This window comes from Bacillus sp. Je.9.29.b (assembly GCF_051129925.1).
GTDB classification, from domain to species: Bacteria; Bacillota; Bacilli; order Bacillales; family Bacillaceae; genus Bacillus; species Bacillus safensis.
Genome location: NZ_JBCPSO010000006.1, coordinates 228671 through 284221, shown reverse-complemented (window position 1 = coordinate 284221; position 55551 = coordinate 228671). Strand labels below are relative to the sequence as shown.

Here is a 55551-nt window from a genome sequence, read left to right as displayed (position 1 = left end):
TAGTAGATTGCGGTCCGATGACAGAAGAGGCAGAGCATGCCTTTGTCACGCAATTAAAGGAACATCGTTTATCGATAGACGATATTGATCAAGTGGTGCTGACCCATCATCATGCAGATCATGTCGGTCTGTTAAATCTGATGAAACCTCATGTCCGTGTGATCGGACACCAGCTAAATGAGCCGTATATTAGTCAGGATCCAGTGTTTAAGCAGCGCCAAGTGGACTTTATGATTCCTTTTTTTCAGCAGTTAGGTGTCCCGCTTCGGCAAAATGAGTGTGAAAAAATGGTGAAGCAATCTTATACATATTCTTGTACTTCACATGTAGATGAGATCATAAAAGAAGGTGATCGTTTAAGCGGGCATGAACACTTCTTTGTGATGGAAACACCCGGACACGCACAGTCTCATCTTTCCTTTTTAGATGAAAGAACGGGGAATTTTATTGGCGGCGACCTGCTTTTGACGACCATTTCTTCAAATCCGTTAATGGAAGCACCGTATGAGGGCGAGGAACGTCAAAAATCACTGCTTCAATATAAAGCATCACTCAATCGGTTATTGCGTCTGCCAATCAAGACGATTTATCCAGGACACGGTCAGCTCATCACGTCCCACCATGAATTGATTGAAGAAAGATTTAAGAAACAAGAGAAACGGGCAAATACGATGTATCAGCTGCTTAAACAAAAAGAAATGACGGCCTTTCATCTTTGCCGCAAGCTATTTCCAGTGATGTATGAAGAGGCCTTGTTTTTAACGATGTCAGAGACAGTGGGGCAGCTGGATGTGCTCTTAGAGGCTGGGCAAATTGAAGAAGTGCAAAAAGACGGAATTGTCTATTACAGAGCAAACTAAGGAGTGAAACGCATGGGGCGATTGACAGGAAAAAGGATTTGGATTACAGGCGCATCTGGGGGCATTGGTGAAAAAATGGCGTACTTGGCAGCAGAAGAAGGTGCAGAGGTCATTATTTCAGCAAGACGAGTGGAAAAGCTTACTGGTGTGAAAGAAAAAATTATGAGCGCTGGCGGGGTGTGTCACATCGCTCAGCTTGATGTCAGCAAGCTTGACGACATTGATCGCGCGTATGAAGAAGTGGGGCCGGTCGATATTTTGGTCAACAATGCCGGCTTTGGCGTATTCGATCTCGTCGAAGATGCCTCCATAGAGGAAATGGTGTCGATGTTTGAGGTGAATGTGTTTGGCTTAATCGCCTGCACGAAAAAGGTCATCCCTGAGATGAAACAAAGAGGGCAGGGACATATTATCAATATCGCATCCCAGGCAGGAAAGATTGCGACACCCAAATCAGCGATTTATTCCGCATCAAAGCATGCCGTTCTTGGATTTTCAAACAGCCTCAGAATGGAGCTGGCAGACTCAGGCATTCACGTGACGACGGTCAACCCAGGACCGATTGCTACAGACTTTTTTACCATCGCTGACCGCAGCGGTGAATATGTGAAGAACGTTGATTTTATGATGCTGAGTGCGGACAAGGTGGCAGGGAAGGTCGTATCTGCCATGATGACGAAAAAGAGAGAGATTAATCTGCCCGGCTGGATGAACGCTGGCAGCAAATTGTATCAGTTATTCCCATTTTTATTTGAAAAAGCAGCACGAAAAGCGATGATGAAAAAGTAACAAAAAAGAAACCGGTTTTGAACTGGTTTCTTTTTTTGAGGTAAGGCTTCATTGTGACACTTTCTATATCCGTCTTGCCGCTTGCTGAAGCGGGTCCCATACACTGTTAAAAGGCGGTGCATAGCTAATATCTAAATCTTCAAGATCTGTTATGGTCAGCTCTTGGTAAAGGGCAGCCGCCACGATATCGATCCGTTTATCTACACCGTTTCTGCCGATGATTTGGGCACCAAGCAAGGTATGGTTATCGCTTCTGTAAATCAGTTTCACTTTCATTTTCTGCGCTTCTGGGTAATACTTCGCGTGATCTGTACTATCAATGGTGATGACGGAGAAAGGAATGTCCGCCTCTTTTGCTTCTTTTTCTGATAAGCCTGTTCGTCCCGCTGTCACGTCCATAAATTTCATGACGGCTGTTCCAGTCACGCCTTGAAACGCCCGGTTTGTCCCTGTCATATGAAAGCCTGCGATTCTCCCTTGTTTATTCGCCGTTGTGCCGAGCGGAATATAATCCAATGATTTTTTGATGCGGTGATAGGTTGCTGCGCAATCACCGGCAGCATAAATGTCTTTTATATTGGTTTGCATGTATTGATTTACTGCAATAGCGCCATTTTGAAGACGCTTGATTCCGGTATGATGTAAAAAGGAGGTTTGCGGAGTGATACCGATGGCCATGATGACCATATCTGTTTGAATGGTTTGTTTGTCTGTGATAACAGCTGTGACATGTGACTTGCCTTCTAATTGCTGTACCGTTTCTCCGAGCGATACGTGAATGCCCTTGGCGTCAGCCTCTTCTTTAAGGTGTTTTGCCATATCGGAGTCAAAGCCCGGGCCGAGTGCTGCTCCCCGCTGAATGATATGTACGTTTTTTCCGAGCGCTTTTAAATTTTCAGCCATTTCAAGGCCGATATATCCACCTCCAATGATCGTGACATGTGTGATGTCCTTTTCTAAATGTTCTAAAATGGACAGCGCATGCGGGATGGTTTTTAATACGTGTACGCCTTCTAATGGCTGGCTGTCTAAATTCAGAGTGACAGGGCTTGCTCCTGTCGCAATTAAGAGGCGGTCGTAGCTTTCTGTAAAGGGTTCCTTTGTTTTCGTATGATGACCCGACACTGTTTTCTGCTCTGGGTCAATGGAGGTCACTTCGTGTAAGCATCTGGCGTCAATTCCATATTTCTCACGAAAGGTTTCAGCACTGCGTGCGATCAGCTTTCTGTGATCATCAATGAGACCGCCGATCAAGTAGGGGAGTCCGCACTGTCCATATGAGAAAATCTCTCCTTTTTCAAAAGCAACAATGTATGCATCTGGATCCTCTCTATATATTTGCATAGCGCAGCTCATTCCAGCTGCGTCTCCGCCAATCATCACATATTTCATTTAGTGTGCTCCCTTCTATCTATCGTACTGAATACTCTTATTTACCCTCATATTCCTTTTTTTAATGCTTTTTTTTGCAAAACAAGCAAACTTTCGTTGAAAAATAAAGACAGCGCCTTCATTTTAAGCTACAATCGGATTATCGTCTTTTTTGGGTTACGAGTTTAGTGAAGATTGGTGGGAAAGACTTTGAGTGACACGCGACTAGATTTTAATACGCTATACACGCGCCATACGAGAGAGGCCTGGGCAGCTCTTGGAGAATATATGCCGGTATCTGTTTCTGAAGAAGAAGCGAGAGCGCTGCAAGGGTTAAATGACTATTTATCGCTTGAAGAAGTTCGAGATATTTACATACCGCTTATTCGTTTTCTGACATTACATGTCTTTGCAGAAAAACAAAAAAACCAGCATGTGAATGCCTTTTTAAACTACCCACATCATGCCAAGATTCCTTTTTTAATTGGGATTGCTGGAAGTGTAGCTGTCGGGAAAAGCACAACGGCTCGTATCATTGAAACGCTTTTATCGAGGCTTGGAGATGGGCTGAAGGTAAGTCTTGTAACAACAGATGGCTTTTTATATCCTCAAAAAGAATTAAAGGATCGAGGGCTGATGGAAAAGAAAGGCTTCCCGGAAAGCTATGATGTCAAAGCCCTGCTGTCTTTTTTGAATGAATTAAAATCAGGTAAACAAACTGTGCATGCCCCGGTATATTCGCATCTGACCTATGACCGGCTTGAAGGGGTGTATGAAACAGTAGAGGATGCGGATATTGTCATTATTGAAGGAATCAATGTACTCCAATCACCAGCGCTGGATGATTTGAAGGATGAACCACGTGTGTTTGTATCAGATTTCTTTGATTTTTCGATTTATGTAGACGCCGCTGAAACGCAAATTCAATCATGGTATAAAGAACGATTTCGTTTGCTAAGGGAAACAGCCTTCCAAGACCCTGAATCCTTCTTTCATCAATATAAAGATTTGACGGATGAAGAGGCAGATCAAATGGCAAGCACCATTTGGAATACCGTGAACCGCCCTAATTTATATCAAAATATTTTACCGACAAAATATCGAGCTGATCTCATTTTGAAAAAAGGGGATCAGCACAAGGTGGAAGAGATCGCCATCCGCCGGGTATAAATGAAAAACCGCTCAAACGAGAGAGCGGTTTTTTTAATGATCTCCACTTACTTTAACAGCTATGGCTGCTGCCGATCGCTTTTTTAGACGGTAATATCCAATGAGTAAGAATGGAACGCCTGCGATGGTGATCATTGACAAGACCGTAAAAATGGAGAGGGGATGGGCTGCGCCAAAATAGTCAATGCACAGTCCGCCGACAAATGGTCCGATGACACTGCCGAGCTGAGAAAATCCCATCGCCCCAAAGTACGATCCCTTCACTTCAGGCTTTGCAATATTGTCTACAAAAAGATCCATCATCGCAAACAGCAGAACCTCCCCAATCGTAAACACGACAATGATGAAAGCAAGCATGCCGAGACTTTGTGAAAAAGCAATGGCAAACAAACTGCCGGCAAGAAGAATATTCCCGGTGGTCAGCGACAAAATGGTGGAGTAGCGCTTCGCAATCATGATGAGCGGATATTGTACGACAATGACAACCACTGCATTTAAAGATAAAAGATATCCAAACAGTTTAGGACCATCCTCAATCATAGGTGACGCTGATAAGTATTGAGGCAGCGTTGAGCTTAAATGCGAATACCCGAACGAACATAAGGTAACGCCGATGAGGATGATGCTAAAGACCGTATCTTTTTGGATAATGGAAAGGGCTTTTTTGACGCTGATTTGTTTCGTACTTTCTGGAGCAGCAACTGGATGCTTCTGAAATTGCCAGGCCAGTGTTAATCCATATAACAAATAAATGAAGGCAGCGACAAGAAATGGAAATGTTGTTTTCGATGATCCTAGATATAAGCCAAGCAGCGGGCCGAAGATCACCCCGATATTAATGGCCGTATACCGTAAATTAAAAACAAACAACCGAATACTTGATGGGGTGACATCAGATAAGAGTGCCTTAGACGTCGGTTCAAACAGTGCCCGGCACAGTCCATTTAAAGCGTTCATGAGAAAGAAGACCCAAATGGCATCTGCAAACGCAAAGCCAACAAAGACAAGTGTCCAGCCGAAGATGGATAGAAGCATGACCTTTTTCCTGCCGATTCGGTCAGAAACATAGCCGCCGTAAAAACTCGCCACGATCCCAATAAGGGAGCTGACGGCAATGATTAACCCAGCTGAAGAAGCTGAAGCCCCTTTGACTTGTGTCAAATAAACGGCCAAAAAAGGAATGCTCATGGACGTCGCCATTCGGCCGAATATGGTGCCGATGATGATCGTCCAACTAAGTGGATGTAAAGTACGTAAATTATTTTTCATGATGTTTCTCCCCTGAGTGTTAAGATGTTCCAATCATACATGAAAAATTGTGCAAATTAAATACACAATTTGATGGAGGAGACATCCGCCATATGACAGAGGAGGCCAGAATAGCTCGCAAATTTGGAGAGCATGTTTTTTCTGCCGATGCTTCTATGTCTTTTAGATCTTCTGATTCGTATGGTCACTTAAAGACAATTTAATCAAGATCAATCGCGACAATTTGCTGCAAGGACAGGTGGAGAACATCTTCATCATTGACGATTTTTATGCGCCGGGTTTCATAATGAATGGCTTTCACCCAGCCCCAAAACTGCTGTTTCATACCTGCTGCAGCATATGTCACGCAAATCGCTTGGTCCTCTGTAATCGACTGTGTGATCAAAAAATTCATTTCCTCTAGCTGATCAGTGCTCAGCGAAGGAGGCGTGTATTCTTTTTTCTTTCGTTTTTGAGCAAGCAGCTGTTCACGGTGCTCTGGGAGCATCATTCGGCTTGATTCCCACATGATGTTGTATCCAGGTGTTAATTTATTGGGATTCATGGCTGTTCGCCTCCGTTATTTGTAATGTCCACCAATTTTTTCGGCGCGGTGATACGCCTGCCCTGCGCTTGTTAGTGACGAGGCGTGCAAGAGTGCAGCAGGTCCATACTTCATATGGATCGCATCAAATACTTTGCTGAGTCTGTCTTTTTTGAAATGGTGATCAAATAAACTCAGCTGATAGTGGCTGTCAGGCTGCAGCTGCGAGAGAGTAATGCCTACACTGCGAATGGGCTCGCCGTCCCAGTGCTGCTGGCATAGCTGAATGGCTGCGTCTGCAATATCTCTCCCGTACTGTGTGGGTGAATGGAGCTTGATTTGTCTATGAAATCCAGTCGGATGAGAAAAATCAGCGCCTCTTATGCCAACAGCCACCGTTTGTCCAACATAATGCTTAAAGCGCGCACGTCTTGCCACTTCTTCACTCAATTCAAGAATGGCGACTTTGATGTCCTCAAAAGACGCATAATCATGGGGAAGGGTCATATGATGCCCAACCGCTTTTTGCTGATCATGTGTGTGAAGAGTGACCGGGGAGGGATCGTGTCCTAAAGCTGTTCGCTGCAGAAGCTCCCCGTTGATTCCCCAGCGTTTTTTTAGCCGGTCTAACGGATAAGCAGCAAGTGTCCCGATGGTACTGATGCCCATTCGTTTTAAATGATGCTCCATCCGTTTGCCGACACCAAATAATTTTCCAATCGGAAGCGGCCATAAATCATCCGCAACCCGGTCTGCACGAAGTTCATAGATGCCAGATTTGTTTTTTTTAGCAAAATGATCACAGGCCATTTTAGCGAGCACTTTATTAGGACCAATGCCAACACGTGCGTAAATGCCTGTCTGGTTCATAATGGTCGTTTGTATATTTTGAGCGATCTCGCGGGGCGAACCGAGTAGTGTCACACTTCCCGTAATATCGAGAAACTGTTCATCAATTGAATAGGGTTCGACAAGATCCGTGTATTGTTCAAGCAGTTCTGTCATCATGACAGAGACATCAAGGTAGCGCTGCATACGTGGACGTACGACGACGGCTTCAGGGCATTTCTCCTGTGCTTCCCATAATCTTGATGCATTTTGTACGCCCCGTTTTTTAGCGAGCGGGCAGGCCGCAAGTACGACCCCGCTCCGTCGCTCGGGATCTCCTGAGACGATGAGCGGCACATCCTTCAAATGGGGAGCCTCCACTTTTTCGACTGACGCATAAAACGACTGCATATCCACAAGCAGAATGGCTCGTTCATTCATGATTTTCACCTCTTAGAACGTATGTTCTGTATACATTTTAACCGCCCGAAGGTGAAATTGATACTGGTAAATCATTCAAAGAGAAGAGTGTAAATCCATACAAAAAAGACGAAGTGTCTCCACTTCGTCTCATCTGGGGAAAATGAGTCGTTTTAAGCATGTGCCAAGTTGTTGGATGTTTGGAGCGGCTCAGAACGCAAACGATAGGCCGTTAGTTTTTTCTTAGGCTTATGGGTAAACTGCCGCACCACATCCACGTGGTCATCGTAATGATACAGATAAAGGGTTACATCATGCTTGCCAAGCTTTGTTTGCATGGTAAGCGGCGCCGGCCCTTCCTGCGGATGAAGAAAACGCTCTTCGTCACCAGGATAAATATAATAGCGTTCAATAAAGATCGCATCATTAAAATGTTGAATAATTTCGGATGTTTGCTGATCATCGAGTGGACGTCCTTGAAACGTCATCGTTGTTTGATCACTTGTTACTTTTGCATGCACCGCATAACGACTAAAAAGGCGTTCAACAACACCCGAAGGCAGCGAAGTGACAAGCAGCTTTAAAAGACTAAACACAACAAGTGAAGTAACAATCCAAACCAATATCATCATCTCCAATAAACGTTTGTTCCATTTCCTATATGATCCATCTTAACATAACAAAAGAATAAAACTTTCGCACAAAAAGTGAACTTTTTGAAATAAGTGTGAAGATTTTAAAGGAGATGACAGCGAAAGAACGAAGAACCAACAAAGCTGAAGGGAAAAAAGGCTGATACATCACCTTTACAAACAATTGATCAGACAGGTAGACTATTGAAACAGTTGATTTTTGTGAAACGGTACAGCTAAAAATAAAAAGGGGCGAGGCCATCATGATACGTCAAGTAAAGCCGTCAGATTTTTATGCGGTCACATCCGTCATTCAAAGCTGGTGGGGAGGCAGAGATTTACGCGCGAAATTGCCAAAGCTATTTTTCGAACATTTTCAGCAAACAAGTTTTGTCGTTGTTGAAAAAGGTGAACTGATTGGCTTTTTAGTCGGTTTTTTATCGCAATCGCATTCAGATGAAGCGTATATTCACTTTGTTGGGGTACATCCAGACCACCGGAAATTAAAGATTGGCAAAATTCTCTATCAAGCGTTTTATGAAGCGGCTGAAAAGGAAGGAAGAACAACGATTAAGGCCGTTACAGCTCCTGTCAATAAAGTCTCGATTGCTTACCATACAAAGCTCGGTTTTCAGATAGAAAAGGGAGATAAAACAGTGGATGGCATTTCAGTTTTTTCAGATTACGACGGCATTCATGAAGACCGGGTACTATTTGTGAAAAGGCTGGAGGCGAACGCATGATCATCAGACTGGATCAAAAAAATAAAGAAATAGCAAAAGAGCTGTTACATATACAATTAGCCGCATATCAGCGGGAGGCAGAACAAATTGGCTATCAAGATTTACCGCCCTTAAAAGAAACGGTTCAAGACATAATAGAAACAGATGAGATTTTCATAGGATTTGAAAAAGAGGGGCATTTGTTAGGGATCGCTTCATATGAACTGCATGACGATCGGATCATCCTCAGCCGGTTAGCTGTGCACCCACATCATGTCAATCAAGGAATCGGGACAGCGCTCCTGCAATCCATTATCCAGCATCAAAAAACAATCGAGCTCACAACAGCAGAGGCAAATACACCAGCAATCAAGCTTTATGAAAAACTAGGGTTTAAACAGAAGGACCGTTTGCAGGTGGAAAACAATCTGATGTTAACAAAGATGGAACGTTTGATGCTTCGAAAGGTGGAAGTGATTGAATACCAATCGAGCTGGCCAAAACAATTTCAAGATGAGCACAACAAGCTGAAAAAGATAGTTGGCGACAACTGGGTATATGGCCACCATATTGGCAGTACGTCAGTCATAGGAATGGCGGCTAAGCCAATTATTGATATCTTGCTAGAGGTGAAGCATATCAGCACCTTAGATGAGTATAACCACCTGTTTCGCCAGCTTGGATATGAACCGCTCGGAGAAAATGGACTCAAGGGAAGACGTTTTTTTAGAAAAGGCGGCTTGAACCGAACACATCACGTTCACGCCTATGAAGCCGGACATGATGATGTAAAAAGGCATTTGGTGTTCCGAGATTATTTAAAAGCTGCACCTGATCGTGCCAAAGCCTATGCAGATAAAAAGCGTCAATTGGCAAAAACCTATCCTGAAGATATGGCAAATTATATCAAAGGAAAAGATGAGCTCATTAAAGAAATTGAACAAGAAGCGTACAATTGGTCAGACCAGCTAAAGGCAAATGATCAGACATAAGAGCTGACAGGGCGTGAACATGTTTAATTGATGACTGATATGTTACAATGTAACAATCAACGAAAAAAGGATGTTCGGCATGTATATTCATATAACAGAACCAGCAGCAGCGTTCCTTACAAAACAACAAGCAGGGCATGAAACAAAAGAACTGCTCCTTCGATATGATTCAGATGGGTGCGGCTGTGCGGTAAGCGGTGTCCCAATGATTTGGCTCACAGGTGAAAGAACAGGCGAATGGGAAGAACTCAAGCATAATCAGCTCTTTAAGCTGTACATACACACAGCACAAAAGGTCTTTTTTGACGAGGAAATGACGATTGATTTTAACGAAAAAGCCAACACACTCATGTTGAAAAGTCCTCAACAAATACTCAGCCCGAGAATGGGTATACTTGTAAAGTAAGGTGGAAATGTAGTGGATCAAAAGCTAAAAGTGATACAAAATACGGCACAAAATAAAACATGGGTGTCGTTTTTAAATAACAATCATCCCTATAGCCTTTTGCACTGGTCAATAGGTGGAATGGATTCGGTGAAAAAGGACGTTTGGCTTCTTCAAGATGAAGTCACATTTGAAACAGAAGAATTTCCAACGCTCGAATTAGCTGTCAATTGGATCAAAGAGAATATGGACCAAGTAACAGATGTATTATAAAAGCCCTTTTTCGGAAGGGTTTTTTTCGTGCGTTCATCATCTCATCAAACCGCATGGCTGTCTAATCCGGAAAATGATCTTTTGGGAACGGAAAAAGCCGTTTTTCAACAAACAATTCGACAAAATGAGCAAGCTAGAAATAAAAAAATAATGGCTGTAAATGCCGAAAAATAGGCATTTGCAGCGTTAATTGCGGGATACCGAAAACTTTGCGAAAAATGACATTTCATATTTCTTCCATTCGAGGAAATGTGATAGAATACAACATGTATCGTATATGAGAAGGGAGGTGCTAAAGTGAATTGAAGCTCAAGCTGTCATCGCCTCAGGTTGGAATCAAAATAAACGAATGGTATAGGCAGATTTGCGGATTTCATGTGATGAAAGCAGAGAAGCTGAAGGCGGAGATCGAGCAGGAAATCCTGGAGATGGAGCAGGATCAAAACTTGTTATTGTTTTACCAGCTGATGGATTTTCGCCACAAGGTGATGCTTGAATATTTTGAACCGGCAAAGAAAGCCTCGAATGATGAAGAGATTAAGAATTTGCTAGAAACGATTGAACATTCACAAACGAAATTAACGGATATGCTTGAATACTATGTTCATTTTTTCACAGGAATGTTTGAATTTGAACAGAGAAACTATTTAAGTGCCATTGCTTATTACCGCTCAGCAGAAAAAAAGCTCAATCTCATATCAGATGATATAGAAAGAGCAGAATTTTACTTTAAATTAGCAGAAATTTACTACCACATGAAACAAACCCACTTTTCGATGCACTATGCCTTGCAAGCGTTAGATACGTACTCTGCCTACAGAACGTACACGCTGAGAATCATCCACTGTGAATTTGTCATTGGTGCAAACTATGATGATTTGAAATGCTATGAACATGCATTGCCCTACTTTAAAAATGCTCTAAAGCGAGCACGCTCAATTGGAAACCCTCGAGTCATAGGTTCGGCCCTTTTCAACTTAGGTAACTGTTATTATCAAATGAACGATCTTGCGGAAGCAAGCCGTTATCTGAGAGACTCTATTGAAGTGTTTGAAAAGGAGAATTTAACCCATCTTAATCGCTCTCTAGACCCACTATTTATGCTGACACAAATCCTGTTTAAACAAAAACAAATAGAAGAGTCGTTAACCCTCTATCAACAAGGTATTATGAAGGCCTGTGAATTAGAAGATGAAATTTACATCTGCAAATTTCAGTTCTTAAAAGCATTATATGTTGATGCAGACATAACAATCATAGACGATACATTAGACCTGCTCGAGGACAAGCGCTTATACCCAGATATTGAGGAATTGGCACTTGATGCGGCTCATTATTACAATGAGCTTGGACTGTTTGAAGTATCTACCCGGTTTTACGAAAGGAAAATTCAAGCCATATCAAAAATCCAAAATGGGGGTCATTTATATGAAAACGAGTTTGATAGTTCTTTTATTGGCAGCAACTGCAGGATTATCGGTCATGAGTCAGCAGCAATCGGAAGAGAGCCATATGGAGCTTGCGGGCAGACACCATACAACAGTGGTGACTATCGCATAAGTTAGCTCAAAAAGAGGGGACGAACTGCTGTTCATTCTCCTCTTTTATTTTCATTCAATTCAAATCTTTGAAGAAATGCTTGAATTTCTTGCTCATAAGCTTCCTTATTTTCGCTAAAAGACATTGCATGCGCACCGTGTGGCGCAATAAATAACTGTTTGTCACCCTTTTTTCGTGCATATAACTGCTGACTTTGCTCACAGGGGATATAGTCGTCATGGCGGCTATGAATAAAAAGTACAGGTTCTTTCACCTGGTCGATCACATCAAGAGGGGAAACTTGCCGGATGCGGTATCCATCCCGCCATTTTAACACTTGATCACTTAGTGGAAGAATCCACTCTCCTGAAAGGCGAAAGTCTGTTTTTAATCGATAAAGAAGCTGATCCTCAAAAGAAGCAAAAGGGCAGTCTGCTATGTAAAAATTGGCGTTTGCTTCCGGCTTTGCAGCATATAACAAGGTCGTGACTGCACCCATTGATTCTCCGTGTATCCCAATGATGGCACTTTCTCCGAGTTTTTGTCTGAGCCACTTTACGATCTTTGCTAGATCTTCTTTTTCATAATATCCATAACTTGTGGTTTTCCCGCCGCTCATTCCATGTCTTCTATGATCATAAAGCATCACATTCCATCCGAGCTTTTGGAATAATTTCATATACTTAACGGAGTTAATCAAACTGACTGTAACACCGTGGCAAAGGACGATTGTGCGTGTTGTATGTGGATACGGCACAAAATAGCCATGGAGATCATAACCAAATGCTGAAGGAATACACACTTTCTCTTTTTTAAGCTGTTGAAATTCCTCATGATGATAATGGCCTCCATCTGATTCTCGTTTGATGAGCTCTTCATCCGTTAATTTTCGAATATACATCATTTTATTGGTGAAAAAAATGCCGATTGCAGCGAGTGGACATAATATGAAGGCAAATATAGCGATCCATTTCTTCATCTAGCCGATTCTTCCTTTCCGGAGTTTTTTCTATGACGATCATACCACATCTTGGGAGATTGGCGTGCCTCTTGCTCAGAAAATAAAACGGGTGATACACTAAGTCAAAAGGAGAGAGGCACAATGAAAAAGACCAAACAAGATCAAGCGAAATTAAAGGATGGCATAAACGATGATGTCAAACAGCAGCTTCTTCAAATGAAGCAGAACCTTGCCGTCGAGACAGAAAAAAGAGAAGAACAAAAACGACAAGACCTCCTTCGGCAGCAGAAAGAAAAAGAAAAAAACAAAAGTTTTTCAGAGCTGCTAGATGAAAGCCATTTAGACTGGAGAAAGTATAAAAGCTAAAAAAGAGGGCGATGATGCTCTCTTTTTTCATACCATCATCTTAAGATAGATCCACAGCAGAAACATAGAAGTGCTTAAAGAGAAAAGCACTTCTTCCCCCTTCACATCACTTCATTTCAGAATTGTGACAGTATGATCTTTACACTCAAACGAAACGAAATCCCATAACTTATGTTTAAAATAGGAGTAAAAAGGTGAGTATTGAATTATTTAAATTCCTTTTTATTGAAAATATGGTCATTAAGACCCTTTTGGTAGAGGATCATTCTCCTTATAATGAAGGTGTATTACAAAATTTGGTAATGGAGATGATTCACATGAAATTGAGAAAAACAATGGCTGGAGTCGCTTTATCTTTAGGATTGCTTTTACCTGTTTCTGGACAAGCTCTTGCTACAAATGAATTAACGAATGCTGATTTGAGTACAAAGGCAACTTCAATTGTAGATTGTTCTGTAACCCCTTTTAAAGGCGCAAGTAATCGACTATGTATGTATTCAGATAATGGTTCTTTTGCAAATAGTTTCAGTCGCTTTGGTACTACATTTTATCTTAAAGGCAAATCTGGAAATTATGCATATTATGAAAGTGCAAGATAAGGACAACGGGGCTTTTAGCCCCTCCTCATTTTTAATAGAGAAACACTAGCATCCTACATACGCTAAAATAAAAAGATTGTAGAAAAACATGAGTTTTTCTACAATCTGAGAGATCACATCATGTGATCTTTTTTGTTATTTGAACCGGTGCGTTTCATACACAGATGGTTTTGTATAGTAAGTTAATGCTTTGACTTCTTGGTCACTTAATGAACGTGCATTTGCTGCTGCTATATTTTCTTTTAACTGATCCACTGAGCTTGCACCAAATACAACGGAACTGACCGCAGAATGCTTCAGTATATACTGAATGGACAGTTCAGTGAGTGATAGGTCATAAGCGACTTTCTTTAAAGAAGGAATGATCTGCTGAAGCTCTTCAAATGAATATTGAAGATAGCCGTTTTTTTGAATCGCTGCACTTGCTTGAGAAAGTGGCTTTTCAGTTAATAATCCTTTCGCTAAAGGACCTCTTGCGACAACACTAATGCTTTGTTCTTCAAGTAGAGAGAACCATTCTTCTGGGCGGCGGTCGAGTAAACTATATTGCATCATCACGCTTACGATATTGGACTTTTTGGCATATTCTTTAATGACATTTGGACGGATAGATGAAATGCCATAATAGCGAATTACGCCTTCCTCTACTAATTCTTCAAAAGCCTCAATCGTTTCATCAATGGGGTCATCAATCGTGCCTCCGTGCAATTGATATAAATCAATATAATCTGTTTGAAGCCGCTTGAGGCTTTGTTTTACTGCTTCCTTTATGTACGTTTTTGAAGGATCCCAGTCCCAGCCTGGTTTGCCTTTTTCAAAGCGGTTGCCGCCTTTTGTCGCCAAAATCAAATCCTGCCGTCTGTTTTTAATGGCTTCCCCGACAATTTCCTCATTTGTCCCAAAATCATATAAATCGGCTGTATCCAAATAGTTAATTCCGAGATCAATGGCCTCATCTAATAAAGAGAGCGCTTTTTCTTTTTCCGTCCCAAGAGACATGCATCCTAGTGCCGCCTCGCTCACTAAGAGATCTGAGGTGCCAATTCGTCTTTTTTTCAATTCCATCACACTCCTATCCTTTCACATTAAGTGAAAAAAATCAGGAATTCAAGCTAGTTGATTTCAAATGGCGCATTGAAGCAAGCGTTTCGCTTTTCGCTTCTCTTAAATCATCTATGTTAAAATAAATGAAGTAAAAAGTGAAAGTAGAACGAGGAGCTGACAAATTTGAAGGACTTTGAAGAAAAAACATTATCGTCGAAAGAATTATACAACGGAAAAATCATTGATTTGGTTCTTGAAGATGTAGAATTGCCTAACGGAAAACAAGGCAAACGCGAAATCATTAAACATCCTGGTGCAGTAGCCGTCATTGCACGTACAGACGAAAATAAAATCATCTTGGTCAAACAATACCGTAAAGCACTAGAGAGAGCCATCGTTGAAATTCCGGCCGGAAAACTAGAAAAAGGGGAAGAGCCGGCACATACAGCACTAAGAGAATTAGAAGAAGAAACAGGATATACAACTCAGCAGCTTCAAAAGCTAACGGCCTTTTATACATCACCTGGTTTTGCAGATGAAATTGTTCACATCTATCTAGCAGATCAGCTAGTTCCGCTTGAAGAAAAAAGAGAGCTGGATGAAGATGAATTTGTCGAAGTCATGGAAGTTTCATTAGAAGAAGCCTTGCACCTCATTGAAGATCAGCATATTTATGATGCAAAAACAGCCTATGCCATTCAGTACTTACAACTGCAAGAGGTACTTGAGTCAACAAAATGAAGGAATTTTTTGCAGACATCCATATCCATATTGGCAGAACAAGAACAGGCAGAGCTGTCAAAATTACAGGTGCAAGGTCACTGACAATTGACCAAATTCTTATTGAAGCAGCAGAAAGTAAAGGGATGGGGATGATTGGTGTGATTGATGCACAATCTCCAGAAGTCCTAGAAGAATTAATAGAAGGTGTAGAGGAAGGCAGGTACACGGAACTAAATGACGGCGGTCTATCATTTGGACAGACAGTGCTACTTTTAGGCAGTGAATTAGAAATCAATGATGACCATTCAAAGGGACCGATTCATGTGCTGGCATTTATGCCCACACTACACAAAATGTCTGAGTTTTCCGCATGGCTTTCGCTTCATATGAAAAATGTGCATTTGAGTTCACAGCGCCTCTATGTTGATGGGAAAACACTTCAGCGCAAGGTTAAGGAGCTAGGAGGATTGTTTATTCCTGCTCATATTTTTACACCGCATAAAAGTCTATACGGCAAAGGGGTCAACACTTCTTTAACGGAAGTATTTGATCCTGACCTTATTGATGCTGTTGAGCTTGGTCTTAGCTGTGATACGTCAATGGCGTCCCAGCTGAGTGAGCTGAACCGGTATCCCTTTTTAACGAATTCAGATGCTCATTCTTTAGGGAAAATCGCGCGAGAATATACAAAAATCAAAATGGATCATGCCTCTTTTGCCGAATTCAAGCTAGCCCTTGAAGAAAAAGATGGCAGAGCTGTCACAGGAAATTATGGACTTGCTCCGCGGCTTGGGAAGTATTATCATACGACCTGCGAGAAATGCGGGGTTAGACCTCACGCACCAGATCAAAAAGAGTGCCATGTATGCGGACATACACGGATGACAAAAGGAGTAAGTGAACGTTTAGAAGAGCTTGCTGACCAAGAAAGTGAAAAAAGAACGAGACCTCCTTATGTTCATCAGCTTCCGCTTCAGTTTATTCCGGGGGTTGGACCTAAAACACTGGAGAAGCTAAAAGCCGTGTTTCACACAGAGATGAATATTTTACATCAAGCAACAGAACAAGAACTAAAAGCCGTTCTGCCAGAAAAGACAGCGGGCTACATCATCAAAGCAAGGAAGGGCGAAGTCGGACTCATCGCTGGTGGAGGCGGAGTGTACGGTAAGGTGGATATCAATCATGAGTCACATTAAATGGACATGTCACACATTTGAACAATTGTCAAAAGAGGATCTTTACTTGATTCTCATGGAAAGAGTCAACGTGTTTGTTGTAGAACAAACATGCCCTTACCCTGAAATTGATCACAGGGACCAAGAAGCGCTTCATCTCATCGCAAAAGAGAACGGCACGATTGTGGCTTATTGCCGAATTTTCCAAAACGGGATCATGTACAAAGAGGCGTCCATCGGCCGCATTCTTGTGACGCAGGCCGGCCGGAAAAAAGGGTATGGAAAGATGCTGCTCATCAAGGCTTTGGAAAAGCTTAGTGAACTAGGTGAAACAAGTGTCAAAATACAGGCGCAAGCCTACCTGAAGTCATTTTACGAATCATTTGGTTTCAAGGCCGTCTCAGATGTTTATGATGAAGATGGGATTCCGCATCTTGATATGGTGAAAACAGAAAGATAGGCGTGTATACGTCTATCTCAGCGTGTAGACAAACCCTTGCATTCGTTGTCAGGTCTGCGCGCCGGTGCTCACGAATGTCAAATTCGCTCCGCTCCAGTGCTCGACCTTCCTAGACTGCAAAGGTTTTCTATCACGCTGAATAGAAGACAAAGGGTTAAAATAAAGATCATTTTAGCCCTTTGTCAACAATTTGAGATAGACGTTTTTACGTCTATCTTTTTTATGTAACATCGTGTATCATAACGTCAACGAAAGGGGTTTTGCCAAATGGGAAAAAGCAAAGCAAAGAAAAAACGAGAGCATATCCAAAGGCAGCAGAGCCGAAATCCAGAACTGTCGAGAGGAAACATGCCGCATTTTAGCACACACGAAAGGAAGACAAAAACAAAACAAGAAGCCTTGCAGCACATGATGAAGAAACATAAAGGACGAAATGCTTATGATCACTATCAAGAGGATCATAAGCATTTTTATTTTGCTTTTTTGTGACAACTAGATCAAATAAATGGAAAAATTTTAAAAAATAGGACAAACGGTCGTTTCTTTTTGTCTAAAAATGTAGTTAAATGACAAAAAGATACGAAAGGGAGAGTGAGTATCGTGAACGTCAAGTCATTTGGAGCAGGGCTTTGTATGGCAAGTGTGCTTGTGGCATTGGTCATGTTTGGCGCGTCAGATATTTCTGCAAAGGAGCAAGCAAAAAAAGAGTACATGATCGGCTTTTCTTCTTCCGTTCAAGACAAAACACAAAAACAGCTTGTAAAAGAAGCTGGCGGGCATGTGAAAGAATCCATAGAGCAAATAGATATGATGAAAGTGTCATTGAATGAGACTTCGAAAAAGAAACTGAATGAAGCAAAAGAAGTGACCTTCATCGAAGAAGACCAAAAAGCAAAAACTAGCGGTCAAACTGTTCCATACGGCATCAAAAGCATCAAAGCACAAAAGGTACATAAACAAGGATACGCTGGACAGAATGTCAAAGTAGCCGTTCTTGACAGCGGCATCGACGGTAAACATGAGGATTTACATGTCACCGGCGGGGTGAGCTTTGTACCGGCAGAGTCTGATCCGCTTGTTGATCCGCATGAACATGGAACGCATGTGGCAGGCACAATTGCCGCATTAGATAATAAGGTAGGTGTCGTTGGTGTTGCGCCAAAAGCTTCTATCTATGCTGTCAAGGTGGCAGATGAAAATGGTGACGGCTACTATAGCTGGATCATAAAAGGGATTGAATGGGCCATTGAGAATGACATGGATGTCATCAATATTAGTATGGGGGGAGCAAGTGAATCTGAGGCGCTGAAAGAAGCGGTAGATCGAGCGTATGATAAAGGGATTCTCATTGTGGCTTCTGCAGGGAATGAAGGAAGCTATGGCTCTCTCAATACGATTGACTATCCGGCTAAATACAGCTCAGTGATGGCGGTTGCCTCTGTTGACCAAAAAAAGCAAAGAGCCTTTGATTCATCTGTTGGCGAGGAAATCGAAGTCTCAGCACCAGGCGTTTCAACGCTGAGCACCATTCCTCATAACGAATACGGTTACATGAGCGGAACGTCAATGGCATCACCGCATGTAGCGGGCGCTGCGGCTGTCATTCTATCAAAACATCCGAATCTGACAAACGATGAAGTACGCGAGAGATTGTCAAAAACGGCGACAAAGCTTGGAGAACCTTTTTATTATGGTGCCGGGCTTGTGAACGTACAAAAAGCCGCACGATAAATGAAAAAGAGAAAGCAGTGAGCAGGCTGCTTTCTCTTTTTTCTTTCGATAAAACTGTCATGTTTCGTAATCTCTCTCATAGAATCTAGTAACCTTACTATTTGGGAGGAAGACACATGCGGAAAAAGTCTTGGAAGGAGCATCTTCTTCAGCACGTAAAAGATCATCTCTCGATTTATTTATTTGTCTCTGTACTCTTTTTAATGGGTGTGATCTTCGGGGCGATTATTGTCAATAGCATGACATTCAGCCAGAAAGAGGATTTATTCTATTATTTAAATCAATTTTTTGGTCAGCTGACAAATGAGAAAGCAGCTGAATCAAAAGAAATGTTTTTACAAAGCTTCCTGCATCATATGAAATATTTAGGCCTTATGTGGATACTGGGAATCTCCATCGTTGGTCTGCCGCTTATCTTTCTTATGATCTTTTTAAAAGGAATTGTTGTTGGGTTTACTGTTGGTTTTCTCGTGAATCAAATGGGGCTGAGTGGATTTTTTCTCTCGTTCGTATCGGTGCTTCCGCAAAACATTTTGCTCATTCCAGCCTATTTAGTAATTGGCACTTGTGCGATTGCGTTTTCCATCCGTCTCATTGGACAGCTCTTCATGAAAAAAACCATTAGTCAAGCACCCGTCCAGTGGTTTGGCCGGTATGCATCTGTTCTGCTGATGATTTTAGCGCTTGCTGCACTGTCGTCTTTTTTTGAATCGTACATATCATTCATGCTGATGAAAAAGCTGGCAGGTGTTCTTTTATAATTGTTATTAATTAATAATCAATTTATTTATCAATTTAAAATGATTATAGTTGGCTCTCAGCACATCATTTGATATAATGATCAAGTAATGTGGCGTAGGAGGGAAAGTCAATGGAAAATAGGATTGATCGAATTAAGAAACAGCTTCATTCTTCCAGCTACAAGCTCACGCCACAGCGTGAAGCCACAGTAAGAGTACTGCTTGAGAATGAAGAAGACCATTTAAGTGCAGAAGATGTATACCTCCTCGTAAAAGAGAAGTCTCCTGAAATTGGTCTTGCTACTGTTTATCGGACGTTAGAATTGCTCACTGAACTGAAAGTTGTTGATAAAATTAACTTTGGAGACGGCGTTTCGCGATATGATCTTCGCAAAGAAGGAGCCGCTCACTTCCATCATCATCTTGTCTGCATGGAATGCGGAACAGTCGATGAGATAGAAGATGATTTATTAGAAGATGTCGAAGAGATTATTGAACGTGACTGGAAATTTAAAATTAAGGATCATAGATTGACATTCCATGGTATTTGTCACCGATGTCATGATGATGAATCCGGCAAATAATCCGAATTGGAACCTTTTCATTTAAGATGAAGAGGTTTTTTGCATTTTCGCTGTATATTCCTTGTCCCACCTGGCATATGCTGAAGTAATGAGAAGGTGAGAAAGGACTTGAAGTTTATGCGAAAATGGCTCAAAACAACAGGTGAAGTGATCAAAGTATTTATCTTGTTCACTGGTTTTACCGTCCTGTTCTATTATGCTATGATATGGATAAATTCAGAATATGAAAGCTACCATCGTTATGATAAACCAGAGGGTGCAGCAATTAAAGTGATGGAAATGGATCAGCCGAATCAAGACAATTGGCAAGACCGATTGATTTATTTTTATCAAAACGGGGAGTAGAAATCATTGAACGATCAATTATCCGACTTTATTCATTTTATGACCGTAGAGAGAGGACTCTCTGAAAATACCATTGTTTCTTATAAAAGAGATTTACAGAACTACTTGTCTTTTTTAATGACACATGAACAGCTGACGGATATTAGCGATGTCACGCGTCTGCATATCATTCATTATTTAAAGCAGCTAAAAGAGGAAGGGAAATCGAGTAAAACGTCTGTACGGCATCTATCATCGATCCGTTCCTTTCATCAATTTCTGCTTCGGGAAAAAGTGACAACGGATGACCCGTCATGGAACATTGAAACGCAAAAAACAGAGCGGACTTTACCGAAAGTTTTATCATTAGGGGAGGTCGAAAAGCTGCTTGATACACCAAATCAGCACACTCCCTTTGACTACCGAGACAAAGCAATGCTTGAGCTCTTATATGCAACGGGGATTCGCGTCAGTGAAATGCTGGATCTGACCCTTGCCGATGTTCACCTCACAATGGGCTTTGTCCGTTGTTTTGGAAAAGGAAGAAAAGAGCGTATTGTGCCAATCGGTGAAGCTGCTGCAAGCGCGATTGAAGAATATCTCGAAAAGGGAAGAAGCAAGCTGTTAAAAAAACAGCCGTCCGATGCCCTGTTTCTCAATCATCACGGGAAAAAAATGTCGCGCCAGGGCTTCTGGAAGAACTTAAAAAAACGAGCCATCGAAGCAGGGATTCAAAAGGAACTGACGCCTCATACGCTCAGACATTCATTTGCTACACACCTGCTTGAAAACGGTGCGGACTTAAGAGCCGTACAGGAGATGCTCGGACATGCCGATATCTCAACAACACAAATTTATACACATGTGACGAAAACAAGACTGAAAGATGTGTATCACAAATTCCATCCAAGGGCATAAGTAAAGCATGACACAGTGAATGGGTGTCATGCTTTTTCATGTTTACACCGTTTATGGTTGTCAACTGGCTTGTAAACGGTTTATACTTGAGATGTCTGACCTCTTCACTGTTTGTAAGGTCAAAAGACAAGAATATTGAAGGAGGCGCTTTTTAATGCCTGATTATCAGTATAAACGCATTTTTCTCGTCGTCATGGATTCAGTAGGAATTGGGGAAGCACCAGATGCTGCTGATTTTAATGATGTAGGTGCAGATACACTTGGACATATTGCTGAAAAAATGAACGGGCTTCATATGCCGAATATGGCGAAGCTTGGGCTAAGTCATATTAAAGAAATCAAAGGAATTCCAGCGGATGAAAAACCGCTTGCGTATTATGGAAAAATGCAAGAAGCATCAAACGGTAAAGACACAATGACAGGACACTGGGAAATCATGGGTCTTTACATAGACACACCGTTCAAAGTCTTTCCAGAAGGATTCCCCGATGAACTACTAAATGAATTAAAAGAAAAAACTGGCCGGGGTATTATTGGAAATAAACCTGCGTCTGGTACGGAAATTTTAGATGAGCTTGGCGAAGAGCACATGAAAACAGGCGATTTAATTGTTTATACATCTGCGGATTCTGTGCTGCAAATTGCTGCGCACGAAGAAGTTGTGCCATTAGATGAGCTTTACCGTATTTGTGAAATTGCCCGTGAACTCACATTAGATGAAAAATATATGGTTGGACGGATTATCGCTCGTCCGTTTGTCGGAGAGCCTGGCGCATTTGTTAGAACGCCAAACCGTCATGACTATGCGTTAAAACCATTTGACCGTACAGTCATGAATGAACTGAAAGATGATGGACTCGATGTCATTGCGATCGGAAAAATCTCTGATATTTATGATGGCGAGGGGATCACATCATCTCTTAGAACAAAATCAAACATGGATGGAATGGACAAGCTGGTCGATACACTTAAAACAGACTTTACAGGACTCAGCTTTTTAAACCTTGTTGATTTTGATGCTCTTTACGGACATAGAAGAGATCCAGAGGGTTATGGAAAAGCATTAGAGGAATTTGACGCACGTCTTCCTGAAGTGTTTGACCTGTTGAAAGAGGATGATCTTCTTGTGATCACAGCAGATCATGGTAATGACCCAGTTCATCACGGAACAGATCATACAAGAGAATATGTTCCGCTCATTGCTTACAGCAAAAAGCATCAGGAAGCAAATGAACTGCCAACAGCAAAAACGTTTGCTGATCTTGGGGCAACCGTTGCAGATAATTTCAAGATAGCGATGCCAAAATACGGAACAAGCTTTTTATCTAAACTTAAATAGGGGGAAATCTCGTGGGAGCACAGTTTTCAGAAGCGGCGGCATACATTAAACAAGCATCGACATATGTACCAACAGTTGGATTGATTTTAGGATCAGGGCTTGGCATTTTAGCAGATGAGATTGAAAATCCAATCAAAATAAAATATGAAGATATTCCCGGATTCCCTGTTTCAACAGTAGAGGGACATGCAGGGCAGCTCGTGATCGGAACGCTGAAAGGCACTGTCGTTTGTGCGATGCAAGGACGTTTTCATTTCTATGAAGGATATGATATGAAGCAAGTGACGTTTCCTGTCCGTGTGATGAAAGAAATTGGCATTGACACATGTATTGTCACAAATGCAGCCGGCGGTGTGAATACGTCGTTCCGTCCAGGAGATCTCATGCTGATCACAGATCATATCAATATGATGGGAACCAATCCATTAATTGGCCCAAATGACAGTCAAGGCGTTCGTTTCCCTGATATGTCTGCACCGTATGATAAAGAATTGCTGGCACTTGCAGAAGAAACAGCCCAGCGTTTAGGTATATCTGTACAGCAAGGGATTTATGCAGGGATGACAGGCCCTTCATATGAAACACCTGCTGAAGTTCGTTTCTTAAGAACACTTGGAGCAGATGCTGTTGGAATGTCGACTGTTCCAGAAGTGATTGTTGCGCGTCATGCAGGAATGAAAGTGCTTGGCATTTCATGCATTTCCAATGCGGCATCTGGTATTTTGGATCAGCCGCTATCTCATGATGAAGTGATCGAAGTAACGGAAAAAGTGAAAGCAAGTTTTCTTGATTTAGTAAAAGACATTGTCAAACAACTTTCATAGCATGTGTCCAGAAGCCTTCTGCTACCCAAGCAGAAGGCTTTTTTTATTTGCAATCATACGATCTCTGAATAAAACAGCCTGTATGAGGAAAAAATAGAAAGGATTACGATAATGGAGGTCTGCCACTTGAAACGTCATATATGTGCATTGTTTATTTTAATGATCCTTATCTCAATGGTTTCACCATCAGCGATAGCAAAAGAAAAGATTGAAAAACCAGGAGAAAAACAAACATCAGAATTGGCACACGAAGCCAAATCAGCGATCTTAATAGAACGAGACACGGGAAAGGTGCTTTACAACAAAAACAGCGATGAAAAGCTTGCACCCGCAAGTATGACCAAAATCATGACGATGCTTCTGATCATGGAAGCCATTGATCAGGGTAAACTAAAAATGACAGACAAGGTCAGAACGAGCGACTATGCAGCGTCCATGGGAGGCTCACAAATCTTCCTTGAACCAGGAGAAGAAATGACCGTGAAAGAAATGCTGAAAGGCATTGCGATTGCGTCAGGAAATGATGCTTCAGTTGCCATGGCAGAGCATATTGCAGGATCTGAAGAACAGTTCGTTGAGCAGATGAACAAAAGGGCGAAAGAGCTTGGCCTCAACTCAACAGTCTTTCAAAACCCAACAGGACTTCCTGAAAAAGACCATTACAGCACAGCTCACGATATGGCAATAATGGCAAAAGAGCTGTTGAAATATGAACAAATCACCAAATTCACAGGTGTCTACGAAGACTATCTAAGGCAAAACACAGATAAAAAATTCTGGCTTGTCAATACAAACCGTCTGATTAAATTTTATCCAGGTGTCGATGGGGTAAAAACCGGTTTTACAGGTGAAGCGAAATACTGTTTAACTGCATCTGCTAAAAAAGGCAACATGCGCGTCATTGCGGTTGTCTTCGGCGCAAGTACGCCGAAAGACAGAAACGCTCAGGTAGTCAAAATGTTAGATTACGCATTTAGTCAATATACGACTCATCCGCTTTACAAAAGAGGGCAAGATGTGGCGGAGATCAAAGTGAGCAAAGGGAAAAAGAAAAACATTCAGCTCGTTACTTCTGAACCGATCTCCCTTTTAACGAAAAAAGGCGAAAATGTGGATCAGATCAAAAAAGAAATCAAATTGTCTCGTGATGTCAAGGCTCCATTTTCAAAAGGAACGGAACTTGGTACGATCGTCTTGAAAAAAGACGGAAAAGTGCTGCATGAAAGTCCTGTAGAAGCAAAAGAAGGAATGGAAAAGGCAGGTGTTTGGACTTTCTTCAAACGGGCGATGGCTGATTTTGTAAAATGGAAATAAAAGGCGAAAGGCTGCTGGAATTGGCAGTCTTTTTGCTATGAGGAAAAAGAAAAGAACATCTAAATGTGACGAATGGTCACTAGTTTTGTCATGGTGAAGGATTTATTTCATAAAAAAGAGAAACACTCTTTATCCGAAATTAGAGCAAGGAGGAATAAAAAATGAGCCTTGGTATTGATTTTCAAGTAAAAGAGAGCGTACTTTGCATTCGGTTAACAGGAGAGCTCGATCATCACTCCGCAGAAACATTAAGACAAAAGGTGACGAATTATTTGGAAACAGAGGACATTCGCCACATTGTGCTGAATCTGGCTGATTTATCGTTTATGGACAGCTCTGGACTCGGAGTGATTTTAGGAAGATATAAAGAAATTAAGCAGCTTGGCGGGGAAATGGTCGTCTGTGCCATCTCGCCAGCAGTGAACCGGTTATTTGATATGTCTGGCTTGTTTAAAATCATTCGGATGGAGCCTTCTGAGCAAACGGCTTTGCAAACATTGGGGGTGGCATCATGAGAAATGAAATGAACCTGACGTTTTCGGCATTAAGCCAAAATGAATCGTTTGCGAGGGTGACAGTCGCGGCATTTATCGCTCAGCTTGATCCGACTTTAGATGAATTAACAGAAATCAAGACCGTTGTATCTGAGGCAGTGACAAACTCCATCATCCATGGCTATGATGGGAATCCAGATGGCAAGGTGCACATCCATGTCACATTAGATGATCATGTCGTTTACCTCACCATCCGTGACGAAGGTATGGGTATTACAGATCTTGAGGAAGCAAGACAGCCGCTTTTCACCACAAAACCAGACTTAGAGCGCTCTGGAATGGGCTTTACCATCATGGAGAATTTTATGGATGATGTCATGGTGGACTCATCTCCAGAAATGGGCACGACCATCCGTTTAACAAAGCATCTATCAAAAAGCAAAGCGCTTTGTAATTAAAGGAGCTGCTCATATGGATGTGGAGGTAAAAAAGCAAGCTAAAAAAGCCCAGCTGTCAAATGATGAAGTCAAAGAGCTCATCAAAAAAAGCCAAGACGGTGATCAGCAAGCAAGAGACCTCCTCGTAGAAAAAAACATGCGTCTTGTTTGGTCCGTTGTTCAGCGCTTTTTAAATAGGGGATATGAACCAGATGATCTGTTTCAGATTGGCTGTATTGGACTGCTGAAATCTGTTGATAAATTTGATTTGTCATATGATGTAAAGTTTTCAACGTACGCCGTTCCCATGATCATTGGTGAAATTCAGCGATTCATTCGGGATGATGGAACGGTCAAAGTCAGCCGGTCACTAAAGGAACTCGGAAATAAAATTCGGCGGGCAAGGGATGAATTGTCTAAGTCTCATGGAAGAATGCCGACCGTTCAGGAAATTGCCGAATATCTTGATATCACACCAGAGGATGTGGTCCTCGCCCAAGAAGCGGTGCGCTCCCCATCATCCATTCATGAAACGGTGTATGAAAATGATGGGGATCCGATTACATTGCTTGATCAAATTGCTGATCATTCTGAGGAAAGATGGTTTGACAAAATCGCACTGAAAGAAGCGATCAAGGAATTAGAAGAACGGGAAAAACTCATTGTGTATTTAAGGTATTATAAAGATCAGACACAATCTGAGGTTGCAGAAAGACTTGGCATTTCACAAGTACAAGTCTCACGGCTTGAAAAGAAAATTTTAAAACAAATCCAAATGCAAATGGATCAAAAAGACAGCTAGCCAATTCGGCTGGCTTTTTTTGTGTGGTAATTACCGGTAAATCAAGTTCTATCAGTATGAGAACCATTTTTCACCACATACTATTTTTAACCCATCGTATAGGAAGTGACTTGGATGGACGGACAAATCTTTATTCGGCTGCGCCATCGAATCAAGACCGGTATTGATCAGCTCATTTATTTAGAGGATATCGCCCAAATCACTGGTGATGAGTTTGCTGTGCAAAAGCTTAGTAAAATGCCGGTGTATCATGTCAGCAAAAAGGATCGTCACATCGTCGTACTTGATATCATGCATGTCGTCAAAACGATCAAAAAAACGTGGCCAGATATCGACATTCAAACCGTCGGCGGCTCTGAAGCTATTGTTGAAATTGATACAGGCAAACGCCAGCTTTCTCCCGTTTTATTTGTGTTTGTATGGCTCCTATTATTTGTCGGAGCGGCCCTTGCCATTATGAATTTCCACGAGGATGTCAGTATGCGGCTCGTTCATATCCGTCTATATGAAATGATCACTGGAAAAACGGTTGAGCATCCGTATTTATTACAAATTCCATATAGCTTTGGACTCGGTTTTGGCATGATTTTGTTTTTCAATCATGTATTTAAAAAGCGTTTAAATGAAGAACCAAGTCCGCTCGAGGTGGAAATGTTTAAATATCAGCTTGATCTCGATCATTACGTCGCACTCAACGAAAATAAAGAAACATTGAAAGATATCCATGATCGGTAAATGGCTTTTTGTCGTACTCGTTGGACTTGGCGGCGGTTTAACGGTCGGAGCAGGATTTGTGGCATTTCTTACAGTGCTTGGCATCATTCCCCGCTTAATGCAATTAACCAAAACGCAGCGCTTTATACAAGGGTACGAGGCGGCTGTCATTAGCGGAGCGGTCGTTGGCGGCTGGGCCACCTTAAGTCAAATACATCTGCATTTAACCAAATGGCTGGCACTGCCGGTCGGTCTTTTATCAGGTATCTTCGTCGGCATGCTTGCAGCTGCACTCACTGAAGTATTAAATGTACTTCCTATATTAACGAAAAGAATTGGAATGGACGGGAAAATTGTTTTGCTGCTCATGGCCATCGTCTTAGGAAAGGTATTTGGTTCACTATTTCATTGGCTTATTTATATTTAATCAATTGGAGGGAACAACACGTGTCGAGTTTAAAAGAGAACTATCCATCTAAGGTGAAAACATATCAGCCCAAACCTCCTTATGTCCTCAACTGCATCAAGGCGTTTTTAGTTGGCGGCTTAATCTGTCTGATAGGTGAGGGGCTGCAAAATTTCTATATCCATTTTTTTGATTTTAATGAAAAGACAGCAGGGAATCCGACGGTGGCAACCCTCATTTTAATTTCTTCTCTATTAACGGGTATCGGTATTTACGATAGAATCGGCCAGTTTGCTGGAGCCGGATCGGCCGTACCGGTGACAGGCTTTGCTAACAGTATGACAAGTGCTGCCCTTGAGCATAAAAGTGAAGGGCTTGTTTTAGGTGTTGCCACAAATATGTTTAAACTCGCTGGGAACGTTATTGTGTTCGGTGTCGTTTCCGCATATGTCGTAGGGATCATTCGATACGTCTTTGAAAAGATGTTTTCGTAGGAGGAATGAAAGGTGAAACTAACAGGTAAACAATCTTGGGTATTTGAGCACAAGCTTTATGTCAATGCAGAAGGAACTGCTGCAGGACCGAAAGAAAAAGAAGGCCCGATTGGCCATTTAATCGATAAAACGTACGATGAAATGCACTGTGATCAAAAGAATTGGGAAATGGCTGAAAGGAAGCTCATGGATGATGCGATATCAACCGCTTTATCAAAAGCAAATTTGCAAAAAAGCGATATTGACCTGTTGCTGGCTGGAGATTTACTCAATCAGAACGTCACTGCAAACTATGTGGCAAGAGAGCTGAAGATCCCGTTTCTTTGTTTGTTTGGGGCCTGCTCGACTTCAATGGAATCGGTTGCCATTGCGTCAGCGCTCATTGATGGCGGATTTGCAAATAGAGCCATTGCAGCGACAAGCAGCCATAATGCGACGGCAGAACGCCAATTTCGTAATCCGACAGAATACGGCGGACAAAAGCCCGATACAGCAACAAGTACAGTGACAGGAAGCGGAGCCGTTATTATCAGCCAAGAAGTCTCTGACATTCAAATTACAAGCGCAACAGTGGGCAGGGTCATGGATCTTGGCATTACAGATCCATTTGATATGGGATCGGCCATGGCACCGGCAGCGGCAGACACCATCAAGCAGCATTTAGAAGACTTAGGAAGAACAGTAGATGATTATGATCTGATTTTAACTGGAGATTTATCAGGCATTGGTTCACCGATCTTAAAGGATCTCCTGAAAGAAGACGGCATTCAGCTTGGGAGAAAGCACGATGATTGCGGTTTAATCATCTATACACCCGATCAAAACGTATTCGCTGGAGGCAGCGGTTGTGCTTGTTCAGCTATAGTGACATTTAGTCATATCTTTCAAGAAATGAAAGCAGGGAATTTGCAAAGAGTACTCGTTGTGGCAACCGGGGCGTTACTCAGCCCGATGATGGTTCAGCAAAAAGAGACCATTCCAACCATTGCGCACGGTGTCGTATTTGAGCGTGCAGGAGGAGAGAGCTAATGGATTATCTTATCGCTTTTGTGGCAGGCGGACTTATTTGCGTCATTGGCCAGCTTTTACTAGACGTACTTAAACTCACGCCTGCACATGTCATGACTACTTTTGTTGTAGCGGGTACCATTTTAGATGGATTCGGTATTTATGATAAATTTATTGAATTTGCAGGTGCGGGCGCAACCGTACCAATCGTCAGCTTTGGTCATAGCTTGCTTCATGGGGCAATGCATCAGGCAGATGTACATGGATTCATCGGCATCGGTATCGGTATTTTTGAATTAACCTCTGCTGGAATATCAGCTGCGATTTTATTCTCATTTATTGTCGCGCTTATTTTTAAACCGAAAGGATAACCGAATATGGGGCAAAGACGGAAAGTCATTTTAGTGACAGACGGAGATATATATGCTGCCAAAACCATAGAGCTTGCTGCTAAAAACGTCGGCGGACGATGTATTTCCAGCTCAAAAGGAAATCCAAGCAAACGGACAGGACCTGAACTTGTTCAGATGATTTTAAAAACGCCGTATGATCCAGTCTTTGTGATGTTTGATGATTCTGGTCTGACAGGTGAAGGAACAGGGGAGACGGCGATGAAACATGTGGCGCGCCATCCTGAAATCGAAGTTATTGGTGCGATCGCAGTTGCATCCAAGACGCATCAAGCAGAATGGACAAAGGTTCATGTCTCCATTGACCGGGAAGGTGAACTGACAGAATATGGTGTCGACAAACACGGTCTTCCCGAAATGGAGCCCCATAAAATGAGCGGGGATACAGTGTATTGCCTTGACTCCCTCAACCTTCCGTTAGTTGTCGGGATTGGAGATATTGGCAAGATGGGACGAAAAGATGATCTGAGCAAGGGATCTCCAATCACGATGAAAGCAGTGGAATTAATACTAGAAAGGAGTGGTTACCATGAAGAAAGACAAGGTAAACGTGTACCGAGACCCGAAAAAAAATGAAGATTACTTCAAGGAAAATGTCGGAATGGGTCTCAGCTTTGACCTTGGTGTTCGGAAAATTTATATACACGATCAGGAAATCCAGCTTTACTATGTAAACGGATTGTGTGATACACAGTATGTCATCTACTTATTAAAAGAACTAATCGAAATCAATGACAACGAACCTGAATCAGATGATCTTGCACATGTAGTTGAGAACCGCCTTGTCAATCAGCAGGTTTCAAAGGTAGAAACGCTGGATGAAGCAGTGGATCAAGTGCTGTCTGGGCTTGTAGCAGTCGTTGTAGAAGGTGAAAATTACGCCTTTATCATTGATGTTAGAAGCTATCCTGGCAGAATGCCTGAGGAGCCGGATACGGAAAAGGTGGTCCGGGGAGCAAGGGACGGTTTTGTTGAAAATATTATTGTGAATACAGCGCTTATTCGAAGAAGAGTGCGGGATGAAAAGCTGAGATACAAAATGCTCAAAGTAGGCGAACGTTCAAAAGCGGATGTCTGTGTTTGCTATATTGAAGATATTGCAGACCCTGACTTAGTAGATATTATAGAAAAAGAAGTATCAGGAATCAAAGTCGATGGGCTGACGATGTCTGATAAAACGATTGAAGAATTTATAATTAAGCAAGGATATAATCCCTTTCCGCTAGTGCGTTACACCGAGCGTCCAGATGTCGCCGCTAACCACATATTAGAAGGGCATGTCATCATCATTACGGATACATCCCCTAGTGTTATCATTACACCAACCACTATTTTTCACCACGTTCAGCATGCAGAAGAATACCGCCAGGCACCTGCCGTTGGTACATTCTTAAGATGGGTACGCTTTTTAGGCATTTTATGTTCTACCTTTCTTTTGCCGATTTGGTTTCTTTTTATCCTCGAACCAAATCTCCTGCCTGACAATTTAAGCTATATTGGATTTAACAAACCTTCTCATATCCCTGTGATTCTCCAAGTATTTCTTGCTGATTTCGGGGTGGAATTTTTAAGGATGGCTGCGATTCATACGCCAACCGCATTGTCGACCGCCATGGGGCTGATCGCGGCTGTTTTAATTGGACAAATCGCCATTGATGTTGGTTTATTTACACCAGAGGTCATCTTATACGTCTCGCTGGCAGCGATCGGTACCTTTACAACGCCAAGCTATGAACTGAGTGTCGCCAATAAGATTGTAAGGCTCATCATCCTAGCACTAGTAGCGATCTTTAAGCTGAATGGACTCATCATTGGTTTTACGTTGTTAATCATTTATTTAACATCCATTCGTTCATTGCAGACGCCTTATATGTGGCCGTTCATTCCTTTTAATGGAAAGGCTTTGTGGCAAGTACTAATTCGGACGTCTGTTCCTGGCTCAAAAGTAAGGCCGAGCATCGTTCACCCTCAAAACAGATCAAAAATTCCGCCAAATTCTTAACGCTCATTGAAAGTGGCTGAAGATTGTGATATTGTATTTTTAACTTTGAGACACGGCAAAAGGCAGCTCACGCAGCTGCCTTTTTTCAGCCGAAGTGGAGAAAGAGGGAATGACATTGTATTTACACGGCACTTGCAGACAAAATGAACTCGGTCATTTAGAAATTGGTGGTGTTGATGCTGTTTCTTTAGCTGAAACGTATGGGACACCACTTTATGTATATGATGTGGCTTTAATACGGGAGCGCGCAAAAAGCTTTCAAAAAGCATTTATAGAAGAAGAATTAACGGCACAGGTAGCATATGCGAGTAAAGCATTTTCCTCCATCGCCATGTTTCAGCTTGCCAAAGAAGAAGGATTATCTCTTGATGTCGTATCAGGCGGTGAGCTTCACACAGCCATTTGCGCTGGATTCCCAGTAGAAAAAATTCATTTCCATGGCAATAATAAAAGCAGAGAAGAATTAAAAATGGCTTTAGAGCATGGGATCGGCTGTATTGTTGTGGATAATTTCTATGAAATGAAGCTCATTGAACAGCTTGGTCAAGAGCTGTCAAAAAAAGTGAAAGTATTGCTCCGCATCACGCCTGGTGTCGAAGCGCATACGCATGATTACATTACGACAGGTCAAGAGGATTCAAAATTTGGCTTTGATCTTCACAATGGACAAGCAGATGAAGCGGTGAAACAAGTGCTTGGGTCAGAAGTGATCGAGCTTTTAGGTGTTCATTGTCATATCGGTTCACAAATTTTTGATACGGCTGGTTTTGTCCTTGCAGCCGATAAAATCTTTTTGAAGCTGGATGAATGGAGAGAATCATTTGGTTTTATTTCTACAGTATTAAACTTAGGCGGCGGCTTTGGGATTCGTTATACAGAAGAGGATGAACCACTTCCTGCGACAGAATATGTCGAAAAAATTATCCAAGCTGTGAAAGAGAACGTGGCCCGCTATGAGTTTGATATGCCAGAGATTTGGATAGAACCAGGCCGTTCTCTTGTTGGAGATGCAGGGACGACTCTTTATACGATCGGATCATCAAAACATGTACCTGGCATCCGTGATTATGTAGCGATAGATGGCGGAATGAGTGATAACATTCGTCCAGCTTTATATCAAGCGAAATATGAAGCCGCAAGTGCCAACAAAATGAGCCAAACGCATGATCAAACGGTTTCAATTGCCGGGAAATGCTGTGAAAGCGGAGATATGCTCATTTGGGATATCGATCTGCCAGAATTATCACAAGGGGATTTATTAGCTGTCTTTTGTACCGGAGCTTACGGCTATAGTATGTCAAACAACTATAACCGTATCCCGCGCCCAGCTGTTGTGTTTGTAGAAGACGGGGAAGCGCAGCTAGTGGTTGAGCGTGAAACATATGAGGACATTGTCAAACTTGATTTACCATATCAATCAAAAGTGAAATCATCTACTTAAAAAAAGCCGCCTGGAGTTCAGGCAGCTTTTTTTCATGAATTATTTTCCTCCAGTGAATACAGAAACGATCGCATTCCAAATGGAGACAAAGAAATCCCAAATCTTTTGAAGAAGGTTTTTCCCTTCATCCGATTCTATGAATTTAGTAATCTTGTCTTTTGCTTTATCAATTTGAGATCCTACTTGATTCCAATCGATATTGATGTTTTTCATTTTATCAAATAGCGAGACAAGCTGATCTTTTTGATCCTGCGTCAGATTTAAGTTCAAATCAGAAGCAGCCTGATCCACTTTTTCTTCTACTTCTTTCGTGGTTTTAGGAACACCATTTTTTGCAATGTCATCTTTGATTTTTGCAATAAGGGCAGAAGCATTATCTTTCCCGATAGAGTCACCCAATTTAGAAGTTGTCACAAGCTCTTCGTTTGCCACCTGCTTCACATCTTCTGGAATGGCTTTGTCGCTTGACACCTCATACGCTTTTAGTAAGCCCGTCAGTGCGGCTGTACCAGATACTTCAAATGGAGCAGTCACGACAACCTTGGCATCTTTGACACCTGCTGTCATTAAAGCATTTAAATACATCTCATCTGTAATGGTCTTGATGTTGTGTGTATCCACAGTCAGACCAGTACCTGATTTTTCAATGGTGATCGATGAAGATGATAATGCTCTCGTCCCGATAGAAGAACGAGGGATATACTTTCCTAAATATTCGTGCTCTTCTTTATTGGTTACTTCAATTTTTGTCGCATTTTCAGGTGGGTTCAACTCGTCAAGCACCTTCTGGCGATCAGCCGGTGTTAGGTCTTGCCCGAGTGTGACGATGACATCGCCGACAGCTGCATCCGCTAAGCTGACTTTTGGCGCACCAATTAGGAAAAGGAGCGCTGCCATCATACCAAGCATCATTTTTTTAAACATGTTGACCTCCTTCAAGTCGAAAGCGTTCCTCTTTCAAGAGAAACTCATCTTTTGAGTACACGTGATGAAGTGCACTCCATCATATAGACGTAACAAATTGGCTCGACGTTTCAATTTTCTTTTTAAGATGTGTTCCTGTTCCGATAAATGAAGACATGTCATTTAGTCAGATATCATTTTATTAGGAAAAAAGAATCAAGCAACCCTATTTTATCAATCATCAGATAAGAGGTAAATGACAATCGAAGAGCAGGGGATGTTTAACATCACCGAAAATGTGCTATAATGAGCGTTGTTTAACCTGAAAGGAGAATGTGAAAAATGGCGAAAAAAGGATACATACAATTAACGAATGGAAAGAAAATTGAGTTTGAACTTTACCCAGAGGCTGCTCCAGGTACAGTAGCAAACTTTGAAAAATTAGCGAATGAAGGCTTCTACGATGGATTGAAATTCCACCGCGTGATTCCAGGTTTTGTCAGCCAAGGCGGCGACCCAAACGGTAATGGAACGGGTGGTCCTGGTTACACAATTAAATGTGAAACAGAAGGAAATCCACATCAGCACGAAAGAGGTTCATTATCAATGGCGCATGCTGGTAAAGACACAGGCGGCAGCCAATTCTTTATCGTACATGACCCGCAGCCGCACTTAAACGGTGTTCACACTGTTTTTGGCAAGGTAACATCTGGTATCGAGGCTGTACTTGATATGGAGCAAGGCCAAGGCATGGAAAAAGTTGAAGTTATAGATGCTTAATCTAAAACACCGCTTAATCGCGGTGTTTTTTATTTTGTTTGTGAACCTACTGTGATTTGTTTCGTTAGGCGGTAGGTGATGAACCAGTACAAAATGGCTAAAGCGCTGATAGAGGCACCAAAGAGACATACTCCGCCCCAGCCATAGGTCGCGTATATACTGGTTGAAACAATTGAGCCGGTCGCACTGCCGATGGAGTAAAAAATCATGTAAGCCGCAGTAAGCCGGCTTCTCGCCTCAGCCCGTACTGTAAAAATCATACTCTGATTGGTCACATGAACTGCCTGCACAGATAGGTCAAGAATGATAATGCCAATGACTAATGCAATAAGTGAATGTTCAGTCAAACTGATGAAAAACCATGAAATGAATAATAGGACAAGAGCTATACCAGTTGTGAACTGTCCAAAACCTCGATCAGCAAGGCTGCCAGCCCGAACAGCCCCTAACGCTCCGGCTGCTCCAGCAAGACCAAATGCGCCAATTGCAGTATGTGAAAGAGAGTATGGCGCAGTACTGAGAGGCAGTACGAGTGAAGTCCATAACGTACCAAAGACGATAAAAATCAGAAGAGCCAAAATCCCACGGATGCGCAGGATTCGTTCTTGTATGAACAATATAAACAATGAACGAAGCAGATGAACATAGGATAATGACTCTCTTTTGCTGTCATCATGCGGGAGCACTCGGAACAATACGCCAGTTAGGATAAGCATGATGACGGCAGAAACAAGATAAACAGACCTCCAGCCAGCAAAATCGGTTAATACACCAGCAAAGGTTCGAGCGAGAAGAATGCCGGTTACGATTCCACTTTGCACCAAGCCGACTATACGGCCGCGTTCTTCTGGAGCAGCCCAACTTGCTGCAAACGCAACGAGTACCTGAGTGACTACAGCGAGCAGTCCGACCACTGCTAATCCTAGAAATAGGACGGTGACGATAGGAGCGATGCCGACTAGAATGAGGGCAAGCACAGATAAAAGCATCTGACCGATAATGAGCCGTCGTCGATTCAACAGATCACCAAGCGGTACTATCAGTAGTAGCCCCGCCGCATAACAAAGCTGAGTAATCGTAATGACAATACCAATGGATGAATACGTGATACCGAATTCGTCTGCCAGTGAATCTAGTAACGGTTGTGCGAAGTATATGTTTGCAACAGCCATCCCGCACGCTGCTGCAAAAAGTAGTGCCATATAGTGACTCATCTTTGATTGAGGTTTTATTCGAAAATGAGCCGTTTTCATATCAGGATGATCTCTTGGAGTCATTTTATCTTTAACCATTCATTGCATCCTCTCCTTTTTATACTAAAAAGTATAATATATCGATCGGTATAAAATGATTCCTGTTAAGGATAACCAACAAAATATTTTAAAGTCAAGAGTTTAATCCAGTTATTCTAAGTTGATCTTGAAAAAAGAAAGACAGTTTGACAATTTTACATAAATAAAATAAAATTATAATGTACTAATTGGTAATAAAAAATGATATCCTTACAAATAAATGAATAATTGTTTTGGTGAAATGATTTTATTGTTGAAAAGAGGAATTGATGATGGTTCGGCAGCGTGAGTTTGATGAGGAAAAAGCGTTGGATGATGCAATGGTGCTTTTCTGGGAAAAGGGGTATAGAGCTACAACGTTAAGCGATTTGACTGCAAAAATGGGAATACAGCGGCCAAGCTTATACTCAGCCTTTGGAGATAAAGAGGAGTTATTTGAGGCTGCATTACGTAAATATACAAAGCAGCATGCAGCCCGCATTCGAACAAAACTTCAAAACAATCAATCTGTAAAGAAAGCATTTCATACATTATTTACAGATGTAGTGGAAGAGGAATATAGAGATGGCCCGAGTAAAGGCTGTTTTTGCATTAATACGATAGTGGAGCTTGCTCCACACGAAGAGAAATTTGAAATTCTGACAAGAGAGCATCAGATGTATCTTTCGGTCATATTTGAAGAAAAGATTGTGCAAGGTATTCGCTCAGGTGAGCTTGAAAGCAGCTTGAATGCTAAAGCCTTAGCACAGACACTGGTCGTTTCTTTCATCGGGCTTACCGTCCTAATGAAGTCACGTCCAGAGCGTTCATTTGTAGATCATTCTGTAGCGACGATCCTGTCCATTTTAAAATAAAATGGACAACGCGCTATGGCAGCTTCCATGAAAAAATTATACAGCATAGTGAAAGCGTATTTGATCCATTACATCAAAATACGCTTTTTCTTATAGGGCAGTCATGCGCAGAATGTATTTTTATGATATGATAGGAGAACAAACATTCGTATTTGCGGGGTGCCAGCACATCCAGATGCAAATGAAGAAAGAAGGGGATACTTTGAAACCACTCACAAAAGAAGAGAAAAATCAAATGATGATGGCCATTCAGCGTTACTTTGCCGAAGAACGAGAAGAAGAGATTGGTGAATTAGCAGCCATTAATATACTAGAATTTATCACAAAAAACCTTGGAAGCTACTACTATAATCAAGGGGTTCGCGACAGCCGCAGCATCGCTGTTCAGCGGTCACAATTGTTAGAGGAAGACTTATTCGCACTCGAAAAAAGAATATAATGAAAAGCTTGCAGTATGGTGTGTTACGAACTAATAAATAGGAAAAAGACCCCCTTAATAAAGAACGCATATTCGTATCATATGTAATGATTAAGAGGTGGAACCAAAGGGCCATCTGAATCGTTATATAAGTAACCATTAATGAAAATCAGCTTTTTTGGTTTTATTTCAATAAAAGAAGGAATAAAACATACAAATAGGCGAAGTGCAGATGATGGAGGTTCTAAATATGGGGAAAATTAAATTAAAAATTGCGATCTTATTTGTTTTACTGCTTTGTTTAGGCGCAGGTTATTTATACATGAATGGCATGAAAATTGAAGATGTGCCAACAGCTATTGGCGAAAGCTTAACAAATAATGATAAAGATTACACCATCTATGAATATACCATTACGAAAATTGATGGAGATGAATATTACGGTCAAGCGAAGAATGGCACAAAAATCATTTTTAATGGTAAGAAATTTGAAGATGATGTGGCCGATCTGAAAAAAGGCGATCGTATTAAAGCCTACTTTAGTAATGAAAAAAGAATAGATGGACTGATAAAAGTAGTAAAAGTCGTAAATTGACATGTCTCCTTTCCTATAAGGAGACTTTTTTTGTGAAGAAATCTTGATTGTTGCATTTGACAACAAGGATCGCTATAATAGCCCCTAAGGACAGCTAAATATCGATTGTATCCTTCGGGGCAGGGTGAAAATCCCGACCGACGGTAATAAAGCAAATGCTTTACAGCCCGTGACCCGTTAATTTATTAACGGTTGATTCAGTGAAAAGCTGAAGCCGACAGTGAAAGTCTGGATGGGAGAAGGATAAAGAAAGCTATGAACGAAAAATATTTGTTGATCATAGTCTTATTTCTGATGCAAAAAAACCACAGCCCCGGAATTTTTTCCGGGGCTTTCTGTATGATTTTGTCGTTAATAGACTGCATGCAGTGTTTATTAGGTGATCCCTCATCTACCTTGTATGGACCATAAAAAGCGACGAAGGTGCTCAATCGATCACATGTCCCTAACATCGCTTTTTTTAAAAGTGAGAAATACAAATGAAACGAAAGGGAGGATCACATGTTTACGGGGATAATTGAAGAAGTTGGCACCGTTCAGTCAATAAGTAAAAAGTCAGCAGATGCCATGGAAATTGTCATTACATGCAGCCGTGTGCTGGAAGATGTTCAACTCGGAGACAGTATCGCCATTAATGGAGTATGTCTCACAGTCACAAGCTTCACAAAAGAACAGTTTACGGCAGATGTGATGCCAGAGACGGTCAAAGCGACATCGCTGGATCAGCTGACACAAGGCAGTCCAGTGAATTTAGAGCGAGCCATGTCCTCAAATGGACGATTTGGCGGCCATTTTGTCTCAGGCCATGTTGATGGAACGGCTGTCATTACCCGGATAGAAAAGAAGAGTAATGCCATTTACTATGATTTAAAGATGAACAAGACCCTCACAGATATGCTCACCCAAAAGGGTTCGATCGCAATAGATGGTGTCAGCTTGACCATTTTCGATTTGCGAGATTCACATGTCACAGTCTCTATTATTCCTCACACGCTTGAAGGAACTATTTTCCCGACTAAATCTATGGGGGATATCGTGAATATAGAGTGTGACATGATCGGTAAATACATTTATCGTTTTTTAACAAAAGAGCAGAGCGAAAAACAGCCATCTCGATTGACCCCATCATTTCTAAAAGAGCACGGATTCTAGGAGGCGATTGTATGTATCATTCCGTTGATGAGGCAGTAAATGCCCTTAAACAAGGAGAAATCATTATCGTAGTGGATGATGAAGACAGAGAAAATGAAGGAGACTTTGTGGCACTTGCTGAGTATGCCACGCCTAGGGTGATTAACTTCATGGCTTTACATGGAAGAGGCCTCATTTGTACGCCAGTTCATGCGTCGATTGCCAAACAACTGAATCTGCATCCAATGGTTGAACATAATACGGATGCACACCATACAGCATTTACAGTAAGCATCGACCATGTGACAACGACAACTGGTATTAGTGCTTTTGAGCGCTCCACGACCATGCTGGCCATGTTAAATAAAGACGCAAAACCAGACGAATTTGCCCGTCCAGGACATGTTTTTCCGCTTATTGCAAAAGAGGGCGGCGTACTAGAAAGACCAGGTCATACAGAGGCGGCAGTTGATCTTGCTAAACTGGCAGGCTCAGAGCCAGCGGGTGTCATATGTGAAATTATGAATGTAGATGGATCAATGGCGCGCGTCCCTGAACTAAAGGAGATCCAAAAACAGCATGATTTAAAGATGCTGACTATCGAAGCATTACAGACATATTTAAACAACAATCGAACAGCCGCTATTGAAACAAAATAAAAATCACAAAAAAGGATGATCAACATATGAATACAATACAAGGTCATGTAGTAGCAGAAGGACTAAAATTTGCAATCGTTGTAGCGAGATTCAATGATTTTATTACAAGTAAACTGTTAGATGGAGCAGAAGATACATTACTCAGACACGGAGCAAATGGTGATGATATCGATGTTGTGTGGGTACCAGGCGCTTTTGAAATCCCGTACATGGCAAAAAAATTAGCAGAAACCAAAAAATATGATGCAGTCATCACACTTGGAACCGTGATCAGAGGCGCAACGACTCACTATGATTACGTTTGTAATGAAGCTGCTAAAGGAATTGCTCAGAGTGCTATGTCAACAGGGGTACCGATTATCTTTGGTGTACTCACAACAGAATCTATTGAACAAGCCATTGAAAGAGCTGGTACAAAAGCAGGAAATAAAGGCAGCGAATCGGCTGCAGCTGCTATTGAAATGGCGAATCTCAATCGAACGTTCTCTTAATTTAGTGAAAAAGAGTTTAAAAACGGTATAAAAATGTTTATAATGTGTGATGAGCAAATGAATCATAAGACATTTGCTGGAAATTAGGATAATTTGAATATTGAGGGGTATATATGTTAATTCGTTACAAGAGGTCTTTTGAAAAAATTGCCATGGGACTTCTGTCCTTTATGCCGGGTGAGAAAGACGTCAAACAGCTTCAGCAGACGATGAAGTCATATGAAATGGATGAAGATCGGCAGCTGTTCCTATGGAAAGATGGCGAGGATATTGTAGGTGCTATTGGTGTGTTGAAAACAGACGACCAAGTACAAATTGAGCATATTAGTGTGAATCCATCCCATCGTGATCAAGGAATCGGCAAGGAAATGGTTTTAGCCGTGGAAGAAATATTTAAAACCAAAACACTCATTCCAAATGAATTAACGCAAGGCTTCTTTCATAAGTGTCACAGCGAATCAAATTAAATATCACACATGTAAAAGCAGAGGCTACAGTCCTCTGCTTTTTTTACGTTCAATCTGCTTTTTTCGTTCCAGCAAAACTTCTGTCCGGTCACGGAGTCTATGTTTTTCGATTAAAAATGTATGGGATAAGTTGCTTTCCTGTCCAAAGAGCAGTCCTTCTTTTTGGGCCATTTCTTGGCATAAAGAAAGAAGTGCTTCATCTTTGATTGGCAGCATCACACTTTCATAGGGCAAATCTTCATCCATTTTCTTTTTCAGCGTTCTCAGAAGCATCAGAAATGCCTCATCATCCAGACCGAGATTCGATAATACTGAACGGTTTGCTTCTAACAAATGAAGACTGTTAGAAATGAGCCGTTTTGCTCCTTTTCCATTTCCCCGTCTTTGATGATACAAGGCAACTGCGAGCTGAATGAGCCCGACCCAATATTCTTTGCGCTGCTCAGGGGGATCTTCTTTCCAATATTCCTCTAAAATTTCATGACACTCAAAATAATCTCTTGTCGTATGAAATTCGTGTAAAAAAGCCACGTACGCTTCAGGATACACAGCGGTCATCTCCTTTTCCACTCTCAGTCTAACATATCGAAAAGAAAAGAAGAAAGAGCGTCCCTTTAGTGAAAAGGACGCTCTGTTTCTTTAATAAACCCAAGCCGCGCCAACGATGATCAGCAAGATGAAAAGCACGACAATTAGCGCGAATCCTCCGCCGAAGTTATAGCCATCTCCCATAATGATACGGCCTCCTTTTTCATCAGTTCTGATTACAATGGTATTCTATGTATAAATGCCCTTATTGGTATGGGCGGATCCACTGTTTTTCTTGATTTGCCTAAGGCATTTTGGCCGAAATTATATTGGACGAGAGCTTTATCCTGTCTTATACTAAAGGTTAGCCGGTGAAACGGTACTTAGAAGACAGTAGAAATGGTGAGAAAAAGATGCTGGAATATCAGGTGAAAATAGATTCGTTCGAGGGTCCTTTGGACTTGCTGTTACATTTAATTAACCGGTTGGAAATTGATATTTATGATATTCCCGTCGCTAAAATAACGGAGCAGTATTTATTATATGTCCACACGATGAGGGAGCTTGAGCTCGATGTTGCGAGTGAATATTTGGTCATGGCTGCAACCCTCCTGAGTATTAAAAGCAGAATGCTTCTTCCGAAACAAGAGGAAGAGCTGTTTGATGAAGACCTGCTCGAAGAGGAAGAAGACCCTCGAGAAGAGCTGATTGGCAAATTGATTGAATACCGCAAGTATAAAAATGCAGCACAAGAACTAAAGGAACGCGAAGAAGAAAGGCAAAATGCCTTTACAAAACCACCGAGTGATTTAAGCGAATTTGCAAAAGAATCAGAAGCGAAGGACACAAATTTACACGTAACGGTGTATGATATGTTAGGTGCGTTCCAAAAGGTATTAAATCGAAAGAAAATAACGAAACCAGCACCATCAAAGATTACAAGACAAGAAATCCCGATTGAAGACAAAATGAATGAGATTATGAACCATTTAAGAAAAACAAAAAAGCGGACCAATTTCATGACTCTATTTCAACATGATCAAAAGGAACACCTTGTCGTGACGTTTCTTGCTGTTCTCGAATTGATGAAAAGTCATCAAATCATGCTAGAGCAGGAAGGGAACTTTGAAGACATTTATATCATAGGGAGTGAAACGATTCATGACGCTTGATATCGTGAATTGGAAAGCCATCTTAGAAGCGCTGCTGTATGCAGCAGGTGACGAAGGCTTAACAAGAAAACAGCTCATGTCTGTTCTTGAAATAGATGAGTCGGTATTACTCGACATTATGTCTTCCGTAAAGGAAGAATATCAAAAACAAGAACGAGGGATTGAGCTCATTGAATATGCAGATTCATATATGCTGCTGACGAAAAAAGAATACAGCATGTACTTAAAAAAATTAGTCGAGACACCATCCAAGGGTTTGTCGCAGGCAGCGCTGGAGGTGCTTGCCATTGTTTCTTATAAACAGCCGATTACACGCAGTGAGGTAGAGGAGATTAGAGGAGTCAAATCAGAGCGGGTACTTCATAGCTTAGTAGCCAAAGCGCTGCTCTGTGAAGTAGGACGTGCCGATGGTCCGGGACGAGCGATTCTTTATGGGACAACCCCTACCTTTTTAGAGCAATTTGGCTTAAAAGCCTTAGATGAATTACCGCCGCTTCCAGAGAATGTGGAAGCAGATGGAGTACAAGAAGAGGCCGATCTATTTTTTGAAAACTTCAATCAAACATTTGAAGACATAAAATAGTTCAAAAGAATGAAAAATGTATGATAAAATATAAAAAAGATTTTAGGTCTAAAATCTTTTGATGACAGATAAAATGGTGACAAAGCCATGAGGGGAAGGTAAACACGAAACAAATGGCACATATGAATGTAAAGGCTCAAGTTGATCAAGCAGGCGCCTTTTTATCAAAGGTTGCAATTGAAATGAATGGTTTTCTGAACGAAACCACCTTATCAAGCTTGAAACGATTAAACCCCGAAGCGGAAGCCTATTATTGTGACATATTGAGTACATTACGGAAGCTTGCAGTGTACAGCGAGGATGCAGCAGCAGTTTGCAGGAAAATGGGTCAGCAGCAGACATTCCCGCAGCAAGCCGCACAGCAGATGCTCCACCGTATTTATCATCAATGTATTGAAGAATTTTTCACGCCTAAAAAGGATACATGGTATGAAGACAGCCGTTCGGCCTATACAGGAAAAAGCAGCATTGTTTTTCACCATGAAGTATCCGCTGATATGAAACAATTGTTTTTTTCATTAGAAAAAGACTTTTTAGCGATGAGAGAAGAGCTCGAATATACGACTTCTCATCAGCAAGTGAAAATGGTATAAGCAACTTGAAGAAGCGTCTCTACATGTAGAGGCGCTTTTTTTATGGACGAGGCATCATAACTTTTTCAGCTGAGCATACACTTGTACAAAACGGACAAGGACGTGAATGAACATGCCCTATTTAAAAATTGGAACAGCAGTCCTTCTTCTATTTACACTCTTACTGCCTTTTTCCTCACATGCCAAAGCAGACATTTCATTATCAGTGAGTGCAAGAAGCGCCATTTTAATAGATGGACAGTCAGGCAGAGTCCTATTTGGAAAGGACGAGCACGAAAAAAGAAGAATCGCCAGTATAACAAAAATCATGACGGCTGTATTAGCCATTGAATCAGGAAAAATGAAAGATACCGTCAAAGTATCAAAACGTGCGATTGGGGCGGAGGGGTCATCCATTTATTTAAAGGAAGGGCAGAAGGTGAGCTTAGAAGATTTGACATACGGGCTCATGCTGCGTTCTGGAAATGATGCAGCTGTTGCCATTGCAGAGCATGTTGGCGGCAGCTTAGAAGGCTTTATTTTTATGATGAATCAAAAGGCGGCTGAACTAGGAATGGAGAATACGAATTTTCAAAATCCGCACGGACTCGATGATCATAAAAATCATTATTCATCAGCCTATGACATGGCGATCCTAACAAAATACGCAATGAAGCATAAACAATATCAAAAAATTGCCGGTACAACTTTCTATAAAGCGAAGACAATGGAAGGCTATTGGAAAAATAAAAACAAGCTGCTCACCGGTTTATACGAATATTCCACCGGAGGGAAAACAGGATATACAAAACTTGCAAAACGAACACTTGTCTCCACCGCTGCAAAGAATGATGCTCAGCTGATCGCTGTGACCATTAATGCACCTGACGACTGGAAGGATCATATTTCTATGTTTGAATATGCATTTGATCACTATAAAACGTATGTGCTTGCTGAAAAAGGAAGGCTTGCTTCGTTAAAAGGGACCTTTTACGAAAAAAAAGCGTTTATCAAGCGTGATGTGGACTATTTTTTAAATGAAGATGAGAAAAAACTTGTCAAAATTGAAACGGAAATGCTCGCTCCTAAAAAGAAGTGGAAAAAAAACGCCGAAGCCATCCCAGATGTTGTAGGAAAAATGACGATTTTGTTAGATGGACAGGTGATCGAGCAGTTACCGATTTTTTATGAAAATAAACGAAATCGCATGCCTCAAAAAAGCTTTCAAGAAATGTTTAAGTCTGTCTTTCAGACATCTATAGGCGGATCTTCATGGTCAATCTAATTTGGGTATTTCTCACTGTCATCGGTCTTGTCTATGCGATGTTTAATGGAACGATGCAGGAAGTGAACGAGGCTGTATTTAAAGGCTCAAAAGAAGCGGTTACTATTTCAATTGGTTTGATTAGTGTCCTCGTTTTTTGGCTCGGGCTCATGAAGATTGCCGAAGAGGCAGGGCTGTTAAATTTCTTTAGTAAATTGTGCCGGCCCTTTATTTCAAAGCTATTCCCGGATATTCCGCCTAATCATCCTGCAATGGGGTATATTTTGTCCAATCTCATGGCGAATTTCTTTGGTCTCGGGAATGCCGCTACACCGCTTGGAATTAAGGCGATGGAGCAGATGAAAGCATTAAACGGCGGAAAAAATGAAGCAAGCCGTTCTATGATTACATTTCTAGCGGTCAACACATCCTCTATCACACTTGTGCCAACAACCGTCATTGCAATAAGAATGACCTATGGGGCAGATCAGCCAACAGACATTGTAGGGCCAACCATTTTAGCAACACTCATTTCAGGAATCGGTGCAATCATCATCGATCGTTATTTCCACTATCGCAGAAGCAGGCGGGGGTGATCTTGTGGCATTTATTAACTGGCTGTCACTTGCTTTGATTCCACTGATCATCGCAGGGATTTTGATTGCTGGAACCATTAAAAAGGTACCAACCTATGAAACATTTGTAGAGGGAGGAAAAGAGGGCATTCAAATTGCCTTTTCAATCATTCCTTATTTAGTCGGAATGCTTGTAGCCATTACGATATTCCGTGCGTCAGGTGCGCTTGATTTTGTTATGGGACTATTAAAACCAGTCTTTACAGCGATTGGTTTCCCGCCAGAAGTGGTGCCGCTTGCGTTTATTCGCCCGATATCAGGAACGGCTGCACTTGGAATGACATCAGACTTGATAGCGACGTATGGCCCAGATTCTTTTATTGGCCAGCTTGCAGCTGTCATGCAAGGGTCAACAGACACCACCCTTTACATTTTAACGGTCTATTTTGGAGCAGTCGGGATTAAAAAAATGGGAGATGCGCTGAAAGTAGGTTTGTTAGCAGATCTCATTGGTGTCATTGCCTCTGTGATTATCGTCAGTTTGTTATTTAGCGGCGCCTAATCAGGCGCTTTTTTGTATTTCATGGATGGAAAATCGCTTTTTAGCTGAAATTAGACAGACGAAACGCTTATTTTTCCACGAATGCTTGTTTGTTTTAAGTCAAGCAAGTAAGATAGTACATGAGGTGAAAGACAAATGGAACGTTTACAGAAAGTAATTGCACATGCCGGCGTCGCTTCAAGACGAAAGGCTGAAGAATTAATTAAAGAAGGACGAGTTACCGTTAATGGTCAAACAGTGACAGAGCTCGGAGTGAAGGTGGGCTCTTCAGATAAAATTGAAGTCAATGGATTAAAGCTTGAAAGAGAAGAACCGGTTTACTTTATGCTTTATAAACCGCGCGGCGTCATTTCGGCTGCCGAGGATGATAAAGGACGCAAGGTCGTCACAGATTTCTTTGATGATGTCCCGCAGCGTCTTTACCCAATCGGCCGGTTAGATTATGATACGAGCGGTTTGATTTTGATTACAAATGATGGGGAATTTGCCCATAAGCTCATGCACCCGAAATACGAAATTGATAAAACGTATGCAGCGAAGCTAAAAGGCATTCCATCAAAGGAACTGCTTAGAAAGCTAGAAAAAGGGATCATGTTAGATCATAAAAAAACAGCACCTGCTCGTGCGAAAATGCTTTCTATTGATAAACGAAAGCAAACTTGTATTGTTCAATTAACCATTCACGAAGGCAGAAACAGACAGGTGCGCCGCATGTTTGAAGCGATTGGACATGATGTGTTAAAGCTAAAAAGGGAGCAATATTCGTTCCTTCATATTGAAGGAATGAGACCAGGAGACCGCAGAGAATTGTCTCCGCATGAAGTAAAGCGCCTGAGAGCAATTGCCGATCATGGGAAAAGCGCTTTTTAATTTTCACATAAACTTCAAAAAATGAAGAAGCATCAAAAGAAGGAGAATGCTATAATTTACCTGAATGTCTATGGGGAAGGGGTACTTCAGATGAAAAAAAGACGGTTTTTCATACGGACGGGCATTCTCCTCGTGATGCTTGCGGCACTATGTTATACAATGTATAACTCAGTATTTGCCAAACAGGATCGAGTCAAAGAAGGATCTATTGCGCCAAACTTTGTCCTTCAATCTGTCGATGGGGATCGGATTGAGTTAAAGGACTTAAAAGGCAAAGGTGTCTTTCTTAATTTTTGGGGTACATGGTGTGGTCCGTGTAAACAAGAATTTCCTTATATGGCGAATCAATATGAAGTGTTCAAGGATCGCGGTGTGGAAATTGTTGCAGTCAATGTTGCGGAATCCAAGATTGCCGTGAAAAATTTTATGGAATCCTATGGCGTGAATTTTCCTGTTGCCATGGACAAAGATCGTCAAGTGACAGAGGCATATGATATTACGCCGCTGCCAACCACATTTTTAATCAATCCTGAAGGCAAGGTAATCAAAGTCATAAAAGGAACGATGACAGAACGTAATGTCTATGAATATATGAATTTGATTAAACCAAAGGGGTCATAGAATGAAAGAGGTAAAGTGCGAGTGTGGACATATTAATCCAATCGGTACTGTTCTATGTGAATCATGCGGGAATCCCATTGCGGCTAAAGAGAAAAACTCTTCAAAGCTGCTTGATATGAGATATGACGGCAGTGCAAGACGCTCGCAAACATACAACAAAACGATTGTTGATAAAGTATGGAACTTTTTTTCTTCCGTTAAAGTGGGTGTGTGGCTGATTGTCATTACACTGCTCGCTTCTTCGCTTGGAACGATTTTTCCGCAGGAGCGATTTATTCCGCCAGGTGCATCTGCTTCCACGTATTATGAAGAGCAATATGGATCGTTTGGCAAGCTGTATTACACACTTGGATTCCATGATCTTTATAATTCTTGGTGGTTTTTAGCTCTTGTCGCATCTATCGGAATCTCCCTTGTTATTTGCAGTCTCGACCGTGTTATTCCTCTTTATCGAGCACTCAAAAACCAAGGGGTTATCAAAAAAGAAGGCTTTATGAGAAGACAGCGTCTGTTTAGCGAGACAGACAAAACATTAGATCAGCATACATATGAAGGCATCATAAGAGCAATGAAACAAAAGCGTTACCGCGTGCGAGAAGAAAATGGGCATATTTTAGCCGAAAAAGGACGTTTTTCACGCTGGGGACCTTACGTCAATCACATTGGACTAATCATCTTTCTCATTGGAGCGATGCTCCGGTTTGTCCCGGGTATGTACGTGGATGAAACGCTGTGGGTCAGAGAAGGGGAAACTGCACCAATTCCAGGTACGGATGGTCAATACTTCTTGAAAAATAATGCGTTTTCAATTGATCGCTATGAAACTGGAAATGAAAAAGAAGTGTTTGAGAATGCCATTGAAAAAGCTGGCGATGGTCAAGTGGTGAAAAGCTATAAAACGGATGCCATCTTATACAAACGTGAAGGAGAAGTTGTATTTGGTGAAAAGCCCAAGCTGAAGCAGGTAACAGAACACGATATCAAAGTGAATGAACCGCTCAAGTTTGACAACTTCTCATTATATCAAGTGGATTTTAAGCAAAATGAGCTCGATCAAATGGTCTTTCAGCTGATTCGTAAAGATACAGAAAAATCTTTCGGTACAGTGAAGATTAATCTGCTGGAGCCTAAGTCAGAATATGATCTTGGTAGCGGTTACAAAGTCAAGGTGATGAGCTATCTGCCTGATTTTTATTTTGACGATGATGGAACGCCAAGTACGAAAACAAGAAATCCGAATAATCCTGCTTTCGTGTTTGAAATGATTTCTCCTGAAAAACCTAAAGGTGAAAAAAGCTTTGTCGCCATTCAAGAGACAGTAGAGGGTTCTGATAACAATCTATATAAAATGAAGTTTGATCGGGTCGAAACGAAAAACGTCACAGGGTTAACAGTGAGAAAGGATTTAACACTTGGCGTGCTCATAGTAGGCGGAATCATCTTCATGATTGGTGTCGTGCAGGGGATGTATTGGCAGCATAGAAGAATCTGGCTGTCGGCAAAGGATGGAAAAGTATTGGTGGCAGGACATACAAACAAAAACTGGTTCGGCTTAAAGTCCGATCTTGGTGTGTTACTGCACGGCAGTGGCATCAAACAGCCAGTTGATCAAAAAGAGCTGCCTGATACAACAAGTATCAGCAAAAGCAAGGGGGAAGGATTAGATGGCGGCAGTCAGTGAAAATCTGTTATTTGCAGCTTTTCTATTTTATTTAGCGGCAGTTCCTTTTTTTGGTGGTGCCATTAAGGGAAAAAAGAAAGAAGAAGGACCGCGCAGGAATAAGGCGGCACTCATTGGCATTACGCTTACCATCATCGGTTTTTTGAGCCAGTTGGGCTATTTTATTTCAAGATGGATCGCATCTGGTCATGCACCAGTCAGTAATTTGTTTGAGTTCACAACGGCTTTTGGCATGATGCTGGTGCTTGCATTCATCATTTTATATTTTGTGTATCAAGTGTCTGTACTTGGTTTATTCACACTTCCAATCGCTTTATTGATTATTGCCTATGCAAGTATGTTCCCATCAGATATTTCACCGCTGATTCCTTCACTTCAAAGTAATTGGCTTTATATTCACGTGACAACAGCAGCACTTGGCCAAGCCATTTTAGCCATCAGCTTTGTGGCAGGTGTCATCTTTCTATTAAAGCATGTGGATCAAACAAAGCCAGGGAAGAAGACGTTTGGTTTAGAGCTTGTCATGTTTATGATTGTGGTCACACTTGCATTTATCGCTGTTACGTCTATCTTTAGAATGACAGGATATGAAGCGACATTTAATTGGATCGATAAAAATAAAGAAAAAAGTGAGATGGTCTATGAGCTGCCAGCTCTTGTCGGACCTCATAAAGGGGAGCTTGTGACGGAAGATCGTTTGGAACCGTTTGTTGAGCTGCCGCCTGTTTTTTCAGGTAGAAAGGTCAATACGGTGTTATGGTCATTTGGCGTAGGGCTGATCATATACGGACTCATTCGATTGATCATTCGCAAACGACTGAGCGCACTGCTTCAACCGCTAGTGAAACAGGTGAACCTAGATTTAGTTGATGAAATTGGGTATAGGGCGGTTTCGATTGGTTTCCCAGTATTTGCGTTAGGCGGGCTGATCTTTGCTATGATCTGGGCGCAAATTGCATGGACTAGGTTTTGGGGGTGGGACCCGAAGGAAGTATGGGCATTGATTACGTTTCTCTTTTATGCTGCCTATCTTCATCTTCGCTTGTCGCGAGGCTGGCATGGTGAAAAGTCCGCTTGGCTTGCTGTGATCGGCTTCGCCATTATTATGTTTAATCTCATCTTTGTCAACCTTGTCATTGCTGGGCTTCATTCTTACGCATAATCACAAGGAAAAGCCAACTTTTATGATTCAATTCGGCTTTTTGTTAAAATGAATGTAACAACGGAGAAAGCAGGAGGACTGTCTAATGGAACACACAACTCAAACGAAAATATTAGTCGTAGATGATGAGGCAAGAATTCGCCGCCTTTTAAAAATGTATTTAGAACGTGAAAATTATGAAATCGATGAAGCGGAAAATGGAGATGAGGCGATTCAAAAAGGGCTTCAAACCGATTACGACCTCATTTTGCTCGATTTAATGATGCCTGGTACAGATGGAATCGAAGTGTGTAATCAAATTCGAGACAAAAAAGCGACTCCAATCATTATGCTGACGGCAAAAGGAGAAGAAGCCAACCGCGTTCAAGGATTTGAGGCAGGAACGGATGACTACATCGTCAAACCTTTCAGCCCGCGTGAAGTGGTTTTACGTGTAAAGGCATTGCTCAGAAGATCGTCTCAAACGTCTTATTTGAATACTGGGACAACAACAAAGGATGTTCTTGTGTTTTCTCATCTTTCTATTGACCATGATGCACATAGAGTGACGGCTGATGGCAAAGAAGTTAGCCTCACGCCGAAGGAATATGAGCTTTTATATTTCCTTGCAAAAACACCAGATAAGGTCTATGACAGAGAAAAGCTGCTAAAAGAAGTATGGCAATATGAATTCTTTGGAGACTTACGAACAGTTGATACTCATGTCAAACGACTTCGTGAAAAACTGAATAAAGTGTCACCAGAAGCAGCGAAAAAAATCGTAACTGTATGGGGTGTCGGGTACAAATTTGAGGTCGGCGCTGAATGAAACTGTGGAAAAGTGTTGTAGGAAAGCTATGGTTAACCATTCTTTTCCTCGTCCTGATCGTTTTATCTATTTTAACTGTGCTTCTTTTAGAGTTCATTGAGAATTATCATGTAGAAGAAGCAAAATCTGATTTAACACAAATGGCAAACAAAGTAGCGGTCATTTTAGAAAGCCATGAGGATCAATCGCTTGCAAGGTCGATTACATCAGAGCTCGCTGACAAATTGACGAGTATTGCGATCATCCAAGAGGACGGGCTAGAGTGGTATTCGTCTGAAAAAGACGGCAAGCTTCCTGCGATTACAAAGAAACAAATTGAAGCAGACAGCGATTTAAATCAAGCACTGCAAGATCGTAAAAAAATCAGTAAACGTGCAGAACCTGATGCAGGCAATCGAAAAGATGAACGGATTGTAGTCGGTGTTCCATATGAGGCGAACGGAAAAAAAGGCATGGTCTTTCTTTCTCAATCACTCCTCGCTGTAGAACAAACAACGAAACATACGACACGCTACATCTTTTTAGCCGCCGGAATTGCGATTGTACTGACCACTATATTCGCTTTCTTCTTGTCAACACGTGTCACCTATCCTCTCAGAAAGATGAGAGAGGGTGCACAAGATTTGGCGAAAGGGAAATTTGATACAAAGATTCCTATTTTAACGCAAGATGAAATTGGAGAACTGGCGATCGCCTTTAATCAAATGGGGAAGCAGCTTAAATTCCATATCACAGCCTTAAATCAAGAAAAAGAACATTTATCTAATATTTTAAGCAGTATGGCTGATGGCGTCATCACCATCAATATTGATGGAACGATCTTGATGACAAATCCTCCAGCAGAACGATTTTTACAGGCATGGTATTACGAGCAAAATATGAAGATCAAAGATGGAGATGAACTGCCGCCAGAAGCGCGCGAGCTATTTCATACAGCTGTCAGCACAGAAAAAGAGCAAATGATCGAAGTTACGCTGCAAGGGCGTACCTGGGTTCTTCTCATGTCTCCGCTGTATAATCAGCAGGATGTCAGGGGAGCAGTTGCGGTCCTTCGTGATATGACAGAGGAACGAAGACTTGATAAGCTGAGAAAAGACTTCATTGCCAATGTCAGTCATGAACTTCGTACGCCAATTGCCATGCTGCAAGGGTACAGTGAGGCGATTGTAGATGATATTGCAGGATCAGAAGAGGAAAAGAAAGAGATTGCGCAAATTATCTATGATGAATCACTTCGAATGGGACGACTTGTAAATGATCTTCTAGATCTAGCGAGAATGGAAGCAGGTCATATTACACTGAATCTTGAATCAACAGATACGGAAGAGTTGACTGAGAAGATCTACCGTAAGTTTCTCGGGATTGCGAAAGAAAAACAAATCGACCTTACGTATGATATTCAAGTGGATGAACCGAACTTTGTATTCGATCCAGATAAGATTGAGCAAGTGTTTACGAATCTCATTGATAATGCCATTCGTCATACACCAGAGGGCGGCGAGGTTCACTTCTCGGTTCAATCGGTGGAGAACGGACTGAAAATGGATGTAAAAGATTCGGGGAGCGGAATTCCGGAAGAGGATCTGCCGTTTATTTTCGAACGCTTCTATAAAGCCGATAAAGCAAGGACAAGAGGACGTTCTGGTACTGGACTTGGCCTTGCGATTGTGAAGAACATCGTCGAGGCGCATCAAGGCTCTATACATGCTCATAGCAAAGCGGGTGCAGGTACACACTTCACATTCTATATTCCGAGAAAAAAGCAGGAACTCGTCTAATCTTGACGAAGAATCTTGTTACATGAGAAACACTTCTTTTCGTAAAGAAAATGAAGTGTTTTTTCTATTTTCAAATTTTTAAGGAGAAGTTAAACAAAAAGCCCTTTCCAAACTGTCGAACTTGTAATATATTTGTCATAAAGTTGTAATGTAACGTTTTATAAGAGTCACTCGACAAAAATAAGTGAACGGAGGGGTTTCCTATGCATGAAACCTTTCAAAAAATATATGATTCGTACCATCAAGATTTGTACCAGTTTTTATTTTATATGGTTAAAGATAAAAATCAGGCAGAGGATCTCGTACAGGAGGTTTACATTCGGGTACTTCACTCATATAAAACTTTTGAAGGAAGAAGCAGCGAGAAAACATGGCTGTTTTCAATTGCAAGGCATGTAGCGATTGACTGGTTTCGCAAGCAGCAAACCATAAGACAACGGGTACTCGGCACGTTTGATTGGGATAAGCAGGATGTAAAAGACCCAGACTTGCTCCCAGACGAACTGGCTGTACAGGATGAAAATACTAAAGAAATTTATGCCGCGCTTGATCACTGCACGATTGATCAAAGAGCTGTCATCATTTTAAGGTTTATCCAGGGCTACTCAATCATGGAGACGGCAAAGGCGCTAAAGTTCTCGGAAAGCAAAGTCAAAACAACGCAGCACCGAGGCCTGAAAGTGCTCCGAAAACATATGGAGCTTTTGAAGGAGGAGCTAGTGAATGAAAACGAACAGGTCCGATTGGAGCGAAGAACGAATCAAGGTGTTACTAAGTCAGCTTCCAAAGGTGGAGGACAACCGTTCATCTAAGCAGATATACCAGCAGGTGCTGATGGCAAGCGGGAAGAAAAAGAAAAGTGTCAAATGGATCGGTCCAGCGGTGGCAACCGTTGTGGTTTTATTTATGGCGTTTTTAATTTCTCCTCATTTATTTCAGCCGGCTGCTCAAGAACAGCATAAACAGATGAAAATGGAATCAAGTGCTGACAAAGGACAGGCAAATGCCACATTAGAGCCGGTCAAACAGGCAAATGGTACCACACACGTTGTTTCTCATGAAGACAAGCAAAAGTATATGACGGTTGCATACATAGATGAATCGACATCTCAAGTGGTTCCTATTAGTATTGAAAAAGAGAATGAACATGGCCATTTGCAGGAAATGATGAACACATATGAACAGGTGCAGCTGCCTGAAATGACAAAGCCTCTTCAATCATATCTTGAGATGGTGGATCTTCGTGAAAATGGGAATACACTTGTTTTTCAGTTAAAAAATGATTTGTCCCTTGATACGATAAAGGAAGCCAATCGATTTAAAGATATGGTAAAAGAAACGCTCAAATGGAGCAGATATAAACAAGTGGAGGTCAGGTCAGTCAAAGGCTCTCATCTTCAATTAGGGACTAGCAGCTTTGGCACGATATCAATTGATAAACAAACGAGGAAAGCTTATTACGTGCTAGAAAATAAGAGCGGGACTTTTTTGGTGCCCTCAAAAACACATTATTCTACTTATGAAGAAGCGGTAGAGGCCATGAAACGCACGAGTGATTCTGGACTTGAACCATTAATTAAAGAAGAACCCATTAAAGAAGTGACATCAAAAGGTAAGCATGTAACCATCACGTTTGGAGCATCAGCACAATTATCGGACTCAATTAATCATACTCTACTCATTGAAGGTCTGCTGCTCACAGCGAAAGATTTTGGTTTTACAGATGTCACCATTCAATATGCAGGAACAGATCAAGTAGGACCATATGAATTAAATGAACCAATAGAGGTACCGGCTCTGCCGAATCCAGTTGTCATAAAAGAACGTTAAAGGACGCAAGCATTTCATTGCGTTCTTTTTTGATGTATAGAAAATGGTCTTCTTGCTGTATACTAAGCTGTCATGAAAAGAACCTCAAAGAAGGGGAGTCACTGATGAAAAGGTATTGCTTCATAGGTGCCAGCTGTTTTTTGCTCTTGATCTTAGCGCCATTTGCCCATGCGCAGAAGACAACCGAATGGGTGGAACCAGTGAAAGGAGAAGTCACTGACTTGTTTGGGACAAGGGGCGGCTCGCATAAGGGATTAGATATAGCTGCGCCAGAAGGAGAATCCATTTTTGCTGCAAGTGAAGGTGTGGTCACGCGTTCGTATGTATCGGCTACATATGGAGAAGTTGTATTTATTCAGCATCCAAACGGATATGAAACCGTCTATGCTCATTTACACGAGCGTTTTGTGAAAAAGGGTGACCATGTACAAGCGGGACAGCCGATTGGCATAATTGGCAACACAGGAGCCTCCAGAGGCACTCATTTGCATTTTGAGGTACATCGTGGAAATTGGTCAGTCAGCAAAAAGGATGCAATAGATCCGCTCAAAATGATTGCTGTAGAACGTTTCCAAGAGCCGGCTCTTCATGTAAATGGACATGAAAAAAATACATATGTCATTAAACAAGGGGATACCCTTTGGTCGATAGCAAAGGCGCATGAAATGACTGTGGAACAGTTGAAAAAGATCAATGAGCTGACCACTCACCTCATTCGAACAGGAGACCGTTTAATGGTTTCAACAAAATAAACCTCATGCAAAAGCATGAGGTTTATCACAGTTTTTTATAGATCAATCAGGCGGACAGAAAGAATATCCTGCACTTCAGTTAATTTTTTCACAATTTCGTCCTCAAGATGCTTGTCGAAA

Annotated in this window: 68 protein-coding genes, 1 pseudogene and 1 riboswitch (2 of these 70 only partly in view); of the genes and pseudogenes, 57 read left to right on the top strand and 12 right to left on the bottom strand. The window is 41.6% G+C overall.

Annotated elements, in window-relative coordinates:
• Both AAZR19_RS14450 and AAZR19_RS14445 read left to right on the top strand, forming a co-directional pair.
• Window positions 1–860 carry the 3' portion of an MBL fold metallo-hydrolase gene (locus AAZR19_RS14450; protein WP_163115369.1) on the top strand. 91 nt of this gene lie to the left of the window's left edge, so only the last 860 of its 951 coding nucleotides appear in the window; the start codon falls outside the window, past its left edge; the stop codon is at window positions 858–860.
• A 12-nt stretch (window positions 861–872) separates the two neighbouring features.
• Entirely contained in the window at window positions 873–1649 is a 777-nt protein-coding gene (locus AAZR19_RS14445) for an SDR family NAD(P)-dependent oxidoreductase (protein ID WP_076840994.1), read from the top strand.
• A 63-nt stretch (window positions 1650–1712) separates the two neighbouring features.
• On the opposite strand, the gene AAZR19_RS14440 is transcribed toward AAZR19_RS14445, so the two are convergent.
• Window positions 1713–3041 (bottom strand): CoA-disulfide reductase, encoded by a 1329-nt coding sequence (locus AAZR19_RS14440; RefSeq protein ID WP_041109700.1) that lies wholly within the window; start codon window positions 3039–3041, stop codon window positions 1713–1715.
• 189 nt (window positions 3042–3230) lie between these two features.
• On the opposite strand from AAZR19_RS14440, the gene coaA reads away from it, so the two are divergent.
• Entirely contained in the window at window positions 3231–4190 is a 960-nt protein-coding gene (coaA, locus tag AAZR19_RS14435; protein WP_024428044.1) for a type I pantothenate kinase, read from the top strand.
• Between the two features lie 33 nt (window positions 4191–4223).
• Here the strand turns inward: coaA and AAZR19_RS14430 are convergent, their stop codons facing one another.
• The 4 genes from AAZR19_RS14430 to AAZR19_RS14415 form a co-directional block, all read right to left on the bottom strand.
• Window positions 4224–5459 (bottom strand): MDR family MFS transporter, encoded by a 1236-nt coding sequence (locus AAZR19_RS14430; protein ID WP_024428045.1) that lies wholly within the window; start codon window positions 5457–5459, stop codon window positions 4224–4226.
• A gap of 199 nt (window positions 5460–5658) precedes the next feature.
• Entirely contained in the window at window positions 5659–6003 is a 345-nt protein-coding gene (locus AAZR19_RS14425) for a YolD-like family protein (protein ID WP_041109698.1), read from the bottom strand.
• Between the two features lie 15 nt (window positions 6004–6018).
• A complete protein-coding gene (locus AAZR19_RS14420; RefSeq protein ID WP_041109696.1) occupies window positions 6019–7251 on the bottom strand; it encodes a DNA polymerase IV in 1233 nt (410 codons plus the stop codon).
• 152 nt (window positions 7252–7403) lie between these two features.
• A complete protein-coding gene (locus tag AAZR19_RS14415) occupies window positions 7404–7853 on the bottom strand; it encodes a YfmQ family protein (RefSeq protein ID WP_024422888.1) in 450 nt (149 codons plus the stop codon).
• Window positions 7854–8125: 272 nt separating this feature from the next.
• On the opposite strand from AAZR19_RS14415, the gene AAZR19_RS14410 reads away from it, so the two are divergent.
• From AAZR19_RS14410 to AAZR19_RS14385, 6 genes are all read left to right on the top strand, one after another.
• Window positions 8126–8605 carry a GNAT family N-acetyltransferase gene (locus AAZR19_RS14410; protein WP_041109694.1) on the top strand — a complete coding sequence of 160 codons (480 nt, stop codon included), beginning with the start codon at window positions 8126–8128 and terminating at the stop codon, window positions 8603–8605.
• Window positions 8602–9576 (top strand): GNAT family N-acetyltransferase, encoded by a 975-nt coding sequence (locus AAZR19_RS14405; RefSeq protein WP_041109692.1) that lies wholly within the window; start codon window positions 8602–8604, stop codon window positions 9574–9576. Before AAZR19_RS14410 ends, AAZR19_RS14405 begins: the two co-directional genes overlap by 4 nt.
• Window positions 9577–9655: 79 nt before the next feature.
• The gene (locus tag AAZR19_RS14400; protein WP_024428050.1) at window positions 9656–9982 is read left to right on the top strand and encodes an iron-sulfur cluster biosynthesis family protein; all 327 of its coding nucleotides are present in this window, start codon (window positions 9656–9658) and stop codon (window positions 9980–9982) included.
• A 12-nt stretch (window positions 9983–9994) separates the two neighbouring features.
• Window positions 9995–10234 carry a YqkC family protein gene (locus AAZR19_RS14395; RefSeq protein WP_024422884.1) on the top strand — a complete coding sequence of 80 codons (240 nt, stop codon included), beginning with the start codon at window positions 9995–9997 and terminating at the stop codon, window positions 10232–10234.
• Window positions 10235–10261: 27 nt separating this feature from the next.
• On the top strand, window positions 10262–10408 hold the full coding sequence (locus AAZR19_RS14390) for a hypothetical protein (RefSeq protein WP_170871309.1): 147 nt from the start codon (window positions 10262–10264) through the stop codon (window positions 10406–10408).
• A gap of 128 nt (window positions 10409–10536) precedes the next feature.
• Window positions 10537–11799 (top strand): tetratricopeptide repeat protein, encoded by a 1263-nt coding sequence (locus tag AAZR19_RS14385; RefSeq protein ID WP_041109690.1) that lies wholly within the window; start codon window positions 10537–10539, stop codon window positions 11797–11799.
• 26 nt (window positions 11800–11825) lie between these two features.
• Here the strand turns inward: AAZR19_RS14385 and AAZR19_RS14380 are convergent, their stop codons facing one another.
• On the bottom strand, window positions 11826–12752 hold the full coding sequence (locus tag AAZR19_RS14380; RefSeq protein ID WP_025093023.1) for an alpha/beta hydrolase: 927 nt from the start codon (window positions 12750–12752) through the stop codon (window positions 11826–11828).
• A gap of 123 nt (window positions 12753–12875) precedes the next feature.
• Between AAZR19_RS14380 and AAZR19_RS14375 the strand changes: the two genes are divergently transcribed.
• A complete protein-coding gene (locus AAZR19_RS14375; RefSeq protein ID WP_024422881.1) occupies window positions 12876–13100 on the top strand; it encodes a YqkE family protein in 225 nt (74 codons plus the stop codon).
• Window positions 13101–13294: 194 nt separating this feature from the next.
• Window positions 13295–13699 carry an antimicrobial peptide LCI gene (locus AAZR19_RS14370; protein WP_241770518.1) on the top strand — a complete coding sequence of 135 codons (405 nt, stop codon included), beginning with the start codon at window positions 13295–13297 and terminating at the stop codon, window positions 13697–13699.
• A gap of 135 nt (window positions 13700–13834) precedes the next feature.
• On the opposite strand, the gene AAZR19_RS14365 is transcribed toward AAZR19_RS14370, so the two are convergent.
• On the bottom strand, window positions 13835–14758 hold the full coding sequence (locus tag AAZR19_RS14365; protein WP_041109803.1) for an aldo/keto reductase: 924 nt from the start codon (window positions 14756–14758) through the stop codon (window positions 13835–13837).
• Between the two features lie 168 nt (window positions 14759–14926).
• Between AAZR19_RS14365 and AAZR19_RS14360 the strand changes: the two genes are divergently transcribed.
• From AAZR19_RS14360 to lysA, 23 genes are all read left to right on the top strand, one after another.
• Window positions 14927–15484 carry an NUDIX hydrolase gene (locus tag AAZR19_RS14360; protein ID WP_039179704.1) on the top strand — a complete coding sequence of 186 codons (558 nt, stop codon included), beginning with the start codon at window positions 14927–14929 and terminating at the stop codon, window positions 15482–15484.
• Window positions 15481–16662, top strand: a complete 1182-nt coding sequence (locus AAZR19_RS14355) for a TIGR00375 family protein (RefSeq protein WP_041109688.1) — start codon at window positions 15481–15483, stop codon at window positions 16660–16662. Before AAZR19_RS14360 ends, AAZR19_RS14355 begins: the two co-directional genes overlap by 4 nt.
• Window positions 16649–17101, top strand: a complete 453-nt coding sequence (locus AAZR19_RS14350; protein WP_041109686.1) for a GNAT family N-acetyltransferase — start codon at window positions 16649–16651, stop codon at window positions 17099–17101. Before AAZR19_RS14355 ends, AAZR19_RS14350 begins: the two co-directional genes overlap by 14 nt.
• Window positions 17102–17368: 267 nt before the next feature.
• Complete coding sequence (locus tag AAZR19_RS14345; protein ID WP_034280349.1) at window positions 17369–17590, top strand: hypothetical protein; 222 nt, start codon at window positions 17369–17371, stop codon at window positions 17588–17590.
• A gap of 111 nt (window positions 17591–17701) precedes the next feature.
• Entirely contained in the window at window positions 17702–18832 is a 1131-nt protein-coding gene (locus AAZR19_RS14340) for a S8 family peptidase (protein ID WP_080769557.1), read from the top strand.
• 116 nt (window positions 18833–18948) lie between these two features.
• Complete coding sequence (spoIIM, locus tag AAZR19_RS14335) at window positions 18949–19593, top strand: stage II sporulation protein M (protein WP_024422873.1); 645 nt, start codon at window positions 18949–18951, stop codon at window positions 19591–19593.
• A 110-nt stretch (window positions 19594–19703) separates the two neighbouring features.
• On the top strand, window positions 19704–20156 hold the full coding sequence (gene fur, locus AAZR19_RS14330) for a ferric iron uptake transcriptional regulator (RefSeq protein WP_003215577.1): 453 nt from the start codon (window positions 19704–19706) through the stop codon (window positions 20154–20156).
• Between the two features lie 117 nt (window positions 20157–20273).
• Window positions 20274–20501, top strand: a complete 228-nt coding sequence (locus AAZR19_RS14325; protein WP_024428058.1) for a YqzK family protein — start codon at window positions 20274–20276, stop codon at window positions 20499–20501.
• A 6-nt stretch (window positions 20502–20507) separates the two neighbouring features.
• A complete protein-coding gene (gene xerD, locus AAZR19_RS14320; RefSeq protein ID WP_041109682.1) occupies window positions 20508–21398 on the top strand; it encodes a site-specific tyrosine recombinase XerD in 891 nt (296 codons plus the stop codon).
• A gap of 154 nt (window positions 21399–21552) precedes the next feature.
• Window positions 21553–22737, top strand: coding sequence for a phosphopentomutase (gene deoB / locus AAZR19_RS14315; RefSeq protein WP_024422869.1), 1185 nt, complete (start codon window positions 21553–21555; stop codon window positions 22735–22737).
• 11 nt (window positions 22738–22748) lie between these two features.
• Window positions 22749–23561, top strand: a complete 813-nt coding sequence (locus AAZR19_RS14310) for a purine-nucleoside phosphorylase (RefSeq protein ID WP_041109678.1) — start codon at window positions 22749–22751, stop codon at window positions 23559–23561.
• A gap of 159 nt (window positions 23562–23720) precedes the next feature.
• A complete protein-coding gene (locus AAZR19_RS14305; protein ID WP_404841334.1) occupies window positions 23721–24875 on the top strand; it encodes a D-alanyl-D-alanine carboxypeptidase family protein in 1155 nt (384 codons plus the stop codon).
• Between the two features lie 161 nt (window positions 24876–25036).
• Complete coding sequence (gene spoIIAA / locus AAZR19_RS14300) at window positions 25037–25390, top strand: anti-sigma F factor antagonist (RefSeq protein ID WP_024422866.1); 354 nt, start codon at window positions 25037–25039, stop codon at window positions 25388–25390.
• On the top strand, window positions 25387–25827 hold the full coding sequence (gene spoIIAB, locus AAZR19_RS14295; protein WP_024422865.1) for an anti-sigma F factor: 441 nt from the start codon (window positions 25387–25389) through the stop codon (window positions 25825–25827). Before spoIIAA ends, spoIIAB begins: the two co-directional genes overlap by 4 nt.
• A gap of 13 nt (window positions 25828–25840) precedes the next feature.
• Entirely contained in the window at window positions 25841–26608 is a 768-nt protein-coding gene (gene sigF, locus AAZR19_RS14290) for an RNA polymerase sporulation sigma factor SigF (protein ID WP_024422864.1), read from the top strand.
• Between the two features lie 114 nt (window positions 26609–26722).
• Window positions 26723–27343, top strand: coding sequence for a stage V sporulation protein AA (locus AAZR19_RS14285; protein WP_034280357.1), 621 nt, complete (start codon window positions 26723–26725; stop codon window positions 27341–27343).
• Window positions 27333–27749, top strand: coding sequence for a stage V sporulation protein AB (locus AAZR19_RS14280; protein WP_034280358.1), 417 nt, complete (start codon window positions 27333–27335; stop codon window positions 27747–27749). Before AAZR19_RS14285 ends, AAZR19_RS14280 begins: the two co-directional genes overlap by 11 nt.
• 20 nt (window positions 27750–27769) lie before the next feature.
• Window positions 27770–28222, top strand: a complete 453-nt coding sequence (spoVAC, locus tag AAZR19_RS14275) for a stage V sporulation protein AC (protein WP_041109674.1) — start codon at window positions 27770–27772, stop codon at window positions 28220–28222.
• Between the two features lie 12 nt (window positions 28223–28234).
• Complete coding sequence (gene spoVAD / locus AAZR19_RS14270; RefSeq protein ID WP_087975841.1) at window positions 28235–29251, top strand: stage V sporulation protein AD; 1017 nt, start codon at window positions 28235–28237, stop codon at window positions 29249–29251.
• A complete protein-coding gene (gene spoVAE / locus AAZR19_RS14265; RefSeq protein WP_024422860.1) occupies window positions 29251–29601 on the top strand; it encodes a stage V sporulation protein AE in 351 nt (116 codons plus the stop codon). Before spoVAD ends, spoVAE begins: the two co-directional genes overlap by 1 nt.
• Before the next feature lie 6 nt (window positions 29602–29607).
• Window positions 29608–30216, top strand: coding sequence for a stage V sporulation protein AE (locus AAZR19_RS14260; protein WP_041109671.1), 609 nt, complete (start codon window positions 29608–29610; stop codon window positions 30214–30216).
• Entirely contained in the window at window positions 30170–31642 is a 1473-nt protein-coding gene (locus AAZR19_RS14255; protein WP_034280365.1) for a spore germination protein, read from the top strand. The genes AAZR19_RS14260 and AAZR19_RS14255 overlap by 47 nt, the downstream gene beginning before the upstream one ends.
• Window positions 31643–31757: 115 nt before the next feature.
• Complete coding sequence (lysA, locus tag AAZR19_RS14250) at window positions 31758–33083, top strand: diaminopimelate decarboxylase (RefSeq protein WP_034280367.1); 1326 nt, start codon at window positions 31758–31760, stop codon at window positions 33081–33083.
• Window positions 33084–33122: 39 nt separating this feature from the next.
• Here the strand turns inward: lysA and AAZR19_RS14245 are convergent, their stop codons facing one another.
• Window positions 33123–34007: a DUF1002 domain-containing protein gene (locus AAZR19_RS14245; protein ID WP_024422856.1), complete on the bottom strand. Its 885-nt coding sequence runs from the start codon at window positions 34005–34007 to the stop codon at window positions 33123–33125.
• Between the two features lie 321 nt (window positions 34008–34328).
• Here AAZR19_RS14245 and AAZR19_RS14240 point away from each other — a divergent pair, with 321 nt between their 5' ends.
• Window positions 34329–34766: a peptidylprolyl isomerase gene (locus tag AAZR19_RS14240; RefSeq protein ID WP_007501040.1), complete on the top strand. Its 438-nt coding sequence runs from the start codon at window positions 34329–34331 to the stop codon at window positions 34764–34766.
• Between the two features lie 29 nt (window positions 34767–34795).
• On the opposite strand, the gene AAZR19_RS14235 is transcribed toward AAZR19_RS14240, so the two are convergent.
• A complete protein-coding gene (locus tag AAZR19_RS14235; RefSeq protein WP_434703575.1) occupies window positions 34796–36019 on the bottom strand; it encodes an MFS transporter in 1224 nt (407 codons plus the stop codon).
• A 311-nt stretch (window positions 36020–36330) separates the two neighbouring features.
• Here AAZR19_RS14235 and AAZR19_RS14230 point away from each other — a divergent pair, with 311 nt between their 5' ends.
• From AAZR19_RS14230 to AAZR19_RS14200, 7 genes and pseudogenes are all read left to right on the top strand, one after another.
• Complete coding sequence (locus AAZR19_RS14230) at window positions 36331–36912, top strand: TetR/AcrR family transcriptional regulator (RefSeq protein WP_024428067.1); 582 nt, start codon at window positions 36331–36333, stop codon at window positions 36910–36912.
• Between the two features lie 202 nt (window positions 36913–37114).
• Entirely contained in the window at window positions 37115–37351 is a 237-nt protein-coding gene (locus AAZR19_RS14225; protein WP_039179646.1) for a DUF2164 domain-containing protein, read from the top strand.
• Between the two features lie 229 nt (window positions 37352–37580).
• On the top strand, window positions 37581–37925 hold the full coding sequence (locus AAZR19_RS14220) for a hypothetical protein (protein WP_008344451.1): 345 nt from the start codon (window positions 37581–37583) through the stop codon (window positions 37923–37925).
• A gap of 106 nt (window positions 37926–38031) precedes the next feature.
• Window positions 38032–38173, top strand: a riboswitch (FMN riboswitch).
• Between the two features lie 253 nt (window positions 38174–38426).
• Window positions 38427–39077: a riboflavin synthase gene (ribE, locus tag AAZR19_RS14215; RefSeq protein ID WP_041109666.1), complete on the top strand. Its 651-nt coding sequence runs from the start codon at window positions 38427–38429 to the stop codon at window positions 39075–39077.
• Window positions 39078–39088: 11 nt separating this feature from the next.
• A pseudogene (gene ribB / locus AAZR19_RS14210) lies at window positions 39089–39694 on the top strand (3,4-dihydroxy-2-butanone-4-phosphate synthase); the annotation flags it as partial.
• Window positions 39695–39741: 47 nt separating this feature from the next.
• Window positions 39742–40206 carry a 6,7-dimethyl-8-ribityllumazine synthase gene (ribH, locus tag AAZR19_RS14205; RefSeq protein WP_029706184.1) on the top strand — a complete coding sequence of 155 codons (465 nt, stop codon included), beginning with the start codon at window positions 39742–39744 and terminating at the stop codon, window positions 40204–40206.
• Between the two features lie 113 nt (window positions 40207–40319).
• The gene (locus AAZR19_RS14200; RefSeq protein ID WP_024422850.1) at window positions 40320–40673 is read left to right on the top strand and encodes a GNAT family N-acetyltransferase; all 354 of its coding nucleotides are present in this window, start codon (window positions 40320–40322) and stop codon (window positions 40671–40673) included.
• A 24-nt stretch (window positions 40674–40697) separates the two neighbouring features.
• Here AAZR19_RS14200 and AAZR19_RS14195 read toward each other — a convergent pair whose 3' ends face one another.
• Both AAZR19_RS14195 and AAZR19_RS14190 read right to left on the bottom strand, forming a co-directional pair.
• Window positions 40698–41222, bottom strand: coding sequence for a DUF309 domain-containing protein (locus tag AAZR19_RS14195; protein ID WP_041109664.1), 525 nt, complete (start codon window positions 41220–41222; stop codon window positions 40698–40700).
• 90 nt (window positions 41223–41312) lie between these two features.
• Complete coding sequence (locus tag AAZR19_RS14190; protein WP_012010430.1) at window positions 41313–41405, bottom strand: YjcZ family sporulation protein; 93 nt, start codon at window positions 41403–41405, stop codon at window positions 41313–41315.
• A gap of 209 nt (window positions 41406–41614) precedes the next feature.
• On the opposite strand from AAZR19_RS14190, the gene AAZR19_RS14185 reads away from it, so the two are divergent.
• The 15 genes from AAZR19_RS14185 to AAZR19_RS14115 all read left to right on the top strand — a co-directional run bounded on the left by AAZR19_RS14185 (window position 41615) and on the right by AAZR19_RS14115 (window position 55431).
• The gene (locus AAZR19_RS14185) at window positions 41615–42373 is read left to right on the top strand and encodes a segregation/condensation protein A (RefSeq protein ID WP_024422848.1); all 759 of its coding nucleotides are present in this window, start codon (window positions 41615–41617) and stop codon (window positions 42371–42373) included.
• Entirely contained in the window at window positions 42363–42956 is a 594-nt protein-coding gene (scpB, locus tag AAZR19_RS14180; RefSeq protein WP_056767184.1) for an SMC-Scp complex subunit ScpB, read from the top strand. The genes AAZR19_RS14185 and scpB overlap by 11 nt, the downstream gene beginning before the upstream one ends.
• A gap of 113 nt (window positions 42957–43069) precedes the next feature.
• Entirely contained in the window at window positions 43070–43549 is a 480-nt protein-coding gene (locus AAZR19_RS14175) for a YpuI family protein (RefSeq protein ID WP_434703546.1), read from the top strand.
• A 112-nt stretch (window positions 43550–43661) separates the two neighbouring features.
• Entirely contained in the window at window positions 43662–44813 is a 1152-nt protein-coding gene (locus tag AAZR19_RS14170) for a D-alanyl-D-alanine carboxypeptidase family protein (RefSeq protein ID WP_041109663.1), read from the top strand.
• Window positions 44801–45388 (top strand): nucleoside recognition domain-containing protein, encoded by a 588-nt coding sequence (locus AAZR19_RS14165; protein ID WP_024422844.1) that lies wholly within the window; start codon window positions 44801–44803, stop codon window positions 45386–45388. Before AAZR19_RS14170 ends, AAZR19_RS14165 begins: the two co-directional genes overlap by 13 nt.
• 4 nt (window positions 45389–45392) lie before the next feature.
• Complete coding sequence (locus tag AAZR19_RS14160; protein WP_024422843.1) at window positions 45393–45929, top strand: spore maturation protein; 537 nt, start codon at window positions 45393–45395, stop codon at window positions 45927–45929.
• Window positions 45930–46064: 135 nt separating this feature from the next.
• On the top strand, window positions 46065–46799 hold the full coding sequence (gene rluB, locus AAZR19_RS14155; protein ID WP_024422842.1) for a 23S rRNA pseudouridine(2605) synthase RluB: 735 nt from the start codon (window positions 46065–46067) through the stop codon (window positions 46797–46799).
• A gap of 90 nt (window positions 46800–46889) precedes the next feature.
• Window positions 46890–47420: a thiol-disulfide oxidoreductase ResA gene (resA, locus tag AAZR19_RS14150; RefSeq protein WP_041085967.1), complete on the top strand. Its 531-nt coding sequence runs from the start codon at window positions 46890–46892 to the stop codon at window positions 47418–47420.
• 1 nt (window position 47421) lies between these two features.
• Window positions 47422–49101, top strand: a complete 1680-nt coding sequence (resB, locus tag AAZR19_RS14145; RefSeq protein WP_034280384.1) for a cytochrome c biogenesis protein ResB — start codon at window positions 47422–47424, stop codon at window positions 49099–49101.
• Complete coding sequence (gene ccsB, locus AAZR19_RS14140) at window positions 49085–50263, top strand: c-type cytochrome biogenesis protein CcsB (RefSeq protein ID WP_024428071.1); 1179 nt, start codon at window positions 49085–49087, stop codon at window positions 50261–50263. The genes resB and ccsB overlap by 17 nt, the downstream gene beginning before the upstream one ends.
• An 85-nt stretch (window positions 50264–50348) precedes the next feature.
• Window positions 50349–51071 carry a response regulator transcription factor gene (locus tag AAZR19_RS14135; RefSeq protein WP_003215596.1) on the top strand — a complete coding sequence of 241 codons (723 nt, stop codon included), beginning with the start codon at window positions 50349–50351 and terminating at the stop codon, window positions 51069–51071.
• Window positions 51068–52849 carry an ATP-binding protein gene (locus AAZR19_RS14130; protein WP_041109660.1) on the top strand — a complete coding sequence of 594 codons (1782 nt, stop codon included), beginning with the start codon at window positions 51068–51070 and terminating at the stop codon, window positions 52847–52849. The genes AAZR19_RS14135 and AAZR19_RS14130 overlap by 4 nt, the downstream gene beginning before the upstream one ends.
• A gap of 203 nt (window positions 52850–53052) precedes the next feature.
• On the top strand, window positions 53053–53661 hold the full coding sequence (sigX, locus tag AAZR19_RS14125; protein ID WP_024422837.1) for an RNA polymerase sigma factor SigX: 609 nt from the start codon (window positions 53053–53055) through the stop codon (window positions 53659–53661).
• The gene (locus tag AAZR19_RS14120; RefSeq protein WP_076841004.1) at window positions 53573–54679 is read left to right on the top strand and encodes a sigma X negative regulator; all 1107 of its coding nucleotides are present in this window, start codon (window positions 53573–53575) and stop codon (window positions 54677–54679) included. Before sigX ends, AAZR19_RS14120 begins: the two co-directional genes overlap by 89 nt.
• Before the next feature lie 104 nt (window positions 54680–54783).
• Window positions 54784–55431 (top strand): M23 family metallopeptidase, encoded by a 648-nt coding sequence (locus AAZR19_RS14115; RefSeq protein WP_226014589.1) that lies wholly within the window; start codon window positions 54784–54786, stop codon window positions 55429–55431.
• Between the two features lie 35 nt (window positions 55432–55466).
• On the opposite strand, the gene serA is transcribed toward AAZR19_RS14115, so the two are convergent.
• Window positions 55467–55551 carry the end of a phosphoglycerate dehydrogenase gene (gene serA, locus AAZR19_RS14110; RefSeq protein WP_024422834.1) on the bottom strand. Its footprint extends 1490 nt past the window's final position, so 85 of the gene's 1575 nt are visible here — the last part of the coding sequence; the start codon falls outside the window, past its right edge; the stop codon is at window positions 55467–55469.

What these genes read in the sequence shown, in the direction of transcription:
- AAZR19_RS14445 (WP_076840994.1), top strand. Translation starts at nt 873, where the DNA reads ATGGGGCGATTGACAGGAAAAAGGATTTGGATTACAGGCGCATCTGGG.
- AAZR19_RS14440 (WP_041109700.1), bottom strand. Translation starts at nt 3,041, where the DNA reads ATGAAATATGTGATGATTGGCGGAGACGCAGCTGGAATGAGCTGCGCT.
- AAZR19_RS14430 (WP_024428045.1), bottom strand. Translation starts at nt 5,459, where the DNA reads ATGAAAAATAATTTACGTACTTTACATCCACTTAGTTGGACGATCATC.
- AAZR19_RS14425 (WP_041109698.1), bottom strand. Translation starts at nt 6,003, where the DNA reads ATGAATCCCAATAAATTAACACCTGGATACAACATCATGTGGGAATCA.
- AAZR19_RS14420 (WP_041109696.1), bottom strand. Translation starts at nt 7,251, where the DNA reads ATGAATGAACGAGCCATTCTGCTTGTGGATATGCAGTCGTTTTATGCG.
- AAZR19_RS14410 (WP_041109694.1), top strand. Translation starts at nt 8,126, where the DNA reads ATGATACGTCAAGTAAAGCCGTCAGATTTTTATGCGGTCACATCCGTC.
- AAZR19_RS14405 (WP_041109692.1), top strand. Translation starts at nt 8,602, where the DNA reads ATGATCATCAGACTGGATCAAAAAAATAAAGAAATAGCAAAAGAGCTG.
- AAZR19_RS14400 (WP_024428050.1), top strand. Translation starts at nt 9,656, where the DNA reads ATGTATATTCATATAACAGAACCAGCAGCAGCGTTCCTTACAAAACAA.
- AAZR19_RS14380 (WP_025093023.1), bottom strand. Translation starts at nt 12,752, where the DNA reads ATGAAGAAATGGATCGCTATATTTGCCTTCATATTATGTCCACTCGCT.
- AAZR19_RS14375 (WP_024422881.1), top strand. Translation starts at nt 12,876, where the DNA reads ATGAAAAAGACCAAACAAGATCAAGCGAAATTAAAGGATGGCATAAAC.
- AAZR19_RS14355 (WP_041109688.1), top strand. Translation starts at nt 15,481, where the DNA reads ATGAAGGAATTTTTTGCAGACATCCATATCCATATTGGCAGAACAAGA.
- AAZR19_RS14350 (WP_041109686.1), top strand. Translation starts at nt 16,649, where the DNA reads ATGAGTCACATTAAATGGACATGTCACACATTTGAACAATTGTCAAAA.
- AAZR19_RS14345 (WP_034280349.1), top strand. Translation starts at nt 17,369, where the DNA reads ATGGGAAAAAGCAAAGCAAAGAAAAAACGAGAGCATATCCAAAGGCAG.
- spoIIM (WP_024422873.1), top strand. Translation starts at nt 18,949, where the DNA reads ATGCGGAAAAAGTCTTGGAAGGAGCATCTTCTTCAGCACGTAAAAGAT.
- fur (WP_003215577.1), top strand. Translation starts at nt 19,704, where the DNA reads ATGGAAAATAGGATTGATCGAATTAAGAAACAGCTTCATTCTTCCAGC.
- AAZR19_RS14325 (WP_024428058.1), top strand. Translation starts at nt 20,274, where the DNA reads ATGCGAAAATGGCTCAAAACAACAGGTGAAGTGATCAAAGTATTTATC.
- deoB (WP_024422869.1), top strand. Translation starts at nt 21,553, where the DNA reads ATGCCTGATTATCAGTATAAACGCATTTTTCTCGTCGTCATGGATTCA.
- AAZR19_RS14305 (WP_404841334.1), top strand. Translation starts at nt 23,721, where the DNA reads ATGATCCTTATCTCAATGGTTTCACCATCAGCGATAGCAAAAGAAAAG.
- spoIIAA (WP_024422866.1), top strand. Translation starts at nt 25,037, where the DNA reads ATGAGCCTTGGTATTGATTTTCAAGTAAAAGAGAGCGTACTTTGCATT.
- spoIIAB (WP_024422865.1), top strand. Translation starts at nt 25,387, where the DNA reads ATGAGAAATGAAATGAACCTGACGTTTTCGGCATTAAGCCAAAATGAA.
- sigF (WP_024422864.1), top strand. Translation starts at nt 25,841, where the DNA reads ATGGATGTGGAGGTAAAAAAGCAAGCTAAAAAAGCCCAGCTGTCAAAT.
- AAZR19_RS14285 (WP_034280357.1), top strand. Translation starts at nt 26,723, where the DNA reads ATGGACGGACAAATCTTTATTCGGCTGCGCCATCGAATCAAGACCGGT.
- AAZR19_RS14280 (WP_034280358.1), top strand. Translation starts at nt 27,333, where the DNA reads ATGATCGGTAAATGGCTTTTTGTCGTACTCGTTGGACTTGGCGGCGGT.
- spoVAE (WP_024422860.1), top strand. Translation starts at nt 29,251, where the DNA reads ATGGATTATCTTATCGCTTTTGTGGCAGGCGGACTTATTTGCGTCATT.
- AAZR19_RS14260 (WP_041109671.1), top strand. Translation starts at nt 29,608, where the DNA reads ATGGGGCAAAGACGGAAAGTCATTTTAGTGACAGACGGAGATATATAT.
- AAZR19_RS14255 (WP_034280365.1), top strand. Translation starts at nt 30,170, where the DNA reads ATGAAGAAAGACAAGGTAAACGTGTACCGAGACCCGAAAAAAAATGAA.
- AAZR19_RS14245 (WP_024422856.1), bottom strand. Translation starts at nt 34,007, where the DNA reads ATGTTTAAAAAAATGATGCTTGGTATGATGGCAGCGCTCCTTTTCCTA.
- AAZR19_RS14240 (WP_007501040.1), top strand. Translation starts at nt 34,329, where the DNA reads ATGGCGAAAAAAGGATACATACAATTAACGAATGGAAAGAAAATTGAG.
- AAZR19_RS14235 (WP_434703575.1), bottom strand. Translation starts at nt 36,019, where the DNA reads ATGAAAACGGCTCATTTTCGAATAAAACCTCAATCAAAGATGAGTCAC.
- AAZR19_RS14230 (WP_024428067.1), top strand. Translation starts at nt 36,331, where the DNA reads ATGGTTCGGCAGCGTGAGTTTGATGAGGAAAAAGCGTTGGATGATGCA.
- AAZR19_RS14220 (WP_008344451.1), top strand. Translation starts at nt 37,581, where the DNA reads ATGGGGAAAATTAAATTAAAAATTGCGATCTTATTTGTTTTACTGCTT.
- ribE (WP_041109666.1), top strand. Translation starts at nt 38,427, where the DNA reads ATGTTTACGGGGATAATTGAAGAAGTTGGCACCGTTCAGTCAATAAGT.
- ribH (WP_029706184.1), top strand. Translation starts at nt 39,742, where the DNA reads ATGAATACAATACAAGGTCATGTAGTAGCAGAAGGACTAAAATTTGCA.
- AAZR19_RS14200 (WP_024422850.1), top strand. Translation starts at nt 40,320, where the DNA reads ATGTTAATTCGTTACAAGAGGTCTTTTGAAAAAATTGCCATGGGACTT.
- AAZR19_RS14190 (WP_012010430.1), bottom strand. Translation starts at nt 41,405, where the DNA reads ATGGGAGATGGCTATAACTTCGGCGGAGGATTCGCGCTAATTGTCGTG.
- AAZR19_RS14185 (WP_024422848.1), top strand. Translation starts at nt 41,615, where the DNA reads ATGCTGGAATATCAGGTGAAAATAGATTCGTTCGAGGGTCCTTTGGAC.
- scpB (WP_056767184.1), top strand. Translation starts at nt 42,363, where the DNA reads ATGACGCTTGATATCGTGAATTGGAAAGCCATCTTAGAAGCGCTGCTG.
- AAZR19_RS14175 (WP_434703546.1), top strand. Translation starts at nt 43,070, where the DNA reads ATGGCACATATGAATGTAAAGGCTCAAGTTGATCAAGCAGGCGCCTTT.
- AAZR19_RS14170 (WP_041109663.1), top strand. Translation starts at nt 43,662, where the DNA reads ATGCCCTATTTAAAAATTGGAACAGCAGTCCTTCTTCTATTTACACTC.
- AAZR19_RS14165 (WP_024422844.1), top strand. Translation starts at nt 44,801, where the DNA reads ATGGTCAATCTAATTTGGGTATTTCTCACTGTCATCGGTCTTGTCTAT.
- rluB (WP_024422842.1), top strand. Translation starts at nt 46,065, where the DNA reads ATGGAACGTTTACAGAAAGTAATTGCACATGCCGGCGTCGCTTCAAGA.
- resA (WP_041085967.1), top strand. Translation starts at nt 46,890, where the DNA reads ATGAAAAAAAGACGGTTTTTCATACGGACGGGCATTCTCCTCGTGATG.
- resB (WP_034280384.1), top strand. Translation starts at nt 47,422, where the DNA reads ATGAAAGAGGTAAAGTGCGAGTGTGGACATATTAATCCAATCGGTACT.
- ccsB (WP_024428071.1), top strand. Translation starts at nt 49,085, where the DNA reads ATGGCGGCAGTCAGTGAAAATCTGTTATTTGCAGCTTTTCTATTTTAT.
- AAZR19_RS14135 (WP_003215596.1), top strand. Translation starts at nt 50,349, where the DNA reads ATGGAACACACAACTCAAACGAAAATATTAGTCGTAGATGATGAGGCA.
- AAZR19_RS14130 (WP_041109660.1), top strand. Translation starts at nt 51,068, where the DNA reads ATGAAACTGTGGAAAAGTGTTGTAGGAAAGCTATGGTTAACCATTCTT.
- sigX (WP_024422837.1), top strand. Translation starts at nt 53,053, where the DNA reads ATGCATGAAACCTTTCAAAAAATATATGATTCGTACCATCAAGATTTG.
- AAZR19_RS14120 (WP_076841004.1), top strand. Translation starts at nt 53,573, where the DNA reads ATGAAAACGAACAGGTCCGATTGGAGCGAAGAACGAATCAAGGTGTTA.
- AAZR19_RS14115 (WP_226014589.1), top strand. Translation starts at nt 54,784, where the DNA reads ATGAAAAGGTATTGCTTCATAGGTGCCAGCTGTTTTTTGCTCTTGATC.